The organism is Enterovibrio litoreus (genome assembly GCF_045679545.1).
Classification (GTDB): Bacteria; Pseudomonadota; Gammaproteobacteria; order Enterobacterales; family Vibrionaceae; genus Enterovibrio.
Window position 1 is genome coordinate 3,286,473 of the sequence record NZ_CP166194.1, and the last position, 57,671, is coordinate 3,344,143.

Consider the following 57,671-nt stretch of genomic DNA (forward strand, 5'->3'; position numbering starts at 1 on the left):
GAACCGCAAGATGGAAAACCTGACCGTAAGGTCTACACCATCACCGATATCGGCAGACAAACGTTATACGAATGGTTTTTACTTCCGGCAAAACACCCGACTGACCGCGACGAAGTTTCAGCCAAATTACTCACATGCAGCATATTTGAACCGACTCCAATGATCGAGCACATGCATGCTTTGATCGACGAGTCACGTATGCAACTCAGCCAATACCGAGACTTAGAGCGAAGCCAGTACTCAGATTCTTCCTTACTGACACGAGAAGGACGTTTGGAACGCCTGACCCTACGCCGCAATATCTTACGTAAAGAGGCTTGGTTAACTTGGGCAGATGAAGTACTGCTCGAGCTGGCAGCAATGGAAGCGACAACGGCGAATCAAAAAGCATTTGCCTCGCGCTAAGCTAAACAGACAAAAAACAAAAACCGTCGCTATCGCGACGGTTTTTTTTGTCTTTTGCATGCCTGTATCTTGAAAGCGTTAAGATGCTTCTTGTAGTCAAAATAGCAAGATTAAACGCCTGGACGCACACCCAATGTATGACACATTGCGTAAGTCAGCTCTGCTCGGTTCAAAGTATAGAAGTGGAAATCTTTAACGCCTTCACGGCTTAGTACACGAACCATATCGATAGCTTGGCTCGCCCCTACCATTTGACGCGTCACCGGATCATCGTCCAAGCCTGCAAACTGATTGTGCATCCAGTTCGGAATGCGCACATTGGTCATGTTGGCAAATTTTGCGGCCTGCTTGAAGTTCGACACAGGCAAAATGCCTGGGATAATTTCCACATCAATACCTGCCGCCACACAGCGGTCGCGAAAGCGCAAATAGCTTTCCACATCAAAGAAGAACTGAGTGATCGCACGGTTCGCTCCTGCATCCACTTTGCGCTTCAGGTTGATCAAATCTGCCTGAGCACTTTTTGCTTCTGGGTGAACTTCTGGGTAGGCCGCCACAGAAATATCAAAGTCGGCTTCGCCTTTTAGCAGTTCGACCAAATCAGATGCGTACATCTCTGGCTTCTGCCCTTTCTCGGGTAAATCGCCACGCAATGCAACGATATGACGAATACCGCTGTTCCAGTAGTCACGAGCAATCGTTTTAAGTTCATCGCGGGATGCGTCGATACAGGTCAAATGCGGGGCAGCTTCAATGCCTGTTTCCTGTTTAATGCTTTTGACAATCGAATGGGTACGATCACGCTCACCAGAGTTTGCGCCATACGTAACAGAAACAAATTTAGGCTGTAGGGTTTTCAAACGCTGCACCGATGCCCACAGTGTCTGCTCCATAGATTCTGAGCTTGGCGGGAAAAATTCAAAAGAGACATTGATGTCGCCATTCAAATCGGAAAGGTTCTGGTTCAATGAATCCAGATGGCTAGCGTGTGAGTAACCCATAGTGTCTCCCTACATCGGTGTGAATTCACCGAGAAATCCTTGATGACGGCATCCGTTTAGCCGTCTATATGTCTAGATATTGAATTGCAAGCAACTCAAAGTCAACTTGCTTAACGTGAAATTTCTTCATGATCAATATGCGCTTCCTTCACATAGCAAAAAGCGGAGGTTAACCCTCCGCTTTTATGTCGTTCATTTCGAATTATTTCAGCAAGGATGCGATGCGATTCAAATCAGATAACAAAGCACCTGCAGTCACATCTCGCCCTGCACCAGGACCACGGATCACCAGCGGATTCTCGCGATACCATTGACTTTCAATGGCAAAAATATTGTCACATGGCAGCAAGTTGGCCAACGGATGATCTTCCGGAAGGACTTCAATGCCCACGCGCGCTTTGCCGTTTCGGGTCAGACGTGCCACATAACGAAGAACGCCATTTTCCTTCTTCGCTTCATCTAGCCAGTCTTCTAACGTGTCATCGAGCAAATAACTCCCATCAAGAAAGTTATCCAGCGACAGTTGTGCCAATGCATCGGGCACCAAAGATTGCACTTGAACTTGCTCAGGCTCTAGTTCAAGACCAGACTCGCGCGCCAAGATGACCAACTTGCGCATAACATCCGCACCGCTGAGGTCTTCGCGTGGATCTGGCTCAGTCAGGCCTTGTTGCCATGCTTGTTCTAGCAGCTCGCTAAATTTCACTTCACCGTTAAATTGCTGAAAAAGCCACGACAAGGTGCCAGAGAAAATCCCCGACAGGGCAGTAATTTGATCGCCGCTCTCGCGCAGATCTCGCACGGTATGATTAACGGGTAAACCTGCCCCGACAGTGGCGTTATAAAGCCAGTAGCGACCTGTTTTCGCGAAAGCATCTTGCACCTGATAATAAAGTTCGCTACTCGCAGAGCCAGCCACTTTGTTGGCAGAGATTAGGTGATAGCCATGTTCTGCCAAATCGGAATACTGTGCCGCTAATGGCGCGCTTGCAGTCACATCCAGCACCACAATATCGTCATACGGATGATTGAGCAGATTAACCAGCCACTCTGTTGCGTCATACGGCTTAGCATGCTCGCTAAAGTGCTCCATCACGCGATCCGCATCGATACCCTTGAAATCGACCCACTGCAGATGGCTATCCTGCACTGAGATCAACTCAAAGTTCATACCGTGACGTTTTTCGAGTGCGCTTTTTTGCTCACTGAACAGTGACAGCCAGCGACTGCCAATATTTCCTTTGCCCAGCAGCACAAGCCCAATTCGACGCTGAGCTTGGAACAAGGCACGGTGAATATCTGCCACCAATGACGCAGTGTTCGTTTTGCGTAGCAAAGCCGCAATGCTCAAGCCACTGTTAGACTCACAAATGAACTCAATAGGTTGGCCTCGCAACTGCTGGTAGAAACCGTGGCAATGAACAGGATTCCCTGTCACACCCGCACCAACGGCTGCCACCAAGCTAAAGCCTTCGCGCAAACGAATGTCCGCTGGAATACCTGCATTCTGTAGCTGCTCCAACACACTGTTGACGACTTCTGCGGTATAGGCCAATTGAATGCGATGCTGATCAGCGCTGGCGGAAGACGCTAGAGGCTGAATTTGATTGCGCGTGAGTAGTCGCTCAATGTCACGGCGCGCAACGCTGAAATCATGAGAGCGCGGAACGTCGAGCTGAAGCAGACACACGTCGTTGAGTGAGGTGATAATTTTCGCGCCACGACCTGATGCGAGTACGCGTTCAATGCGCGTAGAACCTGATTCTGGGTCATAGCTGCAGCGAAGATTTAAATCAATACAGCTCTGTGCAACAGGCTGAAGGGTGCGAGTATGCAGCACGGGTGCAGCAAGGCGAGCCAACTCTGCGGCTTCATCAAGACGAAGCAAAGGAAGCAAACACGCATCCCCTACCAAGCGAGGATCCGCACTGAAAACACCGGCTACGTCACTCCATATCGTCACGCGGCTAACATCCGCTAGCGCGCCGATAATCGTGGCAGAGTAATCAGAGCCATTGCGACCAAGCAACACGGTTTCACCGTCTGCGTTTTGCGCCATGAACCCGGTGATCACAATGCGACGTTGAGTATGCTGCACCAACTGTTCTTTAAGCAGCGGCCATGAACTGGCGCGATCCACTTCTGGCTGAGCGGCACGCTCGGCACGTAAGAAACTGCGTGAGTCGAGTTTGACGGCAGGCATATCAAGCTGAGTCAGTAACGCTGACAACAAACGGGCTGACCATGCTTCACCGAAACCTTGCGCCCAAGCGCGTTGGGCAACATTCAGAGGATTCTCTGCCGTTTGCGCCATCGCACTAAAGTCTTGATATAAAGCATCAACCAAGGCTTGTTTTTGCTCACCTTCAATCAAGTTTTCAATCAAGTCTTGTTGATATTTACGCAAGCTTTGCAGGGTTTCATGGGCCAGACGCCCATCTTTATCTAGCAAGGACAACCATTCGATCAGACGATTGGTCGTTTTACCTGCGGCTGAAACGACGATAATATCTGTCGCACCACTATATTGCGCCAGAATTCTCGCCACGCGGCGAAAACACTCTGGATCGGCAAGGCTGCTGCCGCCAAATTTATGTAACTGGCGGGACTGCGACTGCTGAGGGGATACGACTTCAACCGCGCTCATTACTGATTCTCTCTCACTTTATCGAATGCTTGTTTCAGGTCGGCGACCAAATCCGTATGATCCTCCAGACCGATAGATAAACGCAATAGGGTTGCAGCGATACCTGCTTCGGCCTGCGCTTCATCAGACATAGCGCGATGCGTCATTGAACCAGGATGCGTCACTAGGCTTTCAACGCCACCAAGCGACTCAGCCAAAGAGAAGAGCTTTAGTGAACCTAGGAACAATTTCAGTTCACTTTCGCCGCCTTTAAGCTCAAAGCTCAACATGCCGCCGAACCCTTTTTGTTGTTTTTTCGCAATCTCATGGCCCGGATGCGCCGGCAATGATGGGTGATAAATCACATCCACCAGCGATTCTTGTAATAAGTATGCCAACACTGCTGCGCTGTTTTCTTCATGCTGACGCATTCTCGCGCTCAAGGTACGAAGGCCGCGCAGCGTCATATAACTATCAAAGGCATTGCCTGTCGCGCCAATGCAGTTGCCCCACCACTTCAGCTCGTCAGCCAATGTTTGCTCTTTGGCAACCACCACGCCACCGACCGTATCGGAGTGACCATTAATGAATTTGGTGGTGGAGTGCACCACAAAGTCTGCGCCAAGGTTCAATGGCTGTTGCAATACAGGTGACAGAAAGGTGTTATCAACCCCTACCCAAGCACCCACGGCATGGGCTTTCTGGCTTATTTGTTCAATATCAACCACGCGCAGTAGCGGATTTGATGGCGTTTCAATCCACACGAGTTTCGGCTGTTTAGCCAACGCCGTTTCTAACGCTTCAAGATTAGACTGATCGACGAACTCAACCTTAAACGCCCCTTTCTTGGCGCGAGAATCAAACAAGCGATACGTGCCGCCGTAGCAATCATGAGGCGCAACAATCAAATCATCAGGGCCAAGCAGAGAAAGCAACAGGTTAATCGCGGACATACCGCAGTTGGTCACCACCGCACCTGCGCCGTTTTCAAGCTCGGCCAGTGCCGTTTCCAACAGGTTGCGGGTCGGGTTACCACCACGAGCATAATCGTAGGTCGGGACAGAACCAAACTCAGGGAATTCGTAATTAGTAGAAAGGTAAATAGGAGGAACCACAGCATTGTGCTGAGAATCTGTGGTGATGCCAGTGCGTACGGCAATCGTGGCTGACTTCTTGTCGCTCATGGTGTCTTTCCCTGTCAAAATGCGATCATAATACGAGCAGATAGCGTCAACCTTAACCACTCAAAAGCAAGACGTCAATACTTCTGGACGTCTATATGTCTTTACATGTAGCGGTTAATATCGCTAAAATTCGAAATTCATCCAACCTGGGCATCATGCTTCCGGTGTTGACAGCGATTTATCAATGAAACTGCTTAGAAGGTGCACGATGGCAGAGTGGAATGGCGAATATATTAACCCTTACGCCGAGCACGGTAAAAAGAAAGAGCAAGTAAAGAAGATCACCGTCTCTATCCCTCTGAAAGTGCTTAAAATCCTAACAGATGAGCGTACACGTCGACAGGTCAATAATTTACGACATGCGACGAACAGTGAACTGTTGTGTGAAGCGTTTTTACATGCTTACACGGGACAACCACTGCCAACGGATGACGATATTCGTAAAGACAAAGCGGATAGCGTGCCTGCCGAAGTGAAGCGCATCATGAAAGAACTTGGCATCGATTTTAATGACGAAGAATATTAATTTCGTCATCGTAATGACAAAAAAACCAGCCGATTGGCTGGTTTTTTTATAGCAGTTTTAAAAGGAAGGAAGCACGCGGTAATTTCTAGCACGCGATTCATTGCTATAACGCACTGTCTTCCTCTTTTGTGTTTATTGTCTGCCCATTACTTATCAGACATATAGTTTTCAGGCATGTCGATACGTGCAACGCCTGACTCTACTGCCGCAACCGCCACCGCTTTGGCTACGCGTGGTAGCAAACGTGGGTCCATCGGTTTAGGAATAATGTAATCTTTGCTAAAGCTGAGCTTATCCACACCCGCCGCTTTCAACACTTCCGCAGGAACAGGCTCTTTCGCCAGCATGCGAATGGCGTCAACGGCAGCCAGTTTCATTTCGTCATTGATTCTGCTTGCGCGCACATCGAGCGCACCACGGAAAATGAACGGGAAGCACAGCACGTTGTTTACTTGGTTTGGGTAATCCGAACGGCCCGTACCCATGATCAAATCGTCACGCACTTCATGTGCCAATTCTGGTTTGATTTCTGGATCTGGGTTTGAACACGCAAAAACAATGGGCTTATCAGCCATGAGTTTAAGCGCTTCTGGTGGCAACAAGTCTGGGCCTGATACGCCAAGGAAAATGTCCGCACCTTCAATCACATCTTCAAGCGTACGCTTGTCAGTATTGTTAGCGAACAATTGTTTGTATTCATTGATGTCGTCACGACGCGTGTGGATCACGCCTTTGCGATCCAACATGTAAATCTTCTCACGCTGCGCACCACATTTGATCAGCAGTTCCATACAAGCAACCGCGGCAGCACCTGCGCCTAAGCAAACAATCACGGCTTCACCGATCTCTTTGCCCTGAAGCTCTAATGCATTCAGCATACCTGCTGACGTCACGATCGCTGTGCCATGCTGGTCATCATGGAATACTGGTACGTTACAACGTTCAATCAACTGCTTTTCGATCTCAAAGCAATCTGGCGCTTTGATATCTTCAAGGTTAATGCCGCCGAAGGTGTCTGAGATATTCGCGACAGTATCAACGAACTCTTCAATGGTGCGGTGCTTCACTTCGATATCAATCGAATCAAGACCTGCAAAACGTTTGAATAGAAGCGCTTTACCTTCCATGACAGGTTTAGAAGCCATTGGGCCTAAGTTACCTAAACCAAGAATAGCCGTGCCGTTAGAGATAACCGCAACCATGTTGCCTTTCGCCGTGTATTTATAAACGTTATCGGCGTCGAGTGCGATTTCACGAACTGGCTCTGCCACACCTGGGCTGTATGCCAACGCAAGATCTTCAACCGTATCTGCTGGTTTGGTAAGTTCTACCGAGATTTTGCCTGGTACTGGATAAGCATGATAATCCAGTGCCTGTTGGCGTTTGTCTTCAGACATTTCTGTTTTCCTGACTGTATTAGTTATTGGCTGATTAATCTTATTGCTAGCCGAGCCCACAAGCATAGGTAAAGGCAAGCAAAAATGTGCGGAAATACATTTCTTTGGGCGAATGGTTGCCGTCACTTTGGTGACAAATATCACTCACGCAGAAACGCGATCCGTCTACCCCAAGCAATTGATATAGCAACAAAGCAATTCGCAAGTACTCTTATCTTGAGTGTAGTGAATTTTACAATAGATAAGTGTGTGCAATGTCTATGACGCCAAGAGGTCAATTACATTAGAAATTAAAGGAATTATTTGAATGTTAACGCAGCGAGAGTAGCAGGGCTATCGGTTCGCTTAGATAAACTGGGATAGTCTACCTGTACTGAACCAGTGAAAAGGTCTTACAAGCTGTAACAGCCATAAAAAAAGGGTGCTTTCGCACCCTTTTTTTGTCGAGCCGGCAATATTACTTGCTGCCCAATGCACCGAAACGCTTGTTAAAGCGGTCAACACGGCCACCAGTATCAACAACACGTTGCTTACCAGTGTAGAATGGGTGGCATTTGTCACATACGTCCAGGTTAATATCTTTACCTAGAGTAGTGTTGAATTCAAAAGTGTTGCCGCATGAACATTTTGCAGTTACTGCAGCGTATTCTGGATGGATTCCAGCTTTCATAGGGATAACCTCTAATATAGGCCGTGTCGCTCTCCCGAGCCTATCGGGCACCACACGTCGTTAACAAACAAATTGTAAGGCGCGAAATTCTAATCAAGGAGACCTGTGATAGCAACTTTTTTGTTCAATTGATTTACGGTTCACGATTCCACCCTTTCACTGCGTCATTCAAAAGAAAACACTTCGCACACTTTGCGCGCCTGTTTCCCATAGGTACACTGTCGCCATAACTTGTCTCTCTACCTAAGACGCTAGCACCTCATGATCCCAACCATAGCCCAAGTGGCGTTACCCGTTCCTTTGCACAAGACATTTGATTACCTTATTGGTAAAGATATGCCTGTCGTAGGCGGACGCGTTCGCGTGCCCTTTGGCAAACAATATAAAGTGGGGGTTGTGGTCGCACTGACCGATCAATCTGACTTCGATGTGGCTCAACTCAAGCCCATCAATGCGGTGTTAGATAACACACCTCTTTGGCCCCCTTCTTTATATAAAGTCTTAAATTGGGCGAGCCGTTACTATCAATACCCCTTAGGTGATGCACTAGCGACCGTCATGCCAGGTGGCCTAAGAAAAGGTAAACCTGCACATCGCGAACGCGAGCGCATGTGGCAGCTCACAGAAGCGGGGGAAAATCAGCCACTCACCGCATTGACCCGCGCACCCAAGCAGGCCCGAATCCTAACGATGCTGCGCAGCGGCTCCATGGCGCATAGCGATCTGCTTGATAGCGACCTCACTGCTGCCGTGATAAAAGCGGCGGAAGAAAAAGGCTGGATCGAAACAGTACAAAATGTCCGTGCCAAACCATGGGCATCAAGCTATCAAATGGTTGAAGACAAACCCACCCCCAATCACGAACAGGCATTGGCGGTAGCCACCATCAATGCCAGCCCTGAATTTGGCTGTTACTTGATTGAAGGGGTAACAGGCTCAGGGAAAACAGAGGTCTATCTCAATGCGCTCGAACCGGTTCTGGCACGTGGTCAGCAAGCACTGATTCTGGTACCCGAAATTGGTTTGACGCCGCAGACGATCAATCGCTTCAAACGCCGTTTTAATGTGCCCGTTGAAGTGATGCATTCCGGTTTAAATGACACCGAACGCCTCAACGCCTGGCTCGCCGCCCGAGACAACGAAGCGGCCATCATTATTGGTACTCGCTCTGCCTTGTTTTCGCCGTTCAAATCGCTCGGCATCATCATTGTTGATGAAGAGCACGATGCATCTTATAAGCAGCAGGACTCTTTTCGCTATCACGCCCGTGATCTTGCCGTTATGCGCGGTCATGAAGAAAACGTGCCTGTGATACTTGGCTCTGCTACACCATGTTTAGAAAGCTTACACAATGCCAAAACCGGCAAATACCATCATCTCACCTTGTCCATTCGAGCGGGGAACGCCATCAAAGCCAAACATGGTGTGCTCGATATTCGTGGCTTGTATTTAGAATCTGGGCTTTCAGCCCCCTTGATTGCCGAGATGCGCAAGCACCTTTCTGACGGCAATCAGGTCATGCTGTTTTTGAATCGACGCGGTTACGCACCAGCACTTATGTGTCATGAATGTGGTTGGCTGGCGGAGTGTAAACGCTGCGATGCGTATTACACACTACACCAGCAGAGCAACGAACTACGCTGTCATCACTGCGGCACACAGCGCCCTATCCCCCATCAGTGTGGCCAATGTGGATCAACGCAGCTTATCGGTGTCGGTGTCGGTACAGAGCAACTCGAAGCGCAACTGGCAACGCTATTTCCAGAGTTCAAAACGATTCGAATTGATCGCGACAATACCCGTCGCAAAGGCGCACTAGAAGCCTACTTGGATGCCATACACAAGAAGGAATATCAAATTCTGATTGGCACCCAAATGCTGGCGAAAGGTCACCATTTTCCTGATGTCACCTTGGTGGCACTGGTGGATGTCGACAGCGCCTTATTCAGCAATGACTTTCGCGCTCCTGAGCGTTTAGCACAATTGTTTGTGCAAGTTGCCGGTCGCGCAGGACGCGCCAGCAAACCAGGGTTTGTCTTACTGCAAACTCACCACCCTGAACATGCCTTGTTGCAATTGCTTGTTCACAAGGGTTACGACAGCTTTGCCGCGGAAGCGCTAATTGAACGTCAGCAAGCCAATCTGCCACCGTACAGTTTCTTTGCACTGTTTCGCGCCGAAGCCAACCACAGCGATCAGGTTGAACAGTTTCTTCAACAAGTACGAACCATCCTTGATGCGTCTCCCGTTCCTGACGATGACTGCGCCGCCATGGGCCCTGCCCCAGCACCGTTGCCACGACGCGCGGGGCGCTTCCGTTGGCAATTGATTTTTCAAGCACCTAACCGACGGATATTGCAACAAAGATTGTCAGCCGCGTTGTCCGCCATTCGCCAATTACCTTTGTCGAAGAAAGTGCGCTGGTCACTGGATATCGAACCTCAAGATATGAGCTGAACAGATTTCATTCGCTTAAGCCGACTAAGATCACAGTATTCTTGTAATAACTGTTAACATGACCATGTTTAATACATCGCCATCAGATTAAGATATGGCCTGTTAACAAAAAAGTCTTATTGCTGAAGTTCCCTCACGGGAAGCATTGCCAATCATAACGAGCAAGAGGAATAGCACTATGGCGACAATGAAGGATGTTGCCCATCTGGCTGGCGTCTCTACGGCGACAGTTTCGCGTGCGTTGATGAACCCGGAGAAGGTATCAGCGTCGACCCGCAAGAAAGTCGAGCAGGCGGTGATGGAAGCGGGCTATAGCCCTAACTCGCTCGCAAGAAATTTACGTCGCAATGAATCAAAGACCATTGTGGCCATTGTTCCAGACATTTGTGATCCCTATTTCACAGAGATCATTCGTGGCATCGAAGAAGCGGCCATGGAGCACGGTTATTTAGTGCTACTTGGTGACAGCGGACAGCAAGCAAGCCGCGAAAGCTCATTTGTGAATTTGGTGTTCACTAAACAAGCTGATGGCATGCTCCTTTTAGGTACCGATCTCCCTTTTGACGTCAGCAAACCTGAGCAAAAGAACCTACCACCTCTCGTGATGGCCTGTGAATACGCACCAGAACTAGAGCTGCCTACGGTGCATATCGATAACCTAACCGCAGCGTTTGAAGCCGTGAATTACCTGACTCAGGTCGGTCACAAACAGATCGCGCAGATCACAGGTGATCCTAATGCGGCACTGACGCAATTTCGCGTTCAGGGCTACCAACAGGCTCTGCGTCGCGGCGGCGTGACAGTGAATCCCGCCTATACGGTTGCTGGTGATTTTACTTTTACGGCAGGTGCGAGAGCAATGACGACCTTATTGTCACTGCCAACCCCTCCTACCGCAGTGTTCTGTCACTCTGATGTCATGGCCATTGGTGCACTTCAACAAGCCAAGCGACTGGGTTTTCGTGTTCCACACGATATCTCTATCGTCGGTTTTGATGACATCCAGTTTGCCGAGTATTGTGACCCCGCACTAACCACAGTTTCTCAACCACGCTATGATATTGGCCGTCAAGCCATGCTCATGTTGTTGAAGATACTAAAAGGCAATGATGTGCAGGCAGGTTCACGTTTGCTCGATGCACAACTGGTGATCAGGGAAAGTGTGGCACCGCCATCACGTTAAACTGACAAGCTAGGTACTGGCGCGCTTTCGAGCAAGCCAGTACCATGTAGCCCCAACTCGCAGAAAAAGATACCCGAATCAGTGGCAACCCGAGATTATGTCAAACGCGGAAAAGCACCGCGTAAACCCACCCGAAATGCCAAGAAGCCACCGCCTAAACAGGGTTTCCCGTTTAAGTGGGCGTTGATCGCAGTGGCGTTGCTGGCCGGCTTTGGCTATGGTCTCTACTTCCTCACCACCAGCGAACCGCCAACCCAACCTGAGCCACCGAAAACGGTGACTAAGCCAGCAACCAAACCTGTCAAGCCTCAGAAGAAAGAGGAAAAAGTCATTCCTCCCAAGCCTGAAGAGCAATGGAGTTACATCGAAGAGCTGGAAAATAAACAAGTTAAGGTTGAAGCCAATGAGCAGGAAGTGTCGAGCCGTCCGTATTTGATGCAGTGCGGCGCTTATCGCAGCGCGAGTCAAGCAGACGAACGCAAAGCCATGATTGCCTTCCAAGGCTTAGAAAGTCATATCAAAGCCAGCCAAGGCGAAAAAGGCATTTGGTATCGCGTCGTTATGGGGCCTTATCCGCTGAAGCGTGAAGCCGAGCGTGACCGAAACTTGCTGCGCCGTGCAGGTATTGAACCTTGCGCCATCTGGTATTGGGACTGATTTACCTTTCCTCGTAAAGAAAATATGGGTAAAGCCGGACATCTCACGGCTTTACCCTTGAATTTGTGTTTTCCCATCCCCACCTTTGCTTTTAACAACCCATACTGGTTTCAGCCAGAGCGCTAAATCAGAGAGCAAAGAAGAGGTTCTTCCGTGACGACTATCGTTTCTGTTCGCCGCAACGGCAAAGTAGTAATCGCCGGTGATGGCCAAGTGTCACTGGGTAATACCGTAATGAAAGGCAATGCCCGCAAGGTTCGCCGCCTTTACAACAATAAAGTATTGGCAGGCTTCGCTGGCGGCACTGCAGATGCCTTCACCCTATTCGAACGTTTCGAGCGTAAGCTGGAAATGCACCAAGGTCACCTGACCAAAGCCGCGGTTGAACTCGCTAAAGATTGGCGTTCTGATCGTGCACTGCGCAAGCTAGAAGCCCTGCTTTGTGTGGCTGATGAAACCGCTTCCCTGATCATCACTGGCAACGGCGATGTGGTTCAGCCAGAGCACGATATGATTGCTATTGGCTCAGGCGGTAACTTCGCACAAGCTGCTGCTATTGCCCTGCTTGAAAACACCGATCTAGATGCACGCGAAATCGCGGTAAAATCTCTGACCATCGCTGGCGACATCTGTGTCTTCACCAACCAGCACCACACCATTGAAGAACTTGATTACTAAGCAGGATCCCAGCATGTCTGAAATGACCCCACGCGAAATCGTGTCTGAACTAGACCGTCACATTATCGGTCAAACTAAAGCCAAGCGAGCCGTTGCTATCGCGCTGCGTAACCGTTGGCGTCGTATGCAGCTTAACGAAGATCTGCGTGCCGAAGTTACCCCAAAGAACATCTTGATGATCGGTCCTACCGGTGTTGGTAAAACCGAGATCGCTCGTCGTCTAGCCAAACTGGCCAACGCACCGTTCATCAAAGTCGAAGCCACCAAATTCACCGAAGTGGGCTATGTGGGCAAAGAAGTGGAAACGATCATCCGCGATCTGACTGACGTCGCGGTGAAAATGACCCACCAGCAAGCCGTAGAAAAAGTGAAGTTCCGCGCTGAAGAATTGGCTGAAGAACGCATTCTGGATGTCCTACTGCCGCCACCGCGCGATGCATGGGGACAATCAGAAGAACCAAAGCCGGATTCAAACACACGCCAAAGCTTCCGTAAGAAAATCCGCGAAGGCAAATTAGACGATAAAGAAATCGAAATCGATGTTGCCGCTCCGCAAATGAGCATGGAAATCATGGCCCCGCCGGGCATGGAAGAAATGACCAACCAATTGCAGGGCATGTTCCAAAACCTCGGTGGTGGCAATACGTCTAAAAAGCGCAAAATGAAGCTTAAAGACGCGCTAAAAGCCGTGACAGAAGAAGAAGCGGCGAAACTGGTTAATCAAGAAGAATTGAAAGACCAGGCAATCCACATGGTAGAGAACAACGGTATCGTCTTTATCGATGAAATCGACAAGATCTGTAAGCGTGGCGAAAGCTCAGGCCCAGATGTATCACGTGAAGGTGTTCAACGTGACCTGCTTCCACTGATTGAAGGCAGCACGGTTTCTACTAAACACGGCATGGTGCGTACTGACCACATCCTGTTTATCGCATCAGGCGCATTCCAAGTGGCAAGCCCGTCTGATTTGATCCCAGAATTGCAAGGTCGTCTGCCGATCCGTGTTGAACTGGAAGCGCTATCTGCCGCTGACTTCCAACGCATTCTTGTTGAGCCTAATGCTTCGTTGACTGAGCAATACTCAGCGCTGATGGGGACTGAGCAATTCAATCTAACCTTCACGCCAGATGGCATTGAAGAGATCGCTAACGCAGCGTGGCGCGTCAACGAGCGTACCGAAAACATCGGTGCTCGTCGTCTACACACTGTGATGGAGCGTTTGGTTGATGAGGTTTCATTCGACGCGAGCGAGCGTGGTGGTGAGTCCGTTGAAATCAACGCAGAATACGTGCGTAGCTGTCTAGAAGAGTTGGTTGACGACGAAGATCTCAGCCGCTTTATTCTGTAATCACACAGCATCAATCCAAATGGGGTGGCTTAGGCTGCCCTTTTTTATTGCCTTTGCTTTGCCTTGTTTATTGCTTTTATTTCGCCATCAAATTCAGTTAATCCCGCACTTGCATTGCCCAACGAAGTAAAAAAACCAATAATGAAGCCAGTTATCACACACGCTCTTTTGGTTATGTCCTCATCCACATTCAAAACTTGGCTTGATGCCGCACGCCCTAAAACATTGCCGTTGGCTGTCGCATGTATCTTGTGTGGTAGTGCTGTCGCCGCACAGACCGCGCATTTCTCGGTCGTATTGACTGTGCTCGCACTTATCACGGCGCTGCTACTGCAGATCCTATCTAACCTCGCCAATGATTATGGCGATGCAGTAAAAGGGACCGACAACGAGGCGCGTCTCGGCCCTAAACGCGCCATACAGCAGGGGCTCGTTACGCCACACACCATGAAAAAGGCCATGGCACTCAATGTATGCCTCACAATAGGTGTTGGCGCAGCCTTGGTTTTTAGTGCTTTTGATAATGCCACCGACATAGCGAGCTTCATGGGGTTAGGCGCGCTCGCGATCCTTGCGGCTATTTGCTACACCGTGGGCAATAAGCCTTACGGTTATCAAGGGCTCGGCGATCTGTCCGTGTTGATATTCTTCGGTTGGCTAGGCGTAGCCGGCACCTATTACCTGCAAGCCGGTACACTCGATTCAGTCATACTCTTGCCTGCCACTGCCTGTGGTTTGCTCGCTGTTGGTGTGCTCAACATCAATAATCTTCGTGATATCGACAACGACAGCGCATGCGGTAAGTACACGTTGGTGGTGAGAATGGGCCCAAAGTGGGGGCGCGCCTACCATCAAGTCTTGTTAGTCGCCGCCTATATCTGCTTTGCTTTGTTTGCATTGATCGAGCAAAGTGGCATAACAGGATGGTTATTTTTGCTTTCACTGCCGCTGGCCATCAAACATGGACGCTCGGTTTGGGGGTCGAAAAATGGTGAGACACTGCGCCCCATGATGGGAGACATGGTTAAAGTTGCGCTTTTAACCAACGTGCTGTTTGCGGCTGGCATCCTACTTCACTAATACACGGGAATGGCAGCAAGATGATTTGTGTTGTCAGTCATTGCAATGCCCGACCTTGTCGTTATACTTTTTCGCATAGGGTGGCGCCCGACACCATCTGGGTCGCCGCAAATTTGCCTTAGGGCCACGTTACGTCCAAAAGAAGAAGTCTGATTATGGAATACAATACCTCAGAGCTGTGTGACATGTACCTGGATCAGGTTGATGTGCTAGAACCTATGATGAGCTCTTACGGCGGTCGTAGTTCTTTTGGCGGTCAAATTACTATCGTTAAGTGCTTTGAAGACAATAGCGTGATCCGAGAGGTAGCCGAGCAAGATGGCACGGGTCGCGTGATGCTGATTGATGGCGGCGGCTCTCTACGCCGTGCATTGATTGATGCAGACATTGCCGCACTAGCAGCGGAAAACAACTGGGAAGGTCTGGTAGTTTACGGTTGCGTACGTGACGTTGATTCTATCGACGAGATTGATATTGGCATTCAAGCATTGGCCTCTTTCCCAGTTGGCGCTGAAAGCCTCGGGGTTGGCGAAGTCGATGTACCGGTTAACTTTGGTGGCGTGACTTTCATTCCGGAAGATCATCTGTACGCCGATAACACTGGCGTTATCTTGTCTCAAGAGCCAATCGATATTGAGTAGTGAGATCAATTGGCGTCACAATCAATTGCGACGCCAACAAATCTTTATGCCAGCGCTCAAAGCACGCCATTGCTGACGCGCTCTAAGGCAATACTGCCACATAGAAAAACAGAGCCCATAGGCTCTGTTTTTTATTCTACTTCTTCAATCTTACCAAGCAGGCTGCGAATGCGGGTCTGCCAAGCATCCTGATCGGCGCGAAGGCGAGCATTTTCCTGCTCTAGTGCGTCACGGCTTTCACGCACCGACTCTGACTCACGACCCAAGGTTTCGTTTTGTTCTTTTAACTCTTCAAGTTCCATCTGAAGCAGAGAAATGGTATCTACTGCCATTTGAACTTTGGCTTCAAGCTGCTCTAAAATTTCCAATGACATCAAGGCCACCTATGTATTCCAACGTCTAAGCGCAAATGCGCAATCTTCGTCAAGGCTTGCCCTGTAAGGCTTTTCTACCTTGAACGTCCCAGAAATCCTATTCTAACGGGGCATGACGTCAGTCGCACCTGTCTAATCCACTTTTGGATCACAAGCGAACAAAAAAGCAGCAATTATCCCTTTTTCACCACCTTTCTCTGTGTGGGCTTTTGACTCCCCAAACATCAAATGACTAAAAATGCGACATCATTCAATTTCTATTCATTCGTGACATGATAAATTTATCAGGATCGTATCTCTCTTGGAGCAATCCAAGACTTGCCGATATCGGCTGGGCTGGCACTTATGTTGTCAGCCTTTTCTTTTTCTCGCGTTTACCTCCCCCACCGCCAAGCCTTACTTGCACAAGTAACTATTCAAAAGCGCTGACTCTCTGTGTTTTGAGACGGAAAATGTTCGATATCGCGCATACACTGAACGAATAATGAGCGAACGCACATTTTGATGCGTAAAGACTTCACGAAAATAGTTTCGCCACTAAAGTAGGCGCTGTGGAACAGACGAAAAATGTCGCCATAAACGCTGGCATCCAAAAACAAATAATGACGCAATATCAATCCAGCAATAGCCAGCCGCACTATGCTTTTGAAAAGGAAGAAGAGGACGCACCATGAGCACCGAACAAAAATACGTTGTCGCGTTAGATCAGGGAACCACCAGTTCTCGCGCAGTGATCCTTGACCACGACGCCAATATTGTCACGGTCGCCCAACGTGAATTCCCCCAGATTTATCCTCAGTCCGGCTGGGTTGAGCACGACCCATTGGAAATTTATGCCAGCCAAAGCTCCACCTTGGTAGAAGTATTGGCTAAAGCCGGGATTCGCTCTGATCAAGTCGCCGCAATTGGTATCACTAACCAGCGTGAAACTACCGTGGTGTGGAATCGTCATACGGGTAAACCCATTTACAACGCCATTGTTTGGCAGTGCCGTCGCACCGCGCCCATTTGTGAGCAATTGAAAGCGGACGGCTTCGAAGAATACGTCAAAGAAAACACCGGCCTTGTGGTTGACCCCTATTTCTCTGGCACCAAAATAAAATGGATTCTGGATCATGTCGAAGGAGCACACGAACTTGCGGCGAAAGGCGATCTCTTGTTCGGCACGATTGATACTTGGCTTATTTGGAAAATGACCCAAGGGCGCGTTCACGTTACCGATTACACCAACGCTAGCCGCACCATGCTGTTTAACATTAATACCCTTGAATGGGATGACACCATGCTCAAAGCACTTGGTATCCCTGCGTGCATGATGCCAGAGGTAAAACCCTCTTCTACGGTATATGGCGAAACCAACATTGGGGGTAAAGGCGGTACGCGGATCCCCATCGCAGGTATTGCAGGGGATCAGCAAGCGGCCCTGTTTGGCCACATGTGCGTCGAAGCAGGCCAAGCCAAGAATACCTATGGCACAGGCTGCTTTTTGCTAATGAATACAGGCAAAGAAAAAGTTTCTTCCCAAAATGGCTTGCTGACCACATTGGCGTGCGGCCCTAAAGGCGAAGTGGCTTACGCACTAGAAGGCGCAGTGTTCATGGGCGGCGCATCGATTCAATGGCTGCGCGATGAAATGCATCTGATCAAAGATGCCAAAGATTCCGAATATTTCGCTACCAAGGTAGATACCAGTAATGGCGTGTATGTCGTCCCTGCCTTTACTGGTCTTGGCGCCCCTCATTGGGACCCTTACGCACGCGGTACAATTGTCGGTATCTCGCGTGGTGTCAACGCCAACCACATTATCCGAGCCACATTGGAAGGCATTGCCTATCAATCGCTGGACGTTATCACTGCGATGCAAGCAGACTCAGGCATCAAACTCAATTTTCTCAAAGTGGATGGTGGTGCCGTTGCCAACAACTTTTTGATGCAGTTCCAATCGGATGTCCTCAACACCGAAGTGCATCGCCCTAAGGTGACTGAAGTGACCGCATTGGGCTCTGCCTATTTAGCGGGTCTCGCCGTCGGTTTCTGGAGCAGCATTGATGAGCTAAAGAACAAAGCGGAAATCGACCGATGCTTTAGCCCGAGTGCTGATGATGGAAAACGAAGCCGCCGCCACCGTGGCTGGCAGCGCGCCATTGAGTGCGCAAAGGGATGGGCTGTTGACTGACCTTCAAACCGGTTTAACCTACTGACTATTCATTTAAAAAGGGGCGTGCCCCTTTTTTTTCGTCTCAAAAACGCAAACGTTTCCTATTTGCTTATGGTAAAATCCGCGCCGAGTTTTTTCGCTATCAGACAAGGGCGCTGGTAGCTTTTGATTCCACAAAATAATGACACTGGAGATCGGATGAAACGCGATTTAGCAATGGCTTTTTCACGCGTCACAGAGGGCGCGGCACTGGCGGGTTACAAGTGGCTTGGCCGCGGTGACAAGAACGCAGCAGACGGTGCAGCAGTAGAAGTAATGCGTATTCTTCTGAACAAAACCGAGATTGAAGGTGAAATTGTTATTGGTGAAGGCGAAATCGACGATGCGCCGATGCTGTTCATTGGTGAAAAAGTGGGTTTGGGCGGCGATGCAGTAGATATCGCTGTTGACCCGATCGAAGGCACGCGCATGACCGCAATGGGTCAGTCAAATGCACTGGCCGTGCTAGCCGCTGCCGAGAAAGGCAGCTTCCTAAAAGCACCTGACATGTACATGGAAAAATTGTGTGTGGGCCCAGATGCAAAAGGTGTGATTAACCTTGAACTCCCGCTGCGCGACAACCTGATCAACGTCGCTAACGCTCTGGGAAAATCCCTGGATGAACTCGTTGTCACCACACTCGCAAAACCACGCCATGATGACACCATCCGCGAAATGCAAGAAATGGGCGTGCGCGTATTCGCGATCCCTGATGGCGACGTTGCAGCTTCCATTCTAACTTGTATGCCCGACAGCGAAGTTGACCTCATGTACGGCATTGGCGGCGCGCCTGAAGGGGTGGTTTCAGCTGCCGTTATCCGTGCTTTGGGTGGTGACATGAATGGTCGCCTTCTGCCGCGTCATGAAGTGAAAGAAGACAATGAAGATAACCGCCGCATGGGCGAAATTGAAACTGCTCGCTGCAAAGAAATGGGCATTGAAACCAACATCTGTCTGAGCATGTCTGACATGGCCAGCAGCGACAATGTTATCTTCTCGGCAACCGGCATCACCAAAGGCGATCTATTGGAAGGCATCACCCGTAAAGGGAATATCGCCACCACAGAAACCCTGCTGATTCGTGGTAAGTGCCGCACCATTCGTCGCATCAAGTCTATCCACTACATGGATCGCAAAGACGACGCAGTCAAAGCACTTATTCTGTAACGCCGCATAGTGAGTGACCGTTCACTGTCACGCACACTTGATACAGAAAAAGCACGCCTCGGCGTGCTTTTTTAATGGTCGTCATTTTCCCTTGGTACAGCAAATCGAGCACCGTGAATCAGGGTGACGCTGCCACCTTGGCGGCTTTCTTATTCGGTGTTTTTTTAAACAAGGCTAACAGTGGGATCAACACAATATAAGAGACCATGATAAAGCCAAACGAGTAAACAAACGCCAGCAAGGTCGATTGCTGATGCAACAATTGTGTCACTGACACGATAAAACTCGGGTCCGTCACCGTTGTGCCTTGCGACGCGGCAAGTTGCTGTACAACAGGGTTATCCGGCGTCACACCACCTCCTAGCGCATGCCACTCTTTTTGCTGAATTTGGCTGAAATAGGTATTCACAATAGAAATCCCAAACGAGCCACCGAGTGTCCGGCAAAGGTTAAATACCACCGCGCCTCCCACCGCTTGATTTGGCGCCAATGTCGCATACGCCAATTGGCTAAGTGGTGCAAACACCAGTCCCATTCCTGCGCCCTGCACGATACTCGGCATCAACACCCAAAACATATCTATGTCTAGGGAGTAATGCATCATCATGAAGCTACCCATGGCGTTTAGCGTTAGCCCAACTACAATCAGCATACGCGGATCTAGCCGATCGATGATGCGTGAGATCGACAACAATACAATGGCGGATGCTAACCCTCGTGGCGCCATCATAAAGCCGGTGGTTTCCACTGGATAATTCAACAATTGCTCTAACATCATAGGCTGAAGTTGAACAATACCAAACATGCCCATCGAGAACCCTGTCATCACGATGCATGACAGCGCAAGGTTGCGATCTTTGAGCAGCCACATTGGGGCAATGTCTCCTTTGGTCCGAAAAGAACGAATCAAAAAGAACACCCAAGCTAGCACCGAAATGATCGTCGCAAACAAAATGGTATTGGAGGCAAACCAGTCATCTTGATTTCCCCGTTCCAGAACCATTTGTAGCAGCCCGATCCCCAGTGCCATTCCAAACACCAGCGGCCAATCAACGGTTGCCTTGCCTCGGCCATCAAGGTTCACAAAGAAATATAGCAATGATAAACAGAGAAAACCGACGGGCACATTGACGTAAAAGATCCAACGCCAATCCATATTCTCCGTAATAAAACCGCCAACAGTCGGCCCGAGAATAGGCCCAAGCAATACCCCTACAGAAAACAGTGCCATCGCCTTGCCACGCTCTTCCTTGGGGTAGATTTGCACCATGATGGATTGAGACAAAGGGATCACCGACGCACCAAACGCACCCTGCATGATGCGAAATGTCACCATTTCAGTCAGTGTATCTGCCTGCCCACACAGTGCTGACGTTGTCATGAAGCCCGCCACAGAAACCAATAATAATTTTCTCACCCCAAATTTGAGACTCAAATAGCTGGCAATCGGGATGCATATGGCTTCCGCCATAGAATAAGACGTCAGCACCCAGGTCACCTGCTCAGAAGTCACCCCTAATGCTCCCATCATGTGAGGTAGCGAGACATTCGCGATCGTCATGTCGAGCAGCACCATAATGGCTGACAACATCACAGCCAAAGTCACCATGGTCCGAGGCGTACCTGCAGGCATCGCCGCCGTCACGGGTGATTCACTATCGCTACTGCTTGTCATCAGCCTTCGCCTTAACGAGCGTATTGATAGTTACCGTTGCGCTGGCACCGACACGCAATGGTTTCGAATCTCCCGACGCCTTAATGGCTAAACGAACCGGAAAACGCTGAGGCACTTTCACCCAGTTACCCGTGGCATTTTCTGGCGGCAACAACGAGAACGAGGAACCACTAGCCGGCGAGATAGCCTGAACAACACCACTAAACGTGGTATCTGAATACATATCGAGAACCACATTGGCCGCCATCCCCGCTGCAATATTGCCAATGTCGTCTTCTTTGTAATTTGCCTCAACCCAAAACGAATTGTCTTCAATCAAGGGCATTAATGCCTGACCCGGCGCAACCACGCTTCCCGGTCTCACATTCACATCTCCCAACGTGCCCGACGTCGGAGCGATGATAGCGGTGTAAGAGAGGTTTAACGACGCCTCAGACAAGGCCGCCGCCGCCTGTCTAACCGCAGGCGCTTCTGTGCCTGACGCGCCCTGCTCGCTGATGAGCTGAGACATTCTTGCCCGCGCCACATCGAGATTATTCTTTGCCGCTGCAAGCTCTGCCTTCAAGTCACTACCTTCTTGAGCGGGTAGCAGCCCCTTATCCACCAGCGCCATGTTGCGGCGATACTTGGCTTGCACATCAAGCAACTGCGCCGACGCCGCACGAATTTGCGCGCTTGCCCCCACAATCGCATCACTCGTCGCCTTATTCGCTGCCGTTGCATTTTCATAAGCAGCTTGCGCTTGCTCCACGCGTGCTCGATACGCCGAAGGGTCGATTCTTGCGATCACAGCACCTTGGTCGACATGCTGGAAATCGTAAACATTCACGTCAGTTAGCTGACCGCTTATCTGTGGAGCGATATAAAGAATGTTGCCATGAACATACGCATCGTCAGTACTCGGATACTGATCTTGATGGCGAACATAAAAATACGCTGCAACCACCAGCACCGCCACACCACCAACAAGGATCATGACATTACGAAAAGGAAAACCGCGTTTTTCAGCCATGAGACCTCCCAACAAATAGACGCGCAAAGATGACTCATGTCGATCGAGTCAGACAGGAAGAGTCTAGTAACCAGATTCACGCTTTGTGGTCTCATGCGAAAAACATCGTTACGTTTATTCACCCAGTTTTAGTGTTGTGACAGTCCATCTCGTTTTAATGACATTTCTTACCCACACTGTTCAATCAGATACAGTCACACCTAAGCAGAAAGTCGCTCAGCACAATAACTAAGTAAAGATATTGCTTTATTTAGCAAGCTCACTTCATAATGGACGTATAGAAGAAAGATGAGAGCACGATGAAAACAGTCGATAAAATCCTGCACAAGATAAAACGCGAAGGGGCCATCAGCGCCCGCGTATTGGCGGATGAAATGAACATGACCACCATGGGCATACGCCAACATCTGCAAACCATGGAAGATGACGGTTTGTTGGATTTCAGTGATGTTCGCGTCAAAGTTGGCCGTCCGACCCGCCATTGGTCCCTGACCGCAGAGGGGCATCGCCGCTTTGCAGACAGTCACGGCGATTTGGCTATTTCAGTGATTGAGTCCGTCGAAAGCCTATTTGGTGAAGCGGGACTTTCACAAGTCATCCAGCAACGTGAAGAAAAGACGTTGCAGCAATACCGCGACGCGCTCAAAGATTGCCATAATTTAAAGGCTAAACTTGAAACCTTGGCGTATCTTAGAGAGAAAGAAGGTTACATGGCAGAGCTTCATGAAACCGAAACAGGCTTCCTGCTTATCGAGAACCATTGCCCTATTTGTCAGGCTGCCAAACGATGTCCAGCTCTGTGTAAATCAGAAAAGCAGATCTTTAAAGCAGTGCTCGGTGACGACTATAACGTCACACGAGACGAACACATCATTGAAGGGCAACGCCGCTGCACCTATCACGTTCAACCCAAAAGCATGCAGGCGTCATCCAAATAATTATTTGCCGAGGGAGTGCGTATGGCGACTTGGATCAAAGCGGAAGTGATTGAAAATCGACGCTGGAACAAAGACCTCTTCAGCCTGACGCTGGACGCCGACGTTGCGCCTTTTGTGGCGGGACAGTTTGCCAAGCTTGGGCTAGAAATTGACGGTAAGTTGATTCAACGTGCTTATTCCTACGTTAACCCGCCCAGCAGCAAGTATCTCGAAGTTTATGCCACACGAGTGGCAGATGGATTACTTTCTCCTCGCTTGCATGCGCTCGAAGCGGGCGACACTGTCATGATCACCAAAGATGCCACCGGCTTTTTTACGCTGGAAGAAATCCCTCAAAGCGAACATTTGTGGATGATCTCGACAGGCACAGCACTTGGCCCCTTCCTTTCTATTTTGCAAGAAGAAGACGTGTGGCAACGGTTTCGCAAAGTGGTCTTGATACACGCAGTGCGCTTTTCTGCTGACCTGAGTTATCAGGCAGAAATCAATGAACTGAAGAAAAAGCATAGCGACCAAATTCTTGTTCAACCCTTCGTGAGCAGAGAACCTAAAGCAGGCGCCCTATCCGGTCGTATTACCCACGCCCTAGAAGATGGCATGCTTGAGCGCGTTGTCGGTTTGCCGCTCACACCGGAAAAAAGCCAGATCATGTTGTGTGGCAACCCTCAGATGGTGAAAGACGTGCGCGCACTGCTCGAACTGAAAGGGCTAGAGAAAAACTTGCGCCGCAAACCCGGTCATATCACCACCGAGCAATACTGGTAAAACCTCAGATCAGGGGCAAAATGCCCCATTTCACCTGTTTCAATCATTTCGCGTAACTTTTACACCTACATCTCAAATGTGAGACCGCAAGATACCGCACGCTGTGTTTTCCCTCGCTATCAAACAATTATCTGTATCAAACACAAAGCACACCTTGACGCACAACCACCACCGTCTCACTTATGAATCAATAGTGTGATTGAACGCTCGTTTTTTAACCGTATAGTCAAAGGCAAGTCATGCGCAGCCACAAGGAGTAATGCCATGAAAACCATGCCTTCATTTGACGAATTAAAAGCGTTAGCGGAATCCGACCCGCAGGCGCTGGAAGCGCTAAGAATTGAAATGAGTGAAGAGATCATCGACAGCGCGAGTGATGCCATGCAACCCAAGTTGCGTGCTCAGATGAGCCATATCAACCGTGTGATTGCGTCGGGGAAAAATCCTAACCATGTTAACGCGTTATTGATGAAAGAGTTGATGCGTCAGTTTGATCGCTTCTCAACGGCTGTCAATAACCCTTCAGCTTTAACTGAGCGAAACGCAACCGTCACTACATTGCACCCAAAGCGCAACAGAGAAACTGTCGCCGTGGAAGGCTAACTCAGTTTTTGAGCGGTGCCTGGAACAGCCACCGCTTCCTTTTTTATTCTGATGCCACGCGATCATTCGCGTACTTGTTTTGCGTACCAACGTCTATCCATATCGCGCACATCCACGGTTAAACTCGCCACATCCGCACCGTGTTGCTTAAGCACATCAAGAAATGCATGGCTCAAATTGTGCTTTTGTTTTTCATCGCGTCCATCAAGCAGCCATAACGTCACATGAATGAAGTTTTCTTGATTGTCTGACTCGCCAATCAGCCATTCATGGCTGGCATACGCCCGCGATTTCACGTCGATAGCGCTGAACACGCCACTACCAATGGCGGTTTGATGCAGATCTTCCAACAACTGACCGATATTCACACGCTCTGAAACCGGATCGCTGTACTCCATGACAATGTGAGGCATAACTTGCTCCTTGTTACGATTTTGAGCCACTTTACCGCAGCATTTCAGACGATTGTTACTAAGATGAGGAATTCTGACCTCAGATCACACCTTGTCATCAACCGCATTTCACACCAATCCGAAAATTTATAACGAAAATTTGTTACTCAAAGGTTCACATTTTGGCTTAAAACGAGTACAAACGATGGCATTTATGATTTTGAGCAGGAAATGATGACGGCTCTGCTGCTATCGTTCCCAGCAATTGATTTTGATAATTGGATTACGGAGAAATTCCTATGCGCCGTCCACTAGTAATGGGTAACTGGAAACTTAACGGTAACAAAGCTATGGTCGCTGACCTGATCAAAGGCCTTGACGCTGAACTTAACGGTGTAGAAGGCGTTGATGTCGCTATCGCGCCACCTGTTATGTACTTGGATCTGGCAGAGCAACTGCTAGGCAAAGCAGAAAGCAAAATCATTCTGGGTGCACAGAACGTTGACGTTAACCTAAGCGGCGCGTTCACGGGTGATATCTCTCCAGCAATGCTGAAAGATTTCGGTGCGACTCACATCATCATCGGTCACTCAGAGCGTCGTGAATACCACGAAGAATCTGACGAGTTCGTTGCTAAGAAATTTGCTTTCCTAAAAGAAAACGGCCTAGTTCCTGTTCTTTGTATTGGTGAGTCAGAAGCACAAAACGAAGCAGGCGAAACCGTTGCAGTATGTGCACGCCAACTAGACGCAGTGATCAACACCCAAGGCGTTGAAGCGCTTAACGGTGCCGTTATCGCATACGAACCAATCTGGGCAATCGGCACAGGTAAAGCAGCAACAGCAGAAGATGCACAACGCATTCACGCAGAGATCCGTGCTCACATCGCAGCGAAAAGCGAAGACGTGGCGAAGAACGTTGTGATTCAATACGGCGGCTCTGTTAAGCCTGAGAACGCTGAAGCTTACTTCGCACAACCAGACATCGACGGTGCATTGGTTGGCGGTGCAGCACTAGACGCAGTTAGCTTCGCAGCGATTGCAAAAGCAGCAGCAAAAGCAAAAAACTAATTTGCTCCAATGATCGCCACAAAATGGTGAATCACTGATGCAGAAAAGGAGAAGCCACGGCTTCTCCTTTTTTTGTTTCTTTATCCTCGCAAGTCAGCCCGCTATACTGCTTTTTTCTTCGACGCGCGGTCACTGAACATCATGTTCCATATTGTCCTTCACGAACCTCAAATCGCCCCTAACACCGGCAACATTATCCGTTTGGCGGCGAACACTGGCTGCACACTCCATTTGATTGAGCCACTTGGGTTTGATTTTGAAGAGAAAAACCTGCGCCGCGCGGGGCTTGATTACCACGACCTCACAAATGTCACTCGCTATCCTAGCTATCAAGCCTTTCTCGACAATATGCAGGCCAGCAATGCGGGCGAACTTCGTATTTTCGCCTGTACCACCAAAGGCAGTCGCCCACATTCAGACGCCACCTATCAAGCTGGTGATATATTCTTGTTTGGATCTGAGACTCGTGGTCTGCCTGATGAGATCCGCAATGCATTCTCACCCGAACACCGCATTCGTGTACCCATGATGCCCGACTGCCGCAGCCTCAATTTAGCGAACTCCGTTTCTATCATCTGCTACGAAGCATGGCGTCAGTTAGGCTTTCATGGCGGGATTTAAAAGCATAAAAAAAGCAGGCAAGCCTGCTTTTTTATTTCACTTCAGATCTAATAGTCCGTGATTACGCGGCAGATGCAGCACCAACCGATTTCGCCAAATCGCGTGCTATCTGATTTAATCGGTCTGTCGCGCTAAGCAACACTTCAACTTCCGATGCGCTTTGTGCCGCCATTTCACTAATTTTATTTACGTTTTTATTGATTTCCTCAACCACGCCGCTTTGTTCTTCCGCCGCACTCGCCACCAGTAAATTCATGTCAGTCACTTGTGTGGTCGCTTCACTTGCATGCGACAGTAACTCAGAAGACTGCTTGGACAGCGACAAGGTTTCATCGCCCATTTCACAGCTTTTCTGCATGGTTTCAACGGCTTCTTTCGTCACACTACTCAGTTGCGCAATCATGGTTTCAATTTCTGACGTTGAGTCATGGGTGCGTTGTGCCAAGCTACGCACTTCATCTGCCACCACAGCAAACCCGCGACCTTGCTCACCAGCGCGCGCTGCCTCAATCGCAGCATTGAGCGCCAACAGATTGGTTTGCTCTGCGATGCCTTTAATAACATCCAGGACCGATGTAATGTTTCCGCTGTTTTTTTCAAGCTCGGTCAAGGCGACGCTACTTTGATTTAGGCTCTCAATCAATGCATTGGTCTGCCTCATTGACTCGCCATTGATCCGCATGCTTTGTGAAGATTGCTGAGATGCACTTTCTGTGGCGGCTTGTGTTTGAGAGGCGTTGTTGGCAATTTCTTGCGCAGTCGCCGACATCTCATTCACTGCCGTCGCCACCTGCATGATCTCGCCGCTTTGTGCATCAGAGTTGCCTTTCACAGCTTGAGCCGCCGAATTTAAAGTTTGTACTGCTTCCCCAACTTCTGATGCGACTTTTGCTAACATGGCATTGGTGCTCTTTCGCGTGCCTTCCATGTTGCGCTGCAGCTCTCCAATAATACCGGGCTCATCAATCACCCCCACTTGGCTGAAATCGCCCGCAGCTTGTGTCGCCAAAGATGCTGACACTTTATTGAGCCCTTGGTAAATTCTGTTCAGGATGATTCGCGAGAGGGTAACAGCGATAACCGCCGCCAACACAGCCGCACCAATCACAACCACCTCAAGGACCTTTGCTTCTTTTTCTATCCCCGCGACAGCCTCTTCAGTAAAACTTTCTATCGTTTTTAGTAATCTGTCGACTTGTTGACTGGTTTCTATTCCCTCTAAACCAATCTTAATATCAAGCGTTTCTGCAAGTCGAAAATCCCCAGCTTCAAGCGCAGAAAAAAGCTCATTAGCATGCTTGCTCCACAGAGAATATTGCGATGATATTTGAATATGTTTTTCTTTAGCAGAGGCAAGCGTCCCCTGAAGCTCGCCACTCGCTTCACTTTCTGCAGAAGCCAGTAACTGCTCAAAGCCCCGCAAATCAGCGACCACTTTCTTTGCCATTTCATCAAAGGATGAACGCGTTTCTTGGTAGCCCTTTAATGCTTGGGCATCTGTACGGGCCTCTATAGCAAATCGGTATGCTCGGTTATAAAGGATACGCTGTTCGAGCTGATGCTCCATCATACTGCTCAGCGCCGACATCATCGGAATGTCACGATGTGCGACTTCATTGACATGCTCTTCCGTGGCCACCAACTTGACAAAAACAAACGCTGCAACAATGAGTTGAATACCACAAATCAGCGCAACAAACATTGTCAAACGCTGCTTTATGGTCATTGATGATGTCATAACTAAACTCTCCTTCAACATCGCAAAACGCAATGCGATTCAACCAAGTAAGGTGTGCCAACATCCCGCACCTGTAAAAAAGTTTAGTACAAAGCTCTAAAAATGAGACGCATGTTCACAAGAAGTGAAAAAAAACACATTGGATAAGCTTATTGATACGCGATAACCAGGGTTAACTGTATTGTTAATCCGCCTTGCTGATTCAATGAGGCCTGAGCATTGCCATTGTGTTGCCTGACCGCGCTGTCTGTAATCGCTAAACCCAATCCTGTACCACCACTTTCGCGATCTCGTGCCGTCGACACGCGGTAAAACGGTCGGAAGATATCAACCAACATTTCTTCGGGCACACCTTCGCCATCATCGCTCACCGTCACCACCAAATTTCGTCCTTTGACTGACATCGTCACGTCTATTTTGCGGCGCGCGTATTTAATGGCATTACGCACCACATTTTCTAACGCACTGCATAGCAAAGGCCCATTCCCTTCAATATTCACTGCGGGCATGTCGCTGTAGGTCAATTGCTTGCCACACTGCTCTGCTTCAAACACGGCATCTTCCAACAGGGTCTGCCAAAGATCTTCCAGCGAGTAAGTGTCTCGTTCAGCGTGGCTATTAAGCTGCATGCGCGATAGTGAAAGCAAGTCGGCAATCATCTTTTCCATTCGCTCCGCTTCGGTGTCGATGCGGGTGAGATTGGCACTTTCGCCCTGCTTGCGCATCGCGAGGGCATTGGCCATGCGAAGGCGGGTAAGCGGTGACCGCAATTCATGCGAAATATCAGACAGTAAACGTTGTTGTCCGCTGATCATTTGATTAAGCGCCGTCACCATTTGATTAAAGCTGGCGCCCGCTTGATGAAACTCACGTGGGCCTTTCTCAAGCGTTGGATCAATTTCGAACCGACCTTGCGCTACCCGCTCTGCCGCCGCTTGCAGACGACGCGCAGGTCTTGTCACTGCCCAAGCCAGCCATAGCAACAAGGGTGTGCTGACCACCATGGTCACCAGCAGAAGTTGGAATGGTCTGTCGAGGATCTGAATATAGAACGGTGGCGCTTGACGCCACATTTTCCCCACATACATCAGCGCGCTTTGGTTGTTGCCTTCAACCTCGAAAGGTCCCGCCAACATCCAGCGACCATACAAGCGTTGCATCGGTTGTTCCGGATCATCCGCTAAGGTAATGAAATTTTTCAGTGCTCGACTGCTACCATGATGGCCACTATCTCCCAAGGGTTCACCGCCTACGGTCGTAAAGTACAACTTTACCGGTGCTCTTTCTGGTTGCTGACGTTGGAAATGAATCAGTCGTTGTTCAAACGAACCCGATCGCTTAGCTATCTGCGTAGACACCGTTTCTGCTATTTCCACATATTCTGCCTTAGCGCCAGACGGCAAGGTATGCTGCTGTCTTGGGTCGCTGTGTTGCGCCATTAATACAGCGATCAGCACCAACAAAAGCGTCAGCCAGAAAATGGCAAATATTCGACCATATAGACTTCTTATGGTTGGCAGTTTCATTATGCCTCCACCAGCAAATAACCACGCCCACGTAGGGTTTTAATCCGTGGCTTGCCATCTATGCGTTCAGGCAATTTTTTACGAATATTCGAAATATGCATATCAATAGCACGGTCAAACGGTGCCAATCGTTTACCCAATACATTAAGACTGATGTCCGCTTTCGCCACAATACTTCCAGGTTGCTTTACTAAATAGGTCAGCAAGGCAGTTTCAGTACCTGTCAGGTCGATCAATTGCTGCTGACAATACACTTCCATCTTGCCGGGGAAGATAACGATGTCTTGATACTCAATTGATTCTTGCGCCTCTTCGCTTCGCTTATCATCACCCGCTTTAGCGGTTCGACGTAAAATCGCACGCATTCGAGCCAATAACTCGCGATCACTAAAAGGCTTAGGCAGATAATCATCTGCACCCAACTCTAACCCCATGACGCGATCAATCTCTTCCCCTTTTGCTGTGAGCATCAACACGGGCGTATCCCAGCTGTCGCGCAGGCGACGCAGCGTTTCCATGCCATTGAGTACAGGCATCATTACGTCCAGCAATACCAAATCAATCTCGTCATTGATTTGGTCCAGCCCTTGCTGACCATTATTGGCGATATCTACCTCGTAACCTTCTAGCTCTAATAAATCTCGAAGTAAGCCAGTCAGTTCGATGTCATCGTCAATCAGAAGGATTTTGCTCATGGTACGCACCCGTATAAATGTTGATGAATCTAGTATCTGCGATTCGTCACAGCGACGCCATGCGTAAACAGCAGGTTTACGCGCCTTTACATTGCTTTACTTAGGCTGAACACCGGTTTACGTCTAGAGGGGTAAAGTGACTACATCAAAACGAAACACGCTGAACAAACAGCGCATTCGAATAACAAAGCAAAACAACGAAGATCAAGAACACAACCTCATTTAAACCGGAGAGAACATCATGAAATTATCAAAAGGCATTATCGCTACTGTTATCGCACTTCCATTAATGATGGGTTCTATGTCAGCCATGGCATTCGGTGGTGGTCACCACGATGGCGAAGGCAAACGCGGCGGTGAAGGTATGATCGGCAAACATCTTCTGCGTGGCATCGACCTCACTGATGCACAAAAAGAAGAGATGAAAACACTGCGTGAACAAAACCGTGATGCGATGAACGCCAACAAAGGCGCGAACAAAGCGACAATGATGGCTGAGCGTCAAGAAATGCAAGCGCTGCTTCTGGCCGACAACTTTGATGAAGCCGAAATCCGCGCACTGGCACAAAAAATGGCAGACCAACACGTTGAGCGTCGCATCTCCATGATGAAGCGCCAACATGAAATGCTGAACATCCTGACGCCAGAGCAAAAAGCAGAAGTGAAAGCCAACATGGATAAAATGGCTGAGCGTCACCAAGAGCGAATGAAAAATAGAGGCTAATCGAAAAATTCGTCCCCTTGTCCTTGTTTATCTCACACCATGCCGACACCTGTCGGCATGGTGTGTTTTTCCTGCTCAACCAAGCCATTAATTCTACGTAAAAAAACGTTATACTCTGTTCACTTCTTCCTAGCTTTATGTGCACATGACAGAAAAATACGCTCGATTAGTTCAGATGGCCGCGTGGGCAGCAACCATTACGGCTTCATTCCTATTGCTGATGAAGCTGGGCACATGGTGGTATACCGGCTCGGTGAGCCTCTTGGCATCCTTGGTCGACTCTCTGATTGATTTGCTCGCATCAGTCACTAATCTGGTGGTAGTACGCTATGCGCTACAACCGGCCGATGAAGAGCACAAATTCGGGCATGGCAAAGCGGAATCTCTTGCTGCATTAGCACAGGCGGCCTTTATCGTCGGCTCCGCGTGTTTCCTCGTCCTTAGTGGCATTGAACGACTGTTTAAACCCACAGAACTGTTCCACCCTGAAGCGGGTGTTGTGATGAGTGGTATCGCGACCGTCATCACCGCTGGCCTTGTGCTATTTCAAAAATGGGTGGTACGACAAACAGGCAGCCAAGCCATCGCAGCTGACTCCTTGCACTATCAGTCTGATTTGTACATGAACATTGCCATCATCGTGGCCTTGGGCTTAGCCTGGTATGGCTTCCCAATGGCAGACGCCATTTTTGCCATTGGTATCGGTATCTTTATCCTTGTCAGCGCATTTAGGATGGCCAGTGAGGCGGTGCAATCCCTGCTTGATCGCCAACTCCCCGTTGAAGACCAAGACAAAATCATGTTGCTGGCATCAACGGTGTCGGGTGTAGAAGGGGTTCATGACCTGCGCACTCGTCAGGCAGGCGCAACGCGATTTATTCAGCTTCACCTCGAATTAGATGACGACTTAAGGCTGGTAGATGCCCATGTGATTGCCGATGAAGTGGAAGACAGATTAGAAATCGCCTTTCCGGGTGCAGACATCCTTATCCACCAAGATCCGGTGTCGGTTGTTGGAAAAACACCACGTGAGCAAAATTAATACACGAAGTGCACCGAAAATTTGCAACGCTTACTGATATTAATCAACGAAAAAACGTAGTGAAATTGTAATAGTCTTTCATAAGTAGGAAAGTTACAGTTTCAAAGACGGTGCCAGCGAGCTAAACTGGCACGTCAACGCATGCTGAGTCATACCCGCGTTACCTGTAAGACTTTTCTTAGGGAAGCTGGGTGTAAGACTCGAGGTCTTAACATGCGAAAATGGATTTGAAATTTCAATTCCCAAAGTCAGAGGGTAACCATGGTTAGTAAAATTGGTGTTTTGACCAGTGGCGGCGACGCCCCGGGTATGAATGCAGCCATCCGCGGCGTTGTACGCGCAGCATTGAGTGAAGGCATTGAAGTCTACGGTATTTATGACGGCTACCAAGGCCTTCATCAGAACCGTATTGAAAAACTGAATCGTACCAGCGTATCAGACATCATCAATAGAGGCGGCACCTTCTTAGGCTCTGCACGCTTCCCTGAATTTAAAGATGAGAAAGTTCGCGAACAGGCCATCAATAACATGAAGATGCATGGTATTGAAGCACTGGTGGTGATTGGTGGTGACGGTTCTTACATGGGTGCAAAGAAGCTGACTGAGATGGGTTTCCCATGTATCGGTCTGCCAGGCACCATTGACAATGATATCCCAGGCACTGATTACACCATCGGTTACCTGACGGCGCTAAACACCGTTGTTGAAGCGATTGACCGTCTTCGTGATACCTCTTCTTCACACCAGCGTATTTCTATCGTTGAAGTGATGGGGCGTCACTGTGGCGATCTGACGCTGATGGCATCGATTGCAGGTGGCTGTGAGTACTTTGTAACACCTGAGCTTGGTCTTGATAGAGAGCAGCTTCTGGCGAAAGTCAAAGAAGGCATCTACAAAGGCAAGAAGCACGCAATCATCGCAATCACTGAGCTGATGACCGATGCTAACGAATTGGCGAAGTACATCGAAAAAGAAACTGGCCGTGAAACACGCGCGACGATTCTGGGTCATATTCAGCGTGGCGGACAACCTCGCGCATTTGACCGTATTCTTGCATCGCGTATGGGTGCATTTGCGGTTGAGCTTCTGATCAATGGCGAAGGTGGTCGTTGTGTGGGTATTCAGTGTGAAAAACTGGTTCACCACGACATCATTGATGCCATTGAAAACATGCGCCGCCCATTCCGCCAAGATCTGTATGACGTAGCAAACAAATTGTTCTAATCATCAGACAGTACAACAAGAACGGAGCCCAAGGGCTCCGTTTTTTTATCGCTCGCATATCCGTATCACCAAGGCGCGTCAGTGGCTAAATACCGTCACCTTCGATAAATTCTGCGTTACCGTTGAACTTCTGGTCCATGTCAAAAGACGGTTTTTCACTGCTGGGCGTTCCGACAATCTTGGCAGGAACACCTGCTGCGGTTGTGTGTGGTGGTACATCAATCAACACGACCGAACACGCCGCGACTTTCGCCCCCTCACCCACTTCGATATTGCCAAGAATTTTGGCTCCCGCACCAATCATCACACCTGTACGAATTTTCGGGTGGCGATCACCACACTCTTTGCCCGTACCGCCCAAGGTAACATCTTGCAGGATAGAAACATCATCCTCTACCACGGCCGTTTCACCAATCACGATACCAGTGGCATGGTCAAACATGATGCCGCGACCAATGGTTGCTGCAGGATGCACATCCACCTGACAGGCAACAGAGATTTGGTTTTGTAAATACACGGCCAGCTCTCGACGGCCTTGTGACCAAAGCCAATTCGCCACGCGAAAGCCTTGCAGCGCATGAAAGCCTTTAAGATAAAGTAACGGGGTGGAATACAATTCGATCGCGGGGTCACGCTCTACTGTCGCGCAAATATCACAGGCTGCTGAGGAGACAATGCTCTCGTCGCCTGCATAAGCGTCTTCCACGACTTCTCGTACCGCCATGGCTGGCATGCTTGGTGTAGCAAGTTTATTGGCGAGAATATAGCTCAATGCGGCCGCTAACGTATCGTGCTTAATAATGGTGGCATGGAAAAAGCTCGCCAACATAGGTTCGCGCTCAGTATGCTCTTTCGCTTCGCGTTTAATGGCCTTCCAGACTTTGTCTTGCTGGCATTTTTTGTCGCGGCCTTCACCACACATCCTTTGCATCTTGCTACCTTTCCTACGTTGCTGCTCGTGCTAACAATGTTTGCTGACTCAATCAGGTTATCAGTGTGACATAGATAACTAAACAACCCAATATTGAAACCTTTGACGATAGATAAGTTTGGCACCGCAATTCTCACGATGCTTGTCATTCGTCGCAAAAATACAAAACGCGAGGTTAATGCTCGCGTTTTATCAGACTCACCGTCAAGCCTCGACAGCCGAGACTATTCTGATGTTCGCTGACGAGCCAGCAAATCTTGCGCTGCTAGGCGCGCATCTTTACCTTCATAAAGCACTTGATATATTTGCTCGACGATAGGCATCTCAACGTTCATACGCTTTGCAAGTACACGTACTTCTTTGGTATTGCGATAGCCTTCAACCACCTGACCAATTTCTGCCTGTGCTTCTTCCACGCCTTTGCCTTGCCCTAGCGCCAAACCAAAACGGCGATTGCGCGATTGGTTGTCGGTACATGTCAGTACCAAATCCCCCAAACCCGCCATGCCCATAAAGGTTTCGCGTTCCGCACCCAATGCCACACCCAAGCGGGTGAGTTCAGCAAGGCCACGGGTGATCAATGCAGTACGAGCATTGGCACCAAAGCCGATGCCATCAGACATCCCTGCACCAATCGCAATCACGTTTTTCACCGCACCGCCGAGTTGAATACCGGTAAAATCGCTGTTGGCGTAAACACGAAACGTACGGCTGCAGTGAAACTTCTCTTGCAAGTCAGTGAGAAAAGCGCCATCCGGTGAGGCAACCGAAATAGCGGTCGGCAAACCCGCAGCCAGCTCTTTGGCAAAGGTTGGGCCTGACAATACCGCTAGTGATACCTCATCACCCAGCTGTTCTCTGGCGACATCTTGCAGTAAACGACCAGTTTCTGGTTCCAGACCTTTCGTTGCCCAGCAAATACGCTGATCAGCACGGAGGAAAGGTTTTACTTGCGCCAACACCAAACCAAATACATGGCTGGGTACGACCACCAAGATATCTCGGCTTACCTGTACCGATTCTTTAAGATCGGCACTAAGGATAAGAGACTCTGGAAAGGCGACACCGGGCAGAAACGCTTCATTTGAACGATCAATTTCAAGCTGTGCCATATGTGCCGCTTCATGTCCCCACAACACCACGTTAGCGCCGTTGCGAGCCAAAGAGATCGCGAGAGATGTGCCGTATGAGCCTGCGCCCAATACGGTCATAGCAACATCAGCCAAAGCACGTGTGGCTTGGGTATTTTCTGTCATGGGTGTCGACCTTTTGTGCTGCGCTTACGCGTCAGCGTTTTCAGTGTTTTGCGTTTGGTTTTGCAGGTAGTTCATGAACAATGCGTCAAAGTTAACTGGCGCTAGGTTCAATTGTGGGAACGTACCTTTCACAACCAAGCTTGAAATGGTTTCACGTGCGTATGGGAACAGGATGTTCGGGCAGAATGCGCCTAGGCAATGTGCTAGTTGTGGTGCTTCCATACCGCCAACGCTGAAGATACCGCCTTGCTGAACTTCACACAGGAAACCATTCTCTTCGCCGTTTTTCACGGTAACAGTCAGGCGTAAAACCACTTCGTAAACACCTTCACCTAGCTCACGGCTTTGGGTGTCTAGATCCAGGTTTACATCTGGGTTCCACTCTTGTTGAAAAACGTCTGGAGAGTTTGGCGCTTCAAAAGACACGTCTTTCAGGAAGATACGTTGGATAGCAAAGTTTTGTTGCTCTTGTTGGTTGTTCGCTGCTTCAGCCATAATGATAAATCCTTGTTAATTAAATAAATGCTTTCTCGCATTCTAAAATGAGTCAGGCAGCCCTAATAGAGCTGCCTGTCGAATAGCTCACTGCCAGCGTTACTTTTTCTTTTTGTGACGGACGAGTGGAAGATTCGCTTCTTTCCACGAAATCAGCCCATCTTTCAGCACGCTAACATTCTCAAACCCTGCCTTTGTCAGCACGTTTGCGCTTTCAATGGCGGTCTGTCCGGTCTTACACACCAGAATGATTGGGTCTGATTTATGTTTTTCAATCTCACCAAAGGAATTGGCTTTAATGTCTTTCGCCAAAACGTGAAGTGCGCCTGCAATATGACCTGCGCGGTATTCGTCGCGGCTACGGATATCGACAAACACACCATTTTCGCGGTTCACCATCACGGTAGCGTCATTTGGCGTGGCAATTTTGTATGCAGCGGTTTTCTGCTTGATGACTGACAAAATCAGCGCAACAACCAGACCTACCCACACCAGTGACAAAATCAAGTTACTTTGGACAAATTCAATTAACTGCTGCATAGCTCGCTTCTACATTCATGTCGGCAAAAAAATCGACCCCGAGTATAACCTCCCGCGCTGGCAAGTACAGCATGGGCTTGGATTTCCATGCTCTCGCTCACTGCCACTAAACAGCAAAAGCTTGAAACAGGTCACACTCATCCCCACTTAATAAAGACGATATGCCATTTTATTTTTTCAAACCGCTTAGCAGACAAGGTCCCATGTAAAAGCTGTTGAATTACTACAGCTATTTTCTCCACACTCTTCATACATGAGAGCGAATCAAGTGAATAAGACTCGGTACAAGCCCCGAGACAGCTGAGCTAAGCACTTGGCATTACAATATTTGTTGAATAATTAGCGAAAAATTTTGCCTACTGCTTAACCACTAAAATGTAGTAAAGTTACGCTAATTGTTTTTATCGAAATTGACATTAAAGAGGACACTGTATGTCTGCTAAGAAGCCTTTGGCTCTCGTTATTCTGGATGGATGGGGTTATCGCGAAGATAACAGCGATAACGCCATTGCTAATGCTAAAACACCGGTTCTTGACGGCTTAATGGCGGGCACCAGCACCCTGATCTCTGCGTCAGGCATGGACGTTGGTCTGCCAGATGGTCAAATGGGCAACTCTGAAGTTGGTCACACCAACATTGGCGCTGGCCGTATCGTTTACCAAGACCTGACCCGTATCACCAAAGCGATTACCGATGGGGAATTTTTCGACAACGCGGTTCTAACTGGCGCAGTTGATAAAGCAGTGAAAGCGGGCAAAGCCGTTCACATCATGGGTCTGCTATCACCAGGCGGTGTTCACAGCCATGAAGACCACATTGCAGCAGCGATTGAACTTGCCGTTCAACGTGGTGCTGAAAATGTCTACCTGCATTGCTTCCTTGATGGTCGTGATACGCCGCCACGCAGCGCGAAAAACTCGCTGGTGCGCTTCGACGAGTTGTACGCGAAGCTAGGTAAAGGCCGCACGGCTTCTCTCGTTGGTCGTTACTACGCAATGGACCGCGATAACAACTGGGATCGCGTCGAAAAAGCTTATGACCTGCTGACTCAAGCAAAAGGTGATTTCACTTACGCGTCTGCTGTTGAAGCACTGGAAGCGGCTTATGCTCGAGATGAGAACGATGAATTCGTCAAAGCATCTGAAATCCGCGCTGAAGGCCAACCTGTTGCGTCTATCAATGACGGCGACAGCCTGATTTTCATGAACTTCCGTGCTGACCGTGCGCGCCAAATCGCTCGCACTTTCCTGCCATCGTTTGACGGTTTCACCCGTTCAAAAGTGGCTGCATTGTCTGATTTCGTGATGCTAACTGAATACGCAGCAGATATCGACGCGTCTTGTGCGTACCCATCAGACAACTTGGTTAACACGCTGGGTGAGTGGCTATCGAAAGAAGGCAAAACTCAGCTGCGGATTTCTGAAACTGAAAAGTACGCGCACGTGACGTTCTTCTTCAATGGCGGTGCGGAAGACGCATTCGACGGCGAAGAGCGTTCATTGGTGGCTTCACCGAAAGTCGCCACGTATGACCTGCAGCCTGAAATGAGTTCAGAAGAATTGACCGACAAACTGGTCGCAGCGATTAAGAGCGGCAAGTTTGATCAAATCATCTGTAACTACCCGAACGGCGACATGGTTGGCCACACAGGTGTTTACGATGCAGCGGTTAAAGCATGTGAAGCGGTAGATAGCTGTATCGGCCGTGTGGTTGAAGCCATCAAAGAAGTTGACGGCCAGCTGCTGATCACCGCTGACCATGGTAATGCTGAGATGATGGTCGACCCTGAAACGGGTGGCATTCACACTGCGCACACCAACTTGCCTGTTCCGTTGATTTATGTGGGCAACAAGAACATCGAACTTGTTGAAGGCGGTAAGCTGTCAGATCTGGCACCTACCATGCTTTCATTGACTGGTGTATCTATCCCATCAGACATGACTGGCAAGCCACTTTACGTCCAAAAGTAAGGTTTCAACGCTAAATACCGGTTCGGTCATTTAGCGATTAAAACGCGCCGATAGTGAGGGAAAACTCCCTTTTTGTTGGCGCGTTTTTTATTGCCTGCCGTACGCCTTGCTTCTCTTTTACGCATTTAGAAATCTTGTTTAATTAGAAGCACTAATATCTTTCTTTTCTTGCGACGCTGAGACACTCTCAATAGTGCAGACCCCTGATCAGATTGATATACTGCCAAACATGTTGGGAATAAATTTGCGCCTGCTGAAAAAATTGCGCGCCAGTGCTCTATGCACTGGCGTTTTGCTATGCCTGATGATTGGCTCACCATCCAACGCCAGCGATGAGCAACTGTCGGGGGTCAAAAATGAAATATCCCGGCAAGAACAGCAGCTCAATACGAGCAGTAAGAAGCTCAACACCTTGCAATCAGCGCTGAAAAAGCAAGAGCAATCCATCAGCAACTTGGCAAAGCAGATCCGTGCCTCCAATGCAACGTTATCGACGCTTGAAGATGACATTGCCGCGCTCAACCGTGAAAGCCAGCGCCTAGAGCAGCTCATGCTCGGGCAAATGGAATTGTTGAAAGAGTTACTGAACAGCCAGTATCGCCAAGGTGAACACAATCAATTAAATGCGCTGCTTAGTGGGCAAGACACCAGCAAGCTGGATCGCATGACGGTGTACGCCGAACGCCTGTCAAAAGCACGTACCGACGCCATCAATGAATTGTCAGCAACTGATACCGAGTTGCAACTCAAACGTCGCATGTTAGATCAGCAAACAGACAAACAAAAAGCGGTGCTGGCTTCGCTACAAGCGGATAAAGCCAAACTGGAAAAAGAACAAAAAGCGCAGAAAAAAACCGCCAGCGCCATTCAACGCCAAATCAGCAGCGACAAGTCTTATCTTTCTGAGCTGCGTGACAACGAGAAAAGCCTCAAAGTCGAACTAGAAAAATCCGCAGAATTAGCGCGGATTGCCGCCGAACAAGCCAAAGTCAAAATGGATGGGCTCGGCAAGTACAAAGGCAAACTGCAATGGCCAGTAAGAGGCAAAGTGCTGCATAGCTATGGCAGTCCGCAAAGCGGTCAACTGCGCTGGAACGGCATGGTCATTTCCGCCAAAGAAGGAGCCGAAGTCAAAGCGGCTCATGATGGCACGGTGGTGTTGTCTAACTGGCTACGCGGATACGGATTGATGGTGGTGGTTGATCACGGTAAAGGCGACATGAGTTTTTATGGCTATAACCAAGCACTGTTACGCAATGTGGGGGACACAGTAAAAGCGGGAGACCCCGTGGCACTTGTTGGTAACAGCGGCGGGCAAGCCTCCTCCGGCCTTTACTTCGAAATACGGCGTAAAGGCAATGCCACTAACCCTAGCCCTTGGCTCGGGCGGTAAGCGGAGTCGGTAGCAGATGCAAAGGATTGTCACTGTCACCACCTACATCATACTCTCATTAGCATTGCTGCTCGCCATGCCAGCCATGGCGAACCCTTTAACGAAACCCAAACTCGCTGTGATCATTGACGACCTCGGCTATGACCTGATGCCAAGGGACATCGCAAAACTCCCCCCCGAAATCAGCATCTCGGTGATCCCATTTACGGAGTTTGATACCGCGGTCGCACTGACTGCGCTTAGTCAACACCGTGAAATTTTGCTTCACTTGCCCATGCAAAGCCCACCCGGCGCCCCACAAGAGTCATATGTGCTAACGCTCGATATGTCCAAACAAGAGATGCAAGAAGCCGTGCAAGAGGCGCTGTATCGCGTTCCTCATGCAGTTGCGGTAAACAACCATATGGGCAGCTTACTGACTCAGCACCGCGAGCCGATGCACTGGATTATGGAGTTGCTCCACGACAGACAATTGGGGTTTATCGACAGCCGTACCACCGTCAATACGGTGGCACAAAAAATCGCGAAGCAACATGGTCTCCCCAACAATCGCCGTCATGTCTTTCTCGACCATTATCTCAATGAAGCATTTATCTCTGATCAACTCGAATTAGCCGTCACACTGGCCGAAAAACGAGGTATCGCGGTCGTGATAGCCCACCCTTTCCCAATCACACTCGATACGCTGCAAAAAGCACTTCCTTATCTTCAGCAACGGGTTGATTTAGTGCCTATCTCTCAGGCCTTCTTACCCTAAACCGCGATTTTTACCTTTGCTCTAGCATTAAAAAACCCGCCGCAGCGGGTTTGATTATTGTTTTTTAGTCACCCACGATTGGTGAAGATGACTTCTGCCAATCCAAAATCACTTTGCCTGACATGCCTGAACGCATCATGTCAAAGCCTTGTTGGAAATCATCCACACTATAGTGATGCGTGATGATTGGGCTGAGATCTAAACCTGATTGAATCAAACTCGCCATCTTGTACCAGGTTTCGAACATCTCGCGACCATAGATACCTTTAATCACCAAACCTTTGAAGATCACTTGGTTCCAGTCGATACCCATGTCTGAAGGCGGAATACCCAGAAGGGCGATACGACCACCATGGTTCATAGTTTTAAGCATGGCATTGAACGCTGACGGGTTACCTGACATTTCCATGCCCACATCGAAGCCTTCACGCATGCCAAGTTCGGCCATCACGTCTTCCAGCTTTTCTTCAGCAACATTCACTGCACGGGTTACACCCATTTTGCGTGCCAAATCCAAACGGTATTCGTTCACATCCGTGATCACCACATGACGCGCACCCACATGCTTAGCCACAGCCGCAGCCATAATGCCAATCGGGCCAGCACCGGTGATCAGCACATCTTCGCCAACCAAATCAAACGACAGTGCCGTGTGTACTGCGTTGCCAAATGGGTCGAAGATTGATGCGAGATCATCAGAGATATCCGCAGGGATTTTGAAAGCATTGAACGCAGGGATCACCAAATACTCGGCAAATGCCCCTTCACGGTTAACACCAACACCGGTGGTATTGCGGCAAAGATGTGTGCGGCCTGCACGACAGTTACGGCAGTGACCACAGGTGATATGACCTTCACCTGAAACACGATCGCCCACAGTGAAACCGCGAACTTCCTGACCCATGGCAACCACTTCACCCACGTATTCGTGACCGACAACCATAGGCACAGGAATGGTCTTTTGTGACCATTCGTCCCAGTTGTAGATGTGTACATCGGTACCACAAATCGCGGTTTTACGGATTTTGATCAGAAGATCGTTGTGACCCACTTCTGGTAGGTCGACTTCTGTCATCCAAATACCTGGCTCTGGTTTCAGTTTTGCCAGTGCTTTCATTTTGTTTGTCATTGTCACTTACTCAATCAGCCCCATGTCTTTACCCACTTTGATAAAGGCATCGATAGCTTTGTCTAATTGCTCGCGGCTATGTGCAGCCGACATTTGTGTACGAATACGTGCTTGGCCTTTTGGTACCACAGGGAACGAGAAACCTACCACGTAGATACCTTCTTCCATCATGCGCTGTGCAAACTCAGCACCCACTTTTGCGTCGCCAAGCATCACTGGGATGATCGCATGATCAGCACCAGAGAGCGTGAAGCCTGCTTCGCTCATGCGCGCGCGGAAGTGGCTAGCGTTCTCCCATAGTTGGGTGCGCAAATTGCCGCTTTCTTCCAACAGGTCGATCACACGGATAGACGCAGAGACGATTGCTGGCGCCAGTGAGTTAGAGAACAAATACGGACGTGAGCGCTGGCGCAGCCAATCAATCACTTCTTTTTTACCCGACGTGTAACCGCCTGATGCGCCCCCCATGGCTTTGCCAAGCGTACCGGTAATGATGTCGATGCGTTCAATCACGTCGTGGTGCTCGTGCGTACCACGACCGTTCGCGCCCATAAAGCCCACTGCGTGAGAGTCATCAACCATCACCAATGCGCCGTATTTGTCTGCCAAATCACAAATCGCTGGCAGGTTCGCCACGACGCCGTCCATTGAGAACACACCGTCTGTCACGATAAGCGTGTTACGAGCGCCCGCTTCTTTGGCAGCGATCAGTTGCTGCTCAAGCTCTTCCATGTTGTTGTTGGCATAACGAAAACGCATCGCTTTACAAAGACGCACACCATCAATGATTGAGGCATGGTTGAGTGCGTCAGAAATGATGGCATCTTCCGCACCCAAAATGGTTTCAAACAAACCCGTGTTGGCATCAAAGCAAGAGGTATAAAGAATCGTGTCTTCCATACCTAAGAAGGTAGAGAGTTTTTCCTCAAGCTCTTTGTGCGCGTCTTGCGTTCCGCAGATGAAACGAACTGATGCCATACCAAAGCCATGCTGATCCATGCCCTTTTGCGCCGCTTCAATCAGCGTTGGGTGGTTAGCCAAGCCCAGATAATTGTTCGCACAGAAATTCAACACTTCAGCGCCAGACGTCACCGAGATACTCGCCTGTTGGGCAGAAGTGATCACGCGTTCATCTTTGTACAGACCTTCAGCTTTGGTTTCTTCAAGCTGCTGGCGGATTTGCTGGTAAAAAGCGGCAGTCATCGCTCACTCCATCAAGGAAAACAGGAACAGATTTAAGACGTGCGACCAGTAGATCACTGATAACACAGTGTTTATTGCACCATATGTAGCTGATATGCCCAAGGGATGCTTTTAATGCAGTATGACATATCAGAATGGAGGTCGATAATAGAATTATGAGGATGACTGCGTCTATCTGATTAGCACATCTTATTGCCATAGATCACGCAGATAAATCACGCAGACGCAGACGCCATTTGCTGACGATAATGCTCAATAATTTCACCCACGACTGCACGGCCTTTATCGGTTGTCATTGGCGACACCATATTGAGGATCTGAAGGACGCCTTGATAGATAACGGCAGGGGTGATTTTAGCTTGGGGTGCTTGCGCGCTTTGATAAAAAATCCAGCTCGATGCGACCAATTTAAGCGTGCTGCACAAAGACGCCAACGCCTCATCTTCCATATCCAGCCAGCCCGTTTCACGAAACTGCCCCAGCATCGCAAACAAGTTAGTTTTAAGGCTTTGTTGCGCCGCCAGATACTTATTTTGTAACACCGCATCGCGACGCAAGATATCGGGCAAATTGGCGTAGAAGAAGCGGTAACGCCACATCAACTGAAACGTCGCATCAAGATAAGCAAGCAGACGCTGTTGATCCGATTCAGCAGGGGCTTCTGGCTGAAAACCTACCGTGAGATCGAGCGCGTATTGATCGAAAATACTGTGTATAATCTCTTCCTTATTACGGAAGTGATAATACAAATTCCCTGGGCTAATCCCGAGATCAGCAGCAATGTGATTGGTAGTGACATTCGGTTCACCCTGCTCGTTAAATAGCGCCAATGCAGAATGAATAATGCGATCACGGGTTTTCATGGTTAAACTGCTATCCTCATGCCCAATAGGGAAATGTAAATATTACCATAGCCTCCGCAAGAGTGATGGCGGGGTCTTCTCATTGTCAGATATTAGGTAAAAGTATGATTATAGTGACTGGCGGCGCTGGCATGATTGGCAGCAACATTGTTAAAGCCCTGAACGAACAAGGTATCAACGACATTCTGGTGGTTGATAACCTGAAAGACGGTACCAAGTTCGTGAACCTGGTCGATCTAGACATCGCCGACTACATGGACAAAGAAGACTTCATCACTCAAATCATGGCTGGCGATGACTTCGGCCCGATTGAAGCCATCTTCCATGAAGGTGCATGCTCTGCCACCACCGAGTGGGACGGTAAATACATGATGCTCAACAACTATGAGTATTCAAAAGAGTTGCTGCACTTCTGTCTTGAGCGTGAAATTCCGTTCCTATACGCCTCTTCTGCTGCCACCTATGGCGGCCGTGACCATGACTTTATCGAAGAGAAGCCATACGAAGGCGCACTGAACGTTTACGGTTACTCGAAGCAACAATTCGACAACTATGTTCGTCGCATTTGGGCAGATGCAGAAGCGCATGGCGAAACGCTGTCGCAAATCACAGGATTCCGTTACTTCAACGTTTACGGCCCACGTGAAAACCACAAAGGCAGCATGGCGTCAGTGGCGTTCCACCTGAACAACCAAATCAAAGACGGTCAGAACCCGAAACTGTTCGAAGGCAGCAATACCTTCAAACGTGATTTCGTTTACGTCGGTGATGTTTGTAAAATGAACCTTTGGTTCTTGGAAAACGGTGTTTCAGGCATCTTCAACTGTGGCACTGGCCGTGCTGAACCGTTCCGCGCAGTGGCTGACGCAGTTATCGCTCATCACGGCAAAGGCGAAGTGGAAGAAATCCCGTTCCCAGACCACTTAAAAGGCCGCTACCAAGCCTTCACCCAGGCCGACCTCACTAAGGTTCGCGCGGCGGGTTACAGCGAAGAGTTTAAAACTGTCGCTGAAGGCGTTGCCGAGTACATGGCAATCCTGAACAAGTAATTGGCAGGAAAACGGGCCTCGGCCCGTTTTTCGTCTTACCTCTGATTTATCTGTAGTTTCGACTCTATGAGCCAAGAATCAAGCAACACTTCTTATCTACCCAAATTCGAATGGGCATTCCTGCATCCTCGCTACTGGGGAACATGGCTAGGCATGTTCTTTGTCGCGATCCTCGCGTTTGTGCCTTTTCGTTTACGTGACAAGTTCGCAGCATTTCTCGCCAAAAAACTGGTGAAAATGAACAACCGCGCTAAAAAACGTGCCGTCGTCAACCTTCAAGAATGTTTTCCTGAGAAAACAGAAGAAGAGCGTTTCGCCATTCTTGAACAAAGCTATATTAATGCAGGATGCGTGATGCTTGGCTTTGCCACCATCATGATGCGCAGCAAACGCTACTTGGAAAAACGTACGCTTTTTCGTAACGAGGAAATCCTCACTGACTTAGTTGAAAACGGCGAGAAAGTGATTTTGCTGGTGCCACACAGTTGGGCAATTGACTACCCCGCTGTGCAACTCGCCTCACGTGGCTTACCTGTTGCTGCCATGGTGAAGAAGCAAAAGAACCGCGTCGTGGATTGGTTGATGAATGTGCAACGTCTCAAGTACGGCGGCCGCACCCACGAACGTTCTGACGGTGTGAAGCCCTTCATTAAGTCCGTGCGTGAAGGCTATTTGGGATATTACTTGCCTGACGAAGATCATGGCCCGGAACACAGCGTGTTCGTACCTCTCTTCGCCACCCAGAAAGCGACGCTTTCAGGGCTAGGTAAATTGGCAAAACTTAGCCGCGCGAAAATTGTGCCGCTTATGCCTGTTTACAATCGAGAAACCGGCAACTTTGAGGTCATCATCCAGCCCCCGCTGGCCCCATTCCCATCAGGCAGCGAAGAAACAGACGCACGCATGATGAACGAGCGCATCGAGCAGTTTTTGGAAGACGATCCAGGGCAATATATGTGGATTATGAATCTGCTGAGATCTAGGCCGGATGGTAGTCAGATATATTAAGGAGCGCGAGCATGGAGAGTCGCAACCGTAAAAGTGGCTTTTTTGATAACGCACTTTTTCAGATCCGCAACAAAATCAAAATCAAAAAAAACAACACCGTTGTCCTAGGCTCTGGTGTTCGGATCCGAAAATGCAATATTTCCATTAAGGGTTCGGGAAACACGCTGACGTTTGAAAACGGTGCCAACCTCAAAGGTGTACAGCTAGAAATTGACGGCATCAATTGCGCACTTACGATCGGGAAAAACTGTGTCATTGGCGAAGGCTGCTACCTATCCGCACGCGAGAGCAACACGTCACTCACGATCGGCAATGACTGCATGTTTTCGCGCAACGTTAAAGTCATGACAAGTGATGGACATGACATTCTTTCATCAGGCGTACGAATCAACCCTGCCAAGAACATCAACATCGGCAATCATGTATGGCTAGCTGACGGAGCCATTGTTCTCAAAGGAAGCAATATTGGTGACGGCTCCATTATCGGCATTAATGCCGTCGTGACCCGAGATGTTCCCGCTCACAGCATCGCGGCTGGCAACCCGGCGAAAACCATTAAATCTGACGTGCACTGGGATGAAAAGCTCACTTACTCATCATGAATATACTCATCATTGGCCCATCTTGGGTTGGCGACATGGTCATGTCCCAAAGCCTCTATAAACGACTCAAAGAGCAAAATCCTGACGCTCAAATTGATGTCCTCGCGCCCGCTTGGTGTAAGCCAATTCTTGAGCGTATGCCTGAGGTTAATCGTGCTATTGAAATGCCTATCGGTCACGGGAAATTTAGCTTTTCTGAACGCTGGAAGTTAGGTAAATCACTACGCGACAATCGCTATAGCCATGCCTACATTCTGCCCAATTCAGCAAAATCTGCACTCATCCCTCTGTTTGCCAAAGTGCCTAAGCGAACAGGTTGGAAAGGTGAGATGCGATATGGCTTGCTAAATGACCTGCGTCCAGATCGAAAAGTCTTTCAATTTATGGTTGAACGCTATGCAGCTCTTGCACACAGTAAAAGCAGCATGCTGTCCGAAGTCACCATAGACAACGTTCCTCACCCCGCACTCAACGTAGACAATAAAAACCAGCGAGCATGCTTACAACGATTCAGTATCTCACCGGATTTACCCATTGTTGGTTTGTGTCCAGGGGCAGAGTTTGGCCCAGCAAAGCGCTGGCCTGAACAACACTATGCCTACATCGCCAAGCAGTTGATTACCGAAGGCAACCAAGTGTGCCTGTTTGGTGGTCCAAAAGACAAGTCAGTCACTGAAGGGATTGTTAACGCACTTTCCGATCATCAAAAATCGATGTGCTTTGATTTAGCTGGTGAAACTTCCTTAGTCGACGCGGTGGATCTGCTCGCTGCATGCCACACCGTATTTTCAAACGATTCAGGACTCATGCATGTCGCAGCTGCCGTCAACGCCAATATTGTGGCGATCTATGGCTCAAGCTCACCTATGTACACGCCGCCTCTTTCAAATAAAGTGAGAATCGTTAACACCGACATCAAATGCCGCCCTTGCTTCAAACGGGAATGCCCACTTGGCCACTTAGATTGCCTCAATAAACTAATGCCACAGCAAGTACTCAGCGCATACCACGACTTAATCTCGACGCCGCAATGGAAAGACAATGAAATTTAATCAACCAAAGATTTCATCAAAATACGCATGCTTTGAAAAAGGCGCTTACGCATCCAAAGCAGCCAAGCACTACTTGAATAATGAATTTGACCCAAATGAGGTCAAAAAAATTGCGGTCATTAGACATGCGGCTTTAGGTGATCAAGTTATTACTCGACCGTTCTTGATCGAAGCGCGCAAGTTCTTCCCAAATGCGGAAATTACGTTAGTCGCTCTTTCTACCTATCAATACGGAATGCCTTCCGATCTTGCAGATCGCACCGTCGTGCTGCACGGCAGAGATCGTAAAGGGGAAGTGTCATTCGGCGATAAAATGAATAACTTTCGCGAAGTGGGCGATCAGGATGTCATTTTTGATTTAGCGGGAACTAACCGCTCTTACTGGGTAAACATTCTCAACAAGGCCAAATTAAAGATTGGTTTTCCTTACAAGTCTTGGCTCAAAGGCACACTATACAATGCTGCGGTATTTCGCTCTGATCTCCAGCCAGAAGTCGAAACGATGCTAGATATGCTGCGTTTACTGGGCCACATTCCTGCACAACGCCTCGACTTTGGTTATCCCGATCACGCGGAGCTCGTCAGTTCAGAGCAACCTTACTTCGTTTACTTTAATGGCGCATCCCAACCAAGAAAGGTCCTAAAAAACGATCAAGTTATCGCGCTAATGGAAATGGCCGTGAAGACATTTCCTGAGGTTAAGCATGTTTTTCTTGAGGGCGTCAATGAGTCAGAAAAAGGTGACTTTCTTTCACACCTAACGACCTACGATAACTTTGCAATCCAGCCATGCATCCCTCTAGATGAATTACTCACATTCTGCGCAAAAGCCCAGCTGGTTGTAGCGCCGGATACAGGTGTAAGAAACGTGGCCATATCAACGCACACACCCACTGTCGGTATTTTCTATGCCACGGTTCCATTCCGATATACACCAAGATATGAGCCCATTCACCATATCGTCATGAATGCGTCCTGTGCCGTTCCTACCAATGAGCAGATCATTGGTAAGATGCTTAACGCATGTAAGTAGTATTACTCGATCAAATTTGGTCGGGAAGGTTGAAGTATCATTGAATGCCGTTTCAGGATCACCGATAACTGACGTGCAATCATTTGATTTATCGTTAACGAGAGTCAGTCAAACTATGAAAAAGCTCATTTTGGATTTGGACGGAACGATTACACTTGGCGACACCAGTGACTACAATAAGGTGTCACCTAATCTTGATGTTATCGACAAGATAAAACACTATAAGTCTATGGGTTTTGAGATTGTCATCCAAACCGCCAGAAACATGCGCACTTATGAGGGGAACGTTGGTAAAATCAACATTCATACCTTACCAACAATCACCACTTGGCTTGATAAGCATGGGGTACCTTATGATGAGATTTTGGTGGGTAAACCATGGTGTGGGCATGACGGATTTTATGTCGATGACAGAGCCATTCGACCCAGTGAATTTGCCACAAAGTCATTTGAAGAGATAACAGAACTTTTGGCAGAAGAGACTCGAGAGAACAGAAAAAAATGTTCCTGATAGCATCTGGTGCTTATTGTACCTCTGAATTACAGTCGGAATTCGGCAAGCTTCCACCTTCATTTTTACCTTTAGGTAATCGAAGGCTTTTTCAGCATCAGGTAGAAAGAGCGCCGGCTGGGCAGCGCATCTACTTATCGCTGCCAGATTCATTCGACATTCCGTCGTTCGACGCACTTTGGTTAAAACAACACGACGTCACCGTTTTACGCCTCCCAGAGGAGCTAACTCTTGGGGAGTCGATCGTTGCTGCATTAAACCTGATGGATATTTCATCAAGCCATGATCTGACTTTACTGTATGGTGATACCTTGTTGTTGGATTGCCCAACAGACAGAGATTGTGTTGCAGTGAGTACTGTCCAAGATAACTACCATTGGGCCTATATCAACGATGAGTCAGAGCCTTGGATTGTCGAAAACTGCTCCTTGAACAGTGAAAACACTCACTCTGTGATAAATGGATATTTCACGTTTAGCCAACCGACAGAACTCATCAAATCACTGATCGCAAAGCGCTGGCACTTTCTTGATGGCGTCAGCCACTACCACAGCAAAGTGCAACTGACAGCTTTGTCTCGTGAAGATTGGCTAGATTTCGGGCATATCCATACTTATTTCCAATCTAAAGCGACGTTTACGACACAACGCTCTTTTAATGAGTTGGTCATAACGCCTGAGTCTGTTAAAAAATCGAGTGTTCATCACCAAAAAATCGCGGCTGAAGCACAGTGGTTTGAGAATGTTCCCGCGCCAATCCGACGCTTTCTACCGCAATTACTAGGGCACGAAAAACAGGGCGACAACGTTTCGTATGAATTGGAATATCTGCATCACACTGCGCTGAATGAGTTATTAGTGTTTGGTGATTTACCTGTCGTGACATGGAAAAAGATCCTAAAAGGGTGCTTTTCATTCCTTGATACATGTGCCGCTTATAAGAGCCCTACGAATGAAGGGCATCTCCTTCACGCCATGTTTAACCAAAAAACAGAGTCAAGAATCACGGACTATTGCCAACGTCATCACATTGATCGCGCTTTACCATGGACACTCAACGGTAATCCAACTTTTTCCATTAACGATCTCATCGCGTTAAGCAATCGTTTTTTACCCACGAGCGACAAACCAACCACTGTGATTCACGGTGACTTCTGCTTTAGCAATATCTTGTTTGATTTTAGAACCTCGACCATAAAAACCATTGATCCAAGAGGGCTTACACCTGATGGTGCACCTTCAATCTATGGCGATTTAAGATACGATATTGCCAAGCTGAGTCATTCCATCATTGGCTGCTATGACCTAATCATCGCAGGTCACTACCACCTCGACAAAGACGAATATAACCTCTCTTTTTCTCTAAACACGCGCGAATCCCACAAACATTTGCAGCAGTTGTTTTCCGATACGGTACTGGAGAAATATGCACTGACACTATCAGAGCTTTTGGCAATGCAAATCCAACTTTTTGTCTCCATGCTGCCCCTTCACAGTGATGATGTAAAACGTCAGCAGGCACTGCTAGCCAACGCATTCAGGCTAGGGCAAGAATTAGAGGAACTCGCATCATGATTGTTATACCTATGGCAGGGATGAGCTCTCGTTTTTTCAAAGCAGGATATGAAGCCCCGAAGTACCAGTTAATTGCACACGACAAAACGCTGTTTGAACATGCCGTTGAAAGCTTTAAAGGCTATTTCGACACCATGCCTTTCTTGTTTATCGTTCGAGATGTCCATAATACCGCCTCGTTCGTGAAAGCCATGGCCAAAAAGTTGGGAATAGCAGCATGTCACGTTGCCGTGCTTAACGATGAAACCAGAGGGCAAGCCGAAACCGTTTATTTGGGTCTTCAACAAGTATCTGGCTATCAAGGCGAAATAACGATATTCAACATTGATACATTCAGACCCAGCTTTGAGTATCCGGCGTCATTACCTAAAAGCAGTCATGGTTATCTCGAGGTATTTGTAGGCGAAGGCGACAATTGGTCATTTGTTCTGCCCGAACATGAGGGAAGCATAAATGTCATTGAAACAGCAGAAAAACGCCCTATTTCAAATTTATGCTGCACAGGGCTTTATCACTTTTCATCCGTTGATGACTACAATTTCGCTTATGAATACTATCTAGCAAGGCCCCAAATATGGGAAAAAGGCGAATTATATGTCGCGCCACTTTACAATGTGCTCATCAGCAAAGGCAGAGACATTCACTACCACGCCATAGACAGAAGTGACGTTATTTTCTGTGGTGTGCCAGAAGAATACGAAACCTTCAAGCGCACACCACAGATGAAGTACTAACCCTTAGACGTTTTTTGGGTAGGCAAAAAACGGTAGAGACGACGATACGTATTTTCAACCATGTTACGCACGAATCTCACCGTTTTTTTCCACGACCACGTTTTAGGCTTGAAGCCAGCCAGCTCTTGCCAATCGTTAAGATCGTACTCAAACACTAAATTGCCACGCTGATAAAATCTTACTGTCGTATCCAGACCAATTTCTTCAGGTGTGCCGATGATAAGATTATTGGCAATGAATCGCTCCCAAAAGTCCTCACCTAAGCCTGCATGATCGTTGACACGATTGTGCACCTCTAAGTCTATTCCCATCAGTTCTGATAACCATTTGAGAACCAAAAATTGCTCTGTAGCTGGCGGACGGCTTTTGTAACCAACTTTAGGTTTGAAATGTAACTCTTTAACGGGCTTATCTGACCATATTTTCAAAAGATCAGAGGTCAGCCCAAAATCAAATAAATCACTTTTGCAGAAATAGTTGGGCGCTCCTCGATGATGGCTGATAAAAAACGCACTACTCGTTACAACGCGTGAATCAAAAAAATGATTATCGGTCACTCGATCTTTATCATGGTAGTAAGCAAATAAATCAACAAAGCCTCGACCTGAGAGGAGATTGTCTGTGCGGATTTTTGCAGCGTAAGGTGTTTTTACTGCCTTCAATCCCATATGAGAACTGTACAATTGTCGATTATTATTGAGCTTAAGTTCTTTGCCATGTGTGAACACAGAGTTCTGACCGGGGTCATCAAGTTCAAGCAAATGATCGTAATCTAGACCTTCCGTCTTTTGACCCTTCCACGTCGAGAGAATAATTGTCGAACGAGGAAAATAATGACGAATGCTTGCAAGACAATCTACCGTCACCCCGTCAATTTGTTTCCGCTCATGACTGGCTTGAACAGGCCCCTGAACGACGAAACTGATGTCCTCATTTCGGATTTCTAACACGACTTACCCTCTACACAATAACTCTTTACGCCGATCACCGGCGGCATACCCTATCGCTGTATCGGCTTATTATACAAATATTGGTTTAATTGACTCTGTGTATTCCTATAATATCGTCAGTTATTAGGAAGGTTAGAGTGATATAGGATGTCCAAAACCATTATTTCCATCGTCTGCCCCTGCTATAACGAGCAGGAAGTACTCCATACCTTCACAGATAAAATCACCAGCATCTTGTCTGAAACAGGGTATAGCTACGAACTACTCTTCATCAACGATGGCAGTAAAGACAACACTCTCGCCCTTATCCAGCAACTTGCTTCAAAGGATGGGCATATTCGAGTGCTCAATCTGTCACGTAACTTTGGCAAAGAAGCCGCGCTTACGGCAGGTCTTGACCATGCTAAGGGCGACGTTATCATCCCGATTGACGCTGATATGCAAGACCCGCCAGAGCTCATTCATGATTTTTTGCGAGAATGGCAAAAAGGATATGACGTCGTTGTCGCCAAGCGCATCGATAGAAGCAGCGATACACTTGCAAAAAAAATCACCGCAAGTCTGTTTTATAAATTCCACAACAGTATTGCAGACGTCGAAATTCCCGATAATGTCGGTGATTTTCGACTTATCACTCGTCGTGTGGTTCAGGCTATCCAGCTATTGCCTGAAAATCAGCGCTTCATGAAAGGGATATTTTCTTGGGTAGGTTTCAAGACCTCGGTTGTGGAATATGCCCGACAGCCTCGCGCCGCGGGCGAAAGTAGCTTCAATGGTTGGCGGTTATGGAACTTTGCATTGGAAGGGATCACCAGTTTCAGCACTGCACCTTTGCGTGTTTGGCTCTACCTTGGTGTCTTTATATCAACGATTGCCTTCGTATCTGGCATCGCTATTATCCTGAAAACATTAATGTTTGGTGTTGACCTGCCTGGCTATGCATCATTGCTCACCGTCGTGCTTTTCTTCGGCGGCGTGCAATTAATTGGCCTAGGCGTCTTGGGCGAATATATAGGTCGTTTGTATATGGAGTCTAAAAGACGGCCGATATACATAGTAGAAAACGACACTACTTCACCTCCCAGTCAGAGTGCTAATGACATCGATCACTAACAAGCTTCTTGCGCATCGTATCGTTCGCTTTGGTCTCACCGGTGGATTGGCGAGCCTGACTCACCTCTGTGTAGCTTTTGCACTGTTGCACTTTTTTGCCACTAACGTCTTCACAGCAAACCTAATCGGATTCATCTGCGCATTTGGCTTATCATATTTGATGCAATCTTTGTTTGTGTTTAAAACAGCATTATCACGAAATAATGCAATGCGCTTTTTTGTCGTACAGTTTTCTGCCCTTCTGATCTCACAACTGATTAGTGAGTTGCTTCAAGATACCAATAACTATCTGCGAGTTCTGCTGGTCGTGTTTATGATCCCCTTGGTGACTTATTTTATCCATCATTTTTGGACTTATAAAAAAAGACCTTCCATAGATTAGTTTTTACGGACAAACCAATGACTCCAGATTTTTTCACCCGTTTTTCCCCCTCTCTTCAACGAGCGGGGTTCTATCTCGGCTTGATGCTCGCAATTTTATATGCGAGCAATCAAATTCTTTCTGGTGACCAAACCCAAATGCTTTACAAGGGCTACCTTGGTGCGTACCAAGATGTTTGGCTAGCATTTGGCAATGCAGCAAGTGCAGTGGGTAATGTGCCAGGCTCACTTTCTGCATGGATAGTAGGTAGTCCATTGCTTTTGTGGGATAACCCTTGGGCCCCCATGCTCACCATTATTTTGCTGCGAGTTATCTCTTTTTTCCTGTTTGATGCCGTGATCAAGGCGATATTTAGCCCGCCAGTTCGTTTGCTGTTTATGGTGGCTTATTGGCTAAACCCGTGGCTTCTTTACGACAGTTTGCTGTATAACCCTGCGTATCTTTGCTTTTTCACTGCGTTGCACTTTTGGTCGGCATTTAAGCTTCGCGAGAAATCGTCTTTTATCTTTAGCTTTTTGCATGTGCTAGCGATTGGTGGCGCCATGCAATTCCATTACTCGTGGCCAGTATTGGCGGTCATCTCTTGCTATCTTCTTTACCGTAAAATGGCACATCCTAATTGGGCAGGTGTTATTGTTGGTGGCATGGTTGTTCTCGCATCTCTTATTCCCTATTTTCAGGAATACATGGTTAACGAGAGTATCAGCCGAGAAAGCGATCGCTATATCGGTTATGGCGCTGTTCACGTTTACCCGGTACTCAAAGCGGTACTTTATTGGATTCGCTACGGCTCTACGATGTTTTCAAATCGGCTGATCACGGATGTCAGTTTTGACTGGATCACCACCATCAGCTGGCTACAGATGACTATTCAGTATTGTTGGCAGGCGTTACTTTATTTGGTCGGTGCGGCAACCGTGGTGATCTCTGCGAAAGTAAACTGGCGTGCTTGGAAGATCATTAAGCCGATGATAAAACGCGAGAAGCCCATTGAAGATGACACACATTGGCTGCTCTTGTTTGCGGGCGCGACGGTACTGGCCATCATTATCAACGCCATGCTCTCGCCTATTACTTTTTCTTACTGGCATCTAATCCTGACCTTCCCGCTGGCTCTGATCCCAGTGCTGGTCGCCGCAGAAACATGGCGCACTACAGTGCCAGAACGCTTCTGTCGCGGGCTGATTGCCTTGTCGGTATTCTTTCTTGTGGTCAATCTTGTTGCGGCGCATGACAGCGACAAATACTCCTACAACGTCGATTATGCCGAACAAGTACAGCAATATCTGATTGATGAAGGACTGTCTAAGTAGCCACTTATTCCTTCTAAAGGGCTCGATATCGAGCCCTTTGTTGTAAACTAGCCTCAGGTTTTCCAAACAAGGTTTTCGTGTGCGCCTTCTTTATACTCTTTTACTTTTCATCGCTGCCCCTTTTCTTCTTTTGGGCCTCTATCGCGCCAAAGATGGGAAACCTCGTATTGGTAAGCGCTGGATTGAGCATTTTGGAAGAACGCCAGCACTTGTAGGCCAACGTCCAATTTGGATTCATGCGGTTTCCGTCGGTGAAGTGATTGCCGCAAAACCGATTATTCTGGCGCTTCGCAAGACATATCCAGACGCTGCGATACTCGTCACCACCACCACGACAACAGGTGCTGCGATTGCAAGCAAGCTTGGCGATAATGTCGAGCACAGATACATGCCGATCGACTTTTCCTTTGCCGTGAATGGCTTTTTAAAGCGCGTAAAACCTCAAGCCATGTTGATCATGGAAACCGAGCTTTGGCCGAATACCTTAACGGCAGTGAAAAAAGCAGGCATCCCAATCATCGTGATGAATGCACGACTGTCAGAAAAGTCGATGCGCGGCTATCAACGTGTACAGCCGCTATTCAATCTGCTTTCAAACAATATCGACCACATTCTTTGCCAATTTAAAGACGATGCTGATCGTTTCATTCAACTTGGCGTCAATTCACAGCATGTTTCCGTATCAGGCTCAGTGAAATTTGATTTACCTGAATTTGATGAATCTAACCATGCTGTCGTCGCGTTGAAGCAAGCAATTAAACAACGTCCAGTATGGGTAGCAGCGAGTACCCACCCTGGCGAAGACGAGATTTTACTCGACGCTCATCAAGCGCTATTGGCGAAACAACCCGACGCTTTATTGGTGCTGGTTCCACGCCACCCCGAACGCTTCGGCGACGTTGCCGCACTGATTGAACAGAAAGGATTTTCACTGTCACGTCGCAGCCAATCACAGCCTATTAATGACAATACGCAAGTGTATTTGGGCGACACCATGGGTGAAATGATGACCTTGCTTGCCACGTCGACCGTGACGTTTATGGCGGGAAGTCTGATGGGAGAGAAGATTGGTGGCCACAACCTGCTGGAACCCGCTTCCCTTGGGAAGCCTCAAATTACAGGTCCTAGCTACTTTAACTTTCAGGCGATTGGCGATCAGTTAATAGAAGCCGGTGCTTGTGAGGTGCAAGAAACGCCCTCAGACATTGCCAATGCGCTATTGGGTTTCATGAACAACCCAGAGAAATGCCAGCAAGCAGGAGAAGCCGCGCTGAATGTGGTGGAGAGAAACCGTGGCGCGGTCGCTAAAACACTTGAAGCGGTAGCACCGTGGATTGATGCCGAGAAGCAATAACTAATAATTTGCAGATTCCAGATTATCTAACTGCTTGCTCTTGATAACCCAGCAACAAAGCATCCCAATCTGATTCCTGCCACTGGATGTGTCGCTTGTTCAGCTCTTTTCGAAATGAGCGAAGCAAACGGCTGAGATTAGATGCTTTCCAGCTCTCTCCCCCCTTTTTCCCACATTTATCGAAATCAATTAGCCAGCACGTATCTTTGGTATCAAGCAAAATATTGTGGATATTGAGATCAGTGTGACACACTCCTGCGTCATGCAGTTTTCTGACCATGACGCCAATCCCATGGTAATGCGAAGCCTCTAACGGAGATTCCATCAAGATATCGACCAAATCTTTGGCATCATCGATTTTTTCCACCAGCAAATCCGCTTGGTAGGTCAACCCATCTCGAATCGCACGCGCTGCGATAGGACGCGGTACTGATATGCCCTTTTCACGCAGATAAGTCAGTAGCTGAAACTCTTGCGCCGAGCGAGTGTTTCCCCACCCCGTGAACGCATAACTGTCACGAACTAATTTCCCGAACAAACCACCACGCCGATAGTGACGAAGCGCAGCAGGCAACACCTCAGTTTGCACAAACCACGTCGTGCCACGCCCTGTTGCAGAGCCGATGATTGCCTCTTTCTGCTGCCAGAATTCAACATCAAAGCATCGCGCAGGATCTTCACGTAACAATGACGCGTCAAACCAAATACGGGTGTTGTTGTCGACTAACTGATCCACGCAAGCTCCTTCAAATATGTCTTATCTTCTCAGTATCTCAAGCATTACTGACAGATACGATGCAGTTGCATTTTACATTGCGGATCGGCAACTGCATAATTTCAAC

Annotated in this window: 55 protein-coding genes (1 of these 55 only partly in view); 34 read left to right on the top strand and 21 right to left on the bottom strand. The window is 48.4% G+C overall.

Going from position 1 to position 57,671, the window contains the following annotated elements; all coding sequences use genetic code 11:
• A protein-coding gene (locus tag AB8599_RS14720; RefSeq protein ID WP_407331614.1) for a PadR family transcriptional regulator crosses the window boundary here: on the top strand, positions 1-405 show its 3' portion. The gene continues 171 nt to the left of window position 1, outside the view; the window shows 405 of its 576 coding nt (coding positions 172-576); its start codon lies beyond the left edge, outside the window; the stop codon is at positions 403-405.
• A gap of 110 nt (positions 406-515) precedes the next feature.
• Here the strand turns inward: AB8599_RS14720 and metF are convergent, their stop codons facing one another.
• The 3 genes from metF to AB8599_RS14735 all read right to left on the bottom strand — a co-directional run bounded on the left by metF (position 516) and on the right by AB8599_RS14735 (position 5,216).
• On the bottom strand, positions 516-1,406 hold the full coding sequence (metF, locus tag AB8599_RS14725; RefSeq protein WP_407331615.1) for a methylenetetrahydrofolate reductase: 891 nt from the start codon (positions 1,404-1,406) through the stop codon (positions 516-518).
• Positions 1,407-1,608: 202 nt separating this feature from the next.
• Complete coding sequence (locus AB8599_RS14730) at positions 1,609-4,053, bottom strand: bifunctional aspartate kinase/homoserine dehydrogenase II (protein WP_407331616.1); 2,445 nt, start codon at positions 4,051-4,053, stop codon at positions 1,609-1,611.
• Complete coding sequence (locus AB8599_RS14735; RefSeq protein ID WP_407331617.1) at positions 4,053-5,216, bottom strand: O-succinylhomoserine (thiol)-lyase; 1,164 nt, start codon at positions 5,214-5,216, stop codon at positions 4,053-4,055. The genes AB8599_RS14730 and AB8599_RS14735 overlap by 1 nt, the downstream gene beginning before the upstream one ends.
• A gap of 208 nt (positions 5,217-5,424) precedes the next feature.
• On the opposite strand from AB8599_RS14735, the gene metJ reads away from it, so the two are divergent.
• A complete protein-coding gene (metJ, locus tag AB8599_RS14740) occupies positions 5,425-5,742 on the top strand; it encodes a met regulon transcriptional regulator MetJ (protein WP_407331618.1) in 318 nt (105 codons plus the stop codon).
• Between the two features lie 146 nt (positions 5,743-5,888).
• On the opposite strand, the gene AB8599_RS14745 is transcribed toward metJ, so the two are convergent.
• Both AB8599_RS14745 and rpmE read right to left on the bottom strand, forming a co-directional pair.
• Positions 5,889-7,139, bottom strand: a complete 1,251-nt coding sequence (locus AB8599_RS14745) for a malic enzyme-like NAD(P)-binding protein (RefSeq protein ID WP_407331619.1) — start codon at positions 7,137-7,139, stop codon at positions 5,889-5,891.
• 457 nt (positions 7,140-7,596) lie between these two features.
• Positions 7,597-7,809, bottom strand: a complete 213-nt coding sequence (rpmE, locus tag AB8599_RS14750; protein WP_016961944.1) for a 50S ribosomal protein L31 — start codon at positions 7,807-7,809, stop codon at positions 7,597-7,599.
• Positions 7,810-8,070: 261 nt separating this feature from the next.
• Between rpmE and priA the strand changes: the two genes are divergently transcribed.
• The 7 genes from priA (at position 8,071) to rraA (ending at position 15,853) form a co-directional block, all read left to right on the top strand.
• Complete coding sequence (gene priA / locus AB8599_RS14755; RefSeq protein ID WP_407331620.1) at positions 8,071-10,266, top strand: primosomal protein N'; 2,196 nt, start codon at positions 8,071-8,073, stop codon at positions 10,264-10,266.
• Positions 10,267-10,420: 154 nt separating this feature from the next.
• Positions 10,421-11,449, top strand: a complete 1,029-nt coding sequence (cytR, locus tag AB8599_RS14760; RefSeq protein WP_407333238.1) for a DNA-binding transcriptional regulator CytR — start codon at positions 10,421-10,423, stop codon at positions 11,447-11,449.
• A gap of 81 nt (positions 11,450-11,530) precedes the next feature.
• Positions 11,531-12,106 carry an SPOR domain-containing protein gene (locus AB8599_RS14765; RefSeq protein ID WP_407331621.1) on the top strand — a complete coding sequence of 192 codons (576 nt, stop codon included), beginning with the start codon at positions 11,531-11,533 and terminating at the stop codon, positions 12,104-12,106.
• Positions 12,107-12,259: 153 nt separating this feature from the next.
• Positions 12,260-12,784, top strand: a complete 525-nt coding sequence (gene hslV, locus AB8599_RS14770) for an ATP-dependent protease subunit HslV (protein ID WP_407331622.1) — start codon at positions 12,260-12,262, stop codon at positions 12,782-12,784.
• A 13-nt stretch (positions 12,785-12,797) separates the two neighbouring features.
• Positions 12,798-14,132 carry an HslU--HslV peptidase ATPase subunit gene (gene hslU / locus AB8599_RS14775; RefSeq protein ID WP_274164482.1) on the top strand — a complete coding sequence of 445 codons (1,335 nt, stop codon included), beginning with the start codon at positions 12,798-12,800 and terminating at the stop codon, positions 14,130-14,132.
• A gap of 174 nt (positions 14,133-14,306) precedes the next feature.
• Positions 14,307-15,212, top strand: a complete 906-nt coding sequence (locus AB8599_RS14780; RefSeq protein ID WP_407333239.1) for a 1,4-dihydroxy-2-naphthoate polyprenyltransferase — start codon at positions 14,307-14,309, stop codon at positions 15,210-15,212.
• A 155-nt stretch (positions 15,213-15,367) separates the two neighbouring features.
• Positions 15,368-15,853, top strand: a complete 486-nt coding sequence (rraA, locus tag AB8599_RS14785; protein ID WP_407331623.1) for a ribonuclease E activity regulator RraA — start codon at positions 15,368-15,370, stop codon at positions 15,851-15,853.
• A 131-nt stretch (positions 15,854-15,984) separates the two neighbouring features.
• Here the strand turns inward: rraA and zapB are convergent, their stop codons facing one another.
• The gene (gene zapB / locus AB8599_RS14790; RefSeq protein ID WP_407331624.1) at positions 15,985-16,227 is read right to left on the bottom strand and encodes a cell division protein ZapB; all 243 of its coding nucleotides are present in this window, start codon (positions 16,225-16,227) and stop codon (positions 15,985-15,987) included.
• A gap of 670 nt (positions 16,228-16,897) precedes the next feature.
• Here zapB and glpK point away from each other — a divergent pair.
• Entirely contained in the window at positions 16,898-18,403 is a 1,506-nt protein-coding gene (gene glpK, locus AB8599_RS14795; protein ID WP_407331625.1) for a glycerol kinase GlpK, read from the top strand.
• Between the two features lie 180 nt (positions 18,404-18,583).
• Positions 18,584-19,591: a class II fructose-bisphosphatase gene (glpX, locus tag AB8599_RS14800; RefSeq protein WP_407331626.1), complete on the top strand. Its 1,008-nt coding sequence runs from the start codon at positions 18,584-18,586 to the stop codon at positions 19,589-19,591.
• 118 nt (positions 19,592-19,709) lie between these two features.
• Here glpX and AB8599_RS14805 read toward each other — a convergent pair whose 3' ends face one another.
• A complete protein-coding gene (locus AB8599_RS14805; RefSeq protein WP_407333240.1) occupies positions 19,710-21,200 on the bottom strand; it encodes a DHA2 family efflux MFS transporter permease subunit in 1,491 nt (496 codons plus the stop codon).
• Between the two features lie 52 nt (positions 21,201-21,252).
• A complete protein-coding gene (locus AB8599_RS14810; protein WP_407331627.1) occupies positions 21,253-22,278 on the bottom strand; it encodes an HlyD family secretion protein in 1,026 nt (341 codons plus the stop codon).
• Between the two features lie 299 nt (positions 22,279-22,577).
• Here AB8599_RS14810 and AB8599_RS14815 point away from each other — a divergent pair, with 299 nt between their 5' ends.
• From AB8599_RS14815 to AB8599_RS14825, 3 genes are all read left to right on the top strand, one after another.
• Entirely contained in the window at positions 22,578-23,216 is a 639-nt protein-coding gene (locus AB8599_RS14815; RefSeq protein ID WP_407331628.1) for a helix-turn-helix transcriptional regulator, read from the top strand.
• Between the two features lie 21 nt (positions 23,217-23,237).
• Entirely contained in the window at positions 23,238-23,981 is a 744-nt protein-coding gene (locus AB8599_RS14820) for a ferredoxin--NADP reductase (RefSeq protein WP_407331629.1), read from the top strand.
• Between the two features lie 264 nt (positions 23,982-24,245).
• On the top strand, positions 24,246-24,584 hold the full coding sequence (locus tag AB8599_RS14825) for a DUF3135 domain-containing protein (RefSeq protein WP_407331630.1): 339 nt from the start codon (positions 24,246-24,248) through the stop codon (positions 24,582-24,584).
• Positions 24,585-24,646: 62 nt separating this feature from the next.
• Here the strand turns inward: AB8599_RS14825 and AB8599_RS14830 are convergent, their stop codons facing one another.
• Complete coding sequence (locus AB8599_RS14830) at positions 24,647-24,997, bottom strand: 5-carboxymethyl-2-hydroxymuconate Delta-isomerase (RefSeq protein WP_407331631.1); 351 nt, start codon at positions 24,995-24,997, stop codon at positions 24,647-24,649.
• A gap of 278 nt (positions 24,998-25,275) precedes the next feature.
• Between AB8599_RS14830 and tpiA the strand changes: the two genes are divergently transcribed.
• Together tpiA and AB8599_RS14840 are read left to right on the top strand one after the other, a co-directional pair.
• On the top strand, positions 25,276-26,046 hold the full coding sequence (gene tpiA, locus AB8599_RS14835; protein WP_407331632.1) for a triose-phosphate isomerase: 771 nt from the start codon (positions 25,276-25,278) through the stop codon (positions 26,044-26,046).
• A gap of 141 nt (positions 26,047-26,187) precedes the next feature.
• A complete protein-coding gene (locus AB8599_RS14840; protein ID WP_407331633.1) occupies positions 26,188-26,667 on the top strand; it encodes a tRNA (cytidine(34)-2'-O)-methyltransferase in 480 nt (159 codons plus the stop codon).
• A gap of 61 nt (positions 26,668-26,728) precedes the next feature.
• On the opposite strand, the gene AB8599_RS14845 is transcribed toward AB8599_RS14840, so the two are convergent.
• From AB8599_RS14845 to AB8599_RS14855, 3 genes are all read right to left on the bottom strand, one after another.
• Positions 26,729-28,405, bottom strand: a complete 1,677-nt coding sequence (locus tag AB8599_RS14845; protein WP_407331634.1) for a methyl-accepting chemotaxis protein — start codon at positions 28,403-28,405, stop codon at positions 26,729-26,731.
• Between the two features lie 149 nt (positions 28,406-28,554).
• Positions 28,555-29,931, bottom strand: a complete 1,377-nt coding sequence (gene cpxA, locus AB8599_RS14850) for an envelope stress sensor histidine kinase CpxA (RefSeq protein ID WP_407331635.1) — start codon at positions 29,929-29,931, stop codon at positions 28,555-28,557.
• Positions 29,931-30,626, bottom strand: a complete 696-nt coding sequence (locus tag AB8599_RS14855) for a response regulator (protein WP_407331636.1) — start codon at positions 30,624-30,626, stop codon at positions 29,931-29,933. Before AB8599_RS14855 ends, cpxA begins: the two co-directional genes overlap by 1 nt.
• Before the next feature lie 241 nt (positions 30,627-30,867).
• Between AB8599_RS14855 and AB8599_RS14860 the strand changes: the two genes are divergently transcribed.
• From AB8599_RS14860 to pfkA, 3 genes are all read left to right on the top strand, one after another.
• Entirely contained in the window at positions 30,868-31,350 is a 483-nt protein-coding gene (locus AB8599_RS14860; protein ID WP_407331637.1) for a CpxP family protein, read from the top strand.
• A gap of 145 nt (positions 31,351-31,495) precedes the next feature.
• Positions 31,496-32,392 carry a CDF family cation-efflux transporter FieF gene (fieF, locus tag AB8599_RS14865; RefSeq protein WP_407331638.1) on the top strand — a complete coding sequence of 299 codons (897 nt, stop codon included), beginning with the start codon at positions 31,496-31,498 and terminating at the stop codon, positions 32,390-32,392.
• 261 nt (positions 32,393-32,653) lie between these two features.
• Complete coding sequence (gene pfkA / locus AB8599_RS14870) at positions 32,654-33,616, top strand: 6-phosphofructokinase (RefSeq protein WP_407331639.1); 963 nt, start codon at positions 32,654-32,656, stop codon at positions 33,614-33,616.
• A gap of 85 nt (positions 33,617-33,701) precedes the next feature.
• Here the strand turns inward: pfkA and cysE are convergent, their stop codons facing one another.
• The 4 genes from cysE to AB8599_RS14890 form a co-directional block, all read right to left on the bottom strand.
• Positions 33,702-34,547, bottom strand: coding sequence for a serine O-acetyltransferase (cysE, locus tag AB8599_RS14875; RefSeq protein ID WP_407331640.1), 846 nt, complete (start codon positions 34,545-34,547; stop codon positions 33,702-33,704).
• Between the two features lie 224 nt (positions 34,548-34,771).
• Positions 34,772-35,803, bottom strand: a complete 1,032-nt coding sequence (gene gpsA / locus AB8599_RS14880; protein WP_407331641.1) for an NAD(P)H-dependent glycerol-3-phosphate dehydrogenase — start codon at positions 35,801-35,803, stop codon at positions 34,772-34,774.
• Between the two features lie 24 nt (positions 35,804-35,827).
• Entirely contained in the window at positions 35,828-36,298 is a 471-nt protein-coding gene (gene secB, locus AB8599_RS14885) for a protein-export chaperone SecB (protein ID WP_407331642.1), read from the bottom strand.
• A gap of 99 nt (positions 36,299-36,397) precedes the next feature.
• Positions 36,398-36,838 (bottom strand): rhodanese-like domain-containing protein, encoded by a 441-nt coding sequence (locus tag AB8599_RS14890; protein ID WP_407331643.1) that lies wholly within the window; start codon positions 36,836-36,838, stop codon positions 36,398-36,400.
• Positions 36,839-37,270: 432 nt separating this feature from the next.
• On the opposite strand from AB8599_RS14890, the gene gpmM reads away from it, so the two are divergent.
• The 3 genes from gpmM (at position 37,271) to AB8599_RS14905 (ending at position 40,959) form a co-directional block, all read left to right on the top strand.
• Positions 37,271-38,809 carry a 2,3-bisphosphoglycerate-independent phosphoglycerate mutase gene (gpmM, locus tag AB8599_RS14895; RefSeq protein ID WP_407331644.1) on the top strand — a complete coding sequence of 513 codons (1,539 nt, stop codon included), beginning with the start codon at positions 37,271-37,273 and terminating at the stop codon, positions 38,807-38,809.
• 229 nt (positions 38,810-39,038) lie between these two features.
• Positions 39,039-40,202: a peptidoglycan DD-metalloendopeptidase family protein gene (locus AB8599_RS14900; protein ID WP_407331645.1), complete on the top strand. Its 1,164-nt coding sequence runs from the start codon at positions 39,039-39,041 to the stop codon at positions 40,200-40,202.
• A gap of 16 nt (positions 40,203-40,218) precedes the next feature.
• Positions 40,219-40,959 (top strand): divergent polysaccharide deacetylase family protein, encoded by a 741-nt coding sequence (locus AB8599_RS14905; RefSeq protein WP_407331646.1) that lies wholly within the window; start codon positions 40,219-40,221, stop codon positions 40,957-40,959.
• 64 nt (positions 40,960-41,023) lie between these two features.
• Here the strand turns inward: AB8599_RS14905 and tdh are convergent, their stop codons facing one another.
• From tdh to AB8599_RS14920, 3 genes are all read right to left on the bottom strand, one after another.
• The gene (tdh, locus tag AB8599_RS14910) at positions 41,024-42,088 is read right to left on the bottom strand and encodes an L-threonine 3-dehydrogenase (RefSeq protein WP_407331647.1); all 1,065 of its coding nucleotides are present in this window, start codon (positions 42,086-42,088) and stop codon (positions 41,024-41,026) included.
• 6 nt (positions 42,089-42,094) lie between these two features.
• Entirely contained in the window at positions 42,095-43,291 is a 1,197-nt protein-coding gene (locus tag AB8599_RS14915) for a glycine C-acetyltransferase (protein WP_407331648.1), read from the bottom strand.
• Between the two features lie 215 nt (positions 43,292-43,506).
• On the bottom strand, positions 43,507-44,154 hold the full coding sequence (locus tag AB8599_RS14920; protein WP_407331649.1) for a TetR/AcrR family transcriptional regulator: 648 nt from the start codon (positions 44,152-44,154) through the stop codon (positions 43,507-43,509).
• 104 nt (positions 44,155-44,258) lie between these two features.
• On the opposite strand from AB8599_RS14920, the gene rfaD reads away from it, so the two are divergent.
• The 8 genes from rfaD to AB8599_RS14960 all read left to right on the top strand — a co-directional run bounded on the left by rfaD (position 44,259) and on the right by AB8599_RS14960 (position 51,717).
• Entirely contained in the window at positions 44,259-45,203 is a 945-nt protein-coding gene (gene rfaD, locus AB8599_RS14925) for an ADP-glyceromanno-heptose 6-epimerase (RefSeq protein ID WP_407331650.1), read from the top strand.
• A gap of 66 nt (positions 45,204-45,269) precedes the next feature.
• The gene (gene lpxM / locus AB8599_RS14930) at positions 45,270-46,211 is read left to right on the top strand and encodes a lauroyl-Kdo(2)-lipid IV(A) myristoyltransferase (RefSeq protein ID WP_407331651.1); all 942 of its coding nucleotides are present in this window, start codon (positions 45,270-45,272) and stop codon (positions 46,209-46,211) included.
• An 11-nt stretch (positions 46,212-46,222) separates the two neighbouring features.
• Positions 46,223-46,813 (top strand): acyltransferase, encoded by a 591-nt coding sequence (locus AB8599_RS14935; RefSeq protein ID WP_407331652.1) that lies wholly within the window; start codon positions 46,223-46,225, stop codon positions 46,811-46,813.
• Entirely contained in the window at positions 46,810-47,865 is a 1,056-nt protein-coding gene (gene waaF, locus AB8599_RS14940; RefSeq protein ID WP_407331653.1) for a lipopolysaccharide heptosyltransferase II, read from the top strand. The genes AB8599_RS14935 and waaF overlap by 4 nt, the downstream gene beginning before the upstream one ends.
• Positions 47,855-48,898, top strand: a complete 1,044-nt coding sequence (locus AB8599_RS14945; protein ID WP_407331654.1) for a glycosyltransferase family 9 protein — start codon at positions 47,855-47,857, stop codon at positions 48,896-48,898. Before waaF ends, AB8599_RS14945 begins: the two co-directional genes overlap by 11 nt.
• 115 nt (positions 48,899-49,013) lie before the next feature.
• The gene (locus AB8599_RS14950; protein ID WP_407331655.1) at positions 49,014-49,409 is read left to right on the top strand and encodes a capsular biosynthesis protein; all 396 of its coding nucleotides are present in this window, start codon (positions 49,014-49,016) and stop codon (positions 49,407-49,409) included.
• The gene (locus AB8599_RS14955) at positions 49,400-50,983 is read left to right on the top strand and encodes a capsular biosynthesis protein (protein ID WP_407331656.1); all 1,584 of its coding nucleotides are present in this window, start codon (positions 49,400-49,402) and stop codon (positions 50,981-50,983) included. The genes AB8599_RS14950 and AB8599_RS14955 overlap by 10 nt, the downstream gene beginning before the upstream one ends.
• The gene (locus AB8599_RS14960; RefSeq protein ID WP_407331657.1) at positions 50,980-51,717 is read left to right on the top strand and encodes a glycosyltransferase family 2 protein; all 738 of its coding nucleotides are present in this window, start codon (positions 50,980-50,982) and stop codon (positions 51,715-51,717) included. Before AB8599_RS14955 ends, AB8599_RS14960 begins: the two co-directional genes overlap by 4 nt.
• On the opposite strand, the gene AB8599_RS14965 is transcribed toward AB8599_RS14960, so the two are convergent.
• Complete coding sequence (locus AB8599_RS14965; RefSeq protein ID WP_407331658.1) at positions 51,714-52,667, bottom strand: WavE lipopolysaccharide synthesis family protein; 954 nt, start codon at positions 52,665-52,667, stop codon at positions 51,714-51,716. The genes AB8599_RS14960 and AB8599_RS14965 overlap by 4 nt on opposite strands.
• A 147-nt stretch (positions 52,668-52,814) precedes the next feature.
• Between AB8599_RS14965 and AB8599_RS14970 the strand changes: the two genes are divergently transcribed.
• The 4 genes from AB8599_RS14970 to waaA all read left to right on the top strand — a co-directional run bounded on the left by AB8599_RS14970 (position 52,815) and on the right by waaA (position 56,829).
• Positions 52,815-53,780, top strand: a complete 966-nt coding sequence (locus AB8599_RS14970; protein ID WP_407331659.1) for a glycosyltransferase family 2 protein — start codon at positions 52,815-52,817, stop codon at positions 53,778-53,780.
• Positions 53,764-54,162 carry a GtrA family protein gene (locus tag AB8599_RS14975; protein ID WP_407331660.1) on the top strand — a complete coding sequence of 133 codons (399 nt, stop codon included), beginning with the start codon at positions 53,764-53,766 and terminating at the stop codon, positions 54,160-54,162. The genes AB8599_RS14970 and AB8599_RS14975 overlap by 17 nt, the downstream gene beginning before the upstream one ends.
• 17 nt (positions 54,163-54,179) lie before the next feature.
• Positions 54,180-55,475: a 3-deoxy-D-manno-octulosonic acid transferase gene (locus AB8599_RS14980; RefSeq protein WP_407331661.1), complete on the top strand. Its 1,296-nt coding sequence runs from the start codon at positions 54,180-54,182 to the stop codon at positions 55,473-55,475.
• Between the two features lie 79 nt (positions 55,476-55,554).
• Positions 55,555-56,829 carry a lipid IV(A) 3-deoxy-D-manno-octulosonic acid transferase gene (waaA, locus tag AB8599_RS14985; RefSeq protein WP_407331662.1) on the top strand — a complete coding sequence of 425 codons (1,275 nt, stop codon included), beginning with the start codon at positions 55,555-55,557 and terminating at the stop codon, positions 56,827-56,829.
• Between the two features lie 22 nt (positions 56,830-56,851).
• On the opposite strand, the gene AB8599_RS14990 is transcribed toward waaA, so the two are convergent.
• Positions 56,852-57,565: a 3-deoxy-D-manno-octulosonic acid kinase gene (locus AB8599_RS14990; RefSeq protein WP_407331663.1), complete on the bottom strand. Its 714-nt coding sequence runs from the start codon at positions 57,563-57,565 to the stop codon at positions 56,852-56,854.
• Positions 57,566-57,671 lie beyond the last annotated feature (106 nt).

Bases quoted from the DNA above. Each gene is read 5' to 3' on its own strand.
- metF (WP_407331615.1), bottom strand. From the start codon at position 1,406: ATGGGTTACTCACACGCTAGCCATCTGGATTCATTGAACCAGAACCTT.
- AB8599_RS14730 (WP_407331616.1), bottom strand. From the start codon at position 4,053: ATGAGCGCGGTTGAAGTCGTATCCCCTCAGCAGTCGCAGTCCCGCCAG.
- AB8599_RS14735 (WP_407331617.1), bottom strand. From the start codon at position 5,216: ATGAGCGACAAGAAGTCAGCCACGATTGCCGTACGCACTGGCATCACC.
- metJ (WP_407331618.1), top strand. From the start codon at position 5,425: ATGGCAGAGTGGAATGGCGAATATATTAACCCTTACGCCGAGCACGGT.
- AB8599_RS14745 (WP_407331619.1), bottom strand. From the start codon at position 7,139: ATGTCTGAAGACAAACGCCAACAGGCACTGGATTATCATGCTTATCCA.
- rpmE (WP_016961944.1), bottom strand. From the start codon at position 7,809: ATGAAAGCTGGAATCCATCCAGAATACGCTGCAGTAACTGCAAAATGT.
- priA (WP_407331620.1), top strand. From the start codon at position 8,071: ATGATCCCAACCATAGCCCAAGTGGCGTTACCCGTTCCTTTGCACAAG.
- hslU (WP_274164482.1), top strand. From the start codon at position 12,798: ATGTCTGAAATGACCCCACGCGAAATCGTGTCTGAACTAGACCGTCAC.
- AB8599_RS14780 (WP_407333239.1), top strand. From the start codon at position 14,307: ATGTCCTCATCCACATTCAAAACTTGGCTTGATGCCGCACGCCCTAAA.
- rraA (WP_407331623.1), top strand. From the start codon at position 15,368: ATGGAATACAATACCTCAGAGCTGTGTGACATGTACCTGGATCAGGTT.
- zapB (WP_407331624.1), bottom strand. From the start codon at position 16,227: ATGTCATTGGAAATTTTAGAGCAGCTTGAAGCCAAAGTTCAAATGGCA.
- glpK (WP_407331625.1), top strand. From the start codon at position 16,898: ATGAGCACCGAACAAAAATACGTTGTCGCGTTAGATCAGGGAACCACC.
- glpX (WP_407331626.1), top strand. From the start codon at position 18,584: ATGAAACGCGATTTAGCAATGGCTTTTTCACGCGTCACAGAGGGCGCG.
- AB8599_RS14805 (WP_407333240.1), bottom strand. From the start codon at position 21,200: ATGGTGACTTTGGCTGTGATGTTGTCAGCCATTATGGTGCTGCTCGAC.
- AB8599_RS14810 (WP_407331627.1), bottom strand. From the start codon at position 22,278: ATGGCTGAAAAACGCGGTTTTCCTTTTCGTAATGTCATGATCCTTGTT.
- AB8599_RS14815 (WP_407331628.1), top strand. From the start codon at position 22,578: ATGAAAACAGTCGATAAAATCCTGCACAAGATAAAACGCGAAGGGGCC.
- AB8599_RS14820 (WP_407331629.1), top strand. From the start codon at position 23,238: ATGGCGACTTGGATCAAAGCGGAAGTGATTGAAAATCGACGCTGGAAC.
- AB8599_RS14825 (WP_407331630.1), top strand. From the start codon at position 24,246: ATGAAAACCATGCCTTCATTTGACGAATTAAAAGCGTTAGCGGAATCC.
- AB8599_RS14830 (WP_407331631.1), bottom strand. From the start codon at position 24,997: ATGCCTCACATTGTCATGGAGTACAGCGATCCGGTTTCAGAGCGTGTG.
- tpiA (WP_407331632.1), top strand. From the start codon at position 25,276: ATGCGCCGTCCACTAGTAATGGGTAACTGGAAACTTAACGGTAACAAA.
- AB8599_RS14840 (WP_407331633.1), top strand. From the start codon at position 26,188: ATGTTCCATATTGTCCTTCACGAACCTCAAATCGCCCCTAACACCGGC.
- AB8599_RS14845 (WP_407331634.1), bottom strand. From the start codon at position 28,405: ATGACATCATCAATGACCATAAAGCAGCGTTTGACAATGTTTGTTGCG.
- cpxA (WP_407331635.1), bottom strand. From the start codon at position 29,931: ATGAAACTGCCAACCATAAGAAGTCTATATGGTCGAATATTTGCCATT.
- AB8599_RS14855 (WP_407331636.1), bottom strand. From the start codon at position 30,626: ATGAGCAAAATCCTTCTGATTGACGATGACATCGAACTGACTGGCTTA.
- AB8599_RS14860 (WP_407331637.1), top strand. From the start codon at position 30,868: ATGAAATTATCAAAAGGCATTATCGCTACTGTTATCGCACTTCCATTA.
- fieF (WP_407331638.1), top strand. From the start codon at position 31,496: ATGACAGAAAAATACGCTCGATTAGTTCAGATGGCCGCGTGGGCAGCA.
- pfkA (WP_407331639.1), top strand. From the start codon at position 32,654: ATGGTTAGTAAAATTGGTGTTTTGACCAGTGGCGGCGACGCCCCGGGT.
- cysE (WP_407331640.1), bottom strand. From the start codon at position 34,547: ATGCAAAGGATGTGTGGTGAAGGCCGCGACAAAAAATGCCAGCAAGAC.
- gpsA (WP_407331641.1), bottom strand. From the start codon at position 35,803: ATGACAGAAAATACCCAAGCCACACGTGCTTTGGCTGATGTTGCTATG.
- secB (WP_407331642.1), bottom strand. From the start codon at position 36,298: ATGGCTGAAGCAGCGAACAACCAACAAGAGCAACAAAACTTTGCTATC.
- AB8599_RS14890 (WP_407331643.1), bottom strand. From the start codon at position 36,838: ATGCAGCAGTTAATTGAATTTGTCCAAAGTAACTTGATTTTGTCACTG.
- gpmM (WP_407331644.1), top strand. From the start codon at position 37,271: ATGTCTGCTAAGAAGCCTTTGGCTCTCGTTATTCTGGATGGATGGGGT.
- AB8599_RS14900 (WP_407331645.1), top strand. From the start codon at position 39,039: ATGTTGGGAATAAATTTGCGCCTGCTGAAAAAATTGCGCGCCAGTGCT.
- AB8599_RS14905 (WP_407331646.1), top strand. From the start codon at position 40,219: ATGCAAAGGATTGTCACTGTCACCACCTACATCATACTCTCATTAGCA.
- tdh (WP_407331647.1), bottom strand. From the start codon at position 42,088: ATGACAAACAAAATGAAAGCACTGGCAAAACTGAAACCAGAGCCAGGT.
- AB8599_RS14915 (WP_407331648.1), bottom strand. From the start codon at position 43,291: ATGACTGCCGCTTTTTACCAGCAAATCCGCCAGCAGCTTGAAGAAACC.
- AB8599_RS14920 (WP_407331649.1), bottom strand. From the start codon at position 44,154: ATGAAAACCCGTGATCGCATTATTCATTCTGCATTGGCGCTATTTAAC.
- rfaD (WP_407331650.1), top strand. From the start codon at position 44,259: ATGATTATAGTGACTGGCGGCGCTGGCATGATTGGCAGCAACATTGTT.
- lpxM (WP_407331651.1), top strand. From the start codon at position 45,270: ATGAGCCAAGAATCAAGCAACACTTCTTATCTACCCAAATTCGAATGG.
- AB8599_RS14935 (WP_407331652.1), top strand. From the start codon at position 46,223: ATGGAGAGTCGCAACCGTAAAAGTGGCTTTTTTGATAACGCACTTTTT.
- waaF (WP_407331653.1), top strand. From the start codon at position 46,810: ATGAATATACTCATCATTGGCCCATCTTGGGTTGGCGACATGGTCATG.
- AB8599_RS14945 (WP_407331654.1), top strand. From the start codon at position 47,855: ATGAAATTTAATCAACCAAAGATTTCATCAAAATACGCATGCTTTGAA.
- AB8599_RS14950 (WP_407331655.1), top strand. From the start codon at position 49,014: ATGAAAAAGCTCATTTTGGATTTGGACGGAACGATTACACTTGGCGAC.
- AB8599_RS14955 (WP_407331656.1), top strand. From the start codon at position 49,400: ATGTTCCTGATAGCATCTGGTGCTTATTGTACCTCTGAATTACAGTCG.
- AB8599_RS14960 (WP_407331657.1), top strand. From the start codon at position 50,980: ATGATTGTTATACCTATGGCAGGGATGAGCTCTCGTTTTTTCAAAGCA.
- AB8599_RS14970 (WP_407331659.1), top strand. From the start codon at position 52,815: ATGTCCAAAACCATTATTTCCATCGTCTGCCCCTGCTATAACGAGCAG.
- AB8599_RS14975 (WP_407331660.1), top strand. From the start codon at position 53,764: ATGACATCGATCACTAACAAGCTTCTTGCGCATCGTATCGTTCGCTTT.
- AB8599_RS14980 (WP_407331661.1), top strand. From the start codon at position 54,180: ATGACTCCAGATTTTTTCACCCGTTTTTCCCCCTCTCTTCAACGAGCG.